Source organism: Nocardia sp. NBC_01730, from assembly GCF_035920445.1.
Lineage (GTDB): Bacteria > Actinomycetota > Actinomycetes > Mycobacteriales > Mycobacteriaceae > Nocardia.
In genome coordinates this window covers 7,185,354-7,242,237 of the sequence record NZ_CP109162.1, presented here as the reverse complement: position 1 = coordinate 7,242,237, position 56,884 = coordinate 7,185,354, and the positions used below count along the sequence as shown (strand labels likewise).

Below are 56,884 nucleotides of genomic sequence, written 5' to 3'. Positions count from 1 at the left end.
TTCCGGTCGCAGGCAACGAACTCGAGGCGCTGCGCGAGGCGTTCTTGCACGTGGTGGGCCAGGCTGCCGACGAAGGCAACACGGGACCGATCTCGTTCCGGCAGTTCCAGCAGATGCAGCGGATTCTGCGCAGCAGCCCGTCGGTCAGCGCGCGCAGCCTCGAACATGCCGACGACAGGACCGCCGCGATCGCGGCCGTGGTGGCCGAGCGGCTCGGCACCGAACCCGACTCGCCCGCGGTGCGCCTGATCGTCGGAACCTGGCAGCTGATCGGCCACGTCGGCATGGAGTGCTCAGGCGAGGCGTTCGTTCAGGACGACCTTGCGACCGCGGCCGCGGCCGCGGCAGGACGCGCCGCGTTCATCGACACCTTCGACGAGTTCGTACGCACCTGCTGCGTCGCGCGAACCAGCGATGGCCAGTGAGTTCGCCGGAAGATTTCGAAGGCTGACCGCCTGCCAGCTATGATGCCGAAAAGGTCATGAGTGCCAGCGCCAAGCCCCGGCTCGCTGGTCGGCAACCCTCCAGCCGCGGTGGGGTGCTCCGGGTGATGACCTGGCTCCCGAAAGTCGGGAGCAAGCGCGCTCAGGAGGTCGCCGAAATGTGTTGTTGTTCACACGCACCCGGATAACCCTCCAGTACCGGCGAACACCTGCTTTGGAGCAAAACCATGAGTGATTTCACCGCACCCGCGACCGGAAACTACCTGCCGCAGGTGTCGTTCGACACTGAGCAGATTCACGTCGGACAGGTTCGTTCCGGCATGACGAGCGCTCGTACGCACAGGCAGCGACTGATCCCGACCGGGACGGTCGCCGCATTCGAGCGGCGCGGCGGCGCGGGCAAGAAGGCCGTCGGCGGGTCGGCCCCGCAGAGCCATGACCTCGGGAATGTGCGTTCTCTCGTGATTCAGCCCGCGTCTGTACAGATTGGACTGCGGACGCGTTCTCGCCTGACACCCGACGAGAAATCGACGTCAAGAGCCACCTACAGCCTGGTCCGCCCCGCAGTCGGTATCCAAGATATCGACACCGACCCTCGCGCCGGTTTCTCGGCGGCGGCGTCGTGACCGTGCGTATCGAACCGAATACCGGCCGTCCCTCCGGCGTAGTACTGCCGCCTCCGGACGGGCAGCTCGGCATCGTCGACATCGGGGACGCGCTACTGGAGAGCGGCGCGGTCGTTCCGGACGTCCACTTGGCCGTGCAGCGCTGGGGTGAGCTCTCTCCCGCGCTGGACAATGTCGTGCTTGTCGAACACGCGCTGACCGGCGATTCGCACGTCGTCGGCAGGCCCGATGGCATCCACCCGTTGCCCGGCTGGTGGGACGGGATGGTCGGTCCCGGCGCGCCGCTGGACACCGACGAATGGTGTGTGATCGCGACGAACGTGCTCGGCGGCTGTATGGGTAGCACCGGCCCGTCCACCCGCGCTCCGGACGGAAACCCTTGGGGCACACGGTTTCCGGAGATCTCCATCCGGGACCAGGTGACCGCGGAGGCGGCGCTGATGGATCTGCTCGGCATCCGGCGGCTCGCCGCCGTCGTCGGCGGGTCGATGGGCGGCATGCGGGTGCTGGAGTGGATGGTCGGCGCGCCGGAACGGGTCGCCTCCGCACTGGTGCTCGCGGTCGGCGCGCGCGCCACCGCCGACCAGATCGGCACTCAGACCACGCAGATCGCGGCGATCAAGGCCGACCCCGACTGGCAGGGCGGCGACTATCACGACACCGGCCGCGCCCCGATGGCAGGAATGGGCATCGCCCGACGCATCGCGCACCTGACCTACCGCACCGAGTCCGAGCTCGACCACCGGTTCCAGAACAAGCCCCAGGGCGACGAAGATCCGTCGCGCGGCGGCCGCTACGCGGTGCAGAGCTACCTGGACCACCAGGCCGAGAAGCTGTGCAAGCGCTTCGATCCCGCCACCTATGTACTGCTGACCGAAGCGATGAACCGCCATGACGTCGGCCGCGGGCGCGGCGGTGTCGCGGCGGCCCTCGCGGCCACACCGGTGCCCTGCGTGGTCGGCGGCGTCGACTCTGACCGGCTCTACCCGCTCTGGACCCAGCAGGAGCTGGCTGATCTGCTACCTGGCTGCGATGGGCTGGAGGTCGTACACTCGCGCGACGGGCACGACGGCTTCCTCACCGAGGCGGCCGCGGTATCGAAGCTGCTGACCGAGACCATGCGACTGGCGCGGATCGGCGTGCGCAGCGAACGGTGAACTGTGGACCTCGCCCCATGACGGGGCTTGTTGCCCGAATGTCAGCCGACACCGATCATCGCCGTGCTAGCCGACACCCATCGTGTTGATCGTGACCGCGAGGAACACGATGCTCGAGCCGAGCAGGGTCAGCGCACCCACGTCGAACGGCTTGCTACGCACCGCGAGCAGACCGACCCGCGCCGTCGGAAGGCACAGGCGGAAGGCCGCGGCCAGCAGCGTCGCACCTCCGAAGAACAACGCCCCCCGTCGCCACCGGTCGGAGGCGACGAACACCACGGCCACCATAATCACCAGCGTGACGACGACCATCGGCAGGTGGCAGCGCAGGAACTGCGCGCCCAGGCTGCTGGCGGACCGCCGCCCGGCGCTAGGAGTATCGGCATCGGTCACGGCCCGATTCTTCCAGACGCCTTCACACCGCGCCGCCGACGGGCATGCGGCTTCTGTTCAAACCTTCGCCCCTCGATGGCCTACCGGATCCGTTCGGTCGTGAAGCCGCTCGGTGCGCCTCGGATGTAGCGCATTCAATCGGATTCATTAATGCCAACCAACACTGACACGCGTGACAAGCTGATGCATTGTGTTCCACTTGATGTTCCACGAGCCCTGCATCCCGCCGAATACCGGCAACGCGATTCGGTTGATCGCGGGGACCGGGTGCCATCTGCATCTGATCGAGCCGCTCGGGTTCGATCTGTCCGAGCCGAAGTTGCGGCGAGCCGGGTTGGATTACCACGACCTGGCGTCGGTGACGGTGCACGCCGATTTGGCGGCGGCGTGGGAGGTGCTGCGCCCGGAGCGGATCTATGCGTTCACCACGCAGGCCACCACCAGGTTCACCGATGTGGCCTACCGCGAGAACGATGTGCTGCTGTTCGGGACCGAGCCCTCCGGGCTGCCGGAGGAGGTGCTCGCGGACCCTCGGATCACCGACCGGCTGCGGATCCCGATGCTGCCTGGACGCCGCTCGATGAATCTCTCGAACGCGGCGGCGGTGACAGTGTACGAGGCGTGGCGCCAGCTCGGGTTTCCCGGCGGGGTGTAGACCTCGTGCCGGGTCCCAGGTGAAAGGCATTGTCCGTCAGGGGAATCTGCGCTGTCAGAGGTCGATTTCGAATCGTTTGAAACGCGACGCGGCGCCCGCCACCAGCCGGACCGCGGACTTGGGCACACCGTAGTGCACGGCGAGCAGCTCGATCGCGGCCTTGTTGGCCTTGCCTTCGACGGCGGGAGCCCGCACGTACAGTTGCAGGCTCCCGTCGTCGAGGGTTTCCACCAGCGGGCCCTTACGGCTGTTCGGCTTGATCGTCGCCCTTACTACCGTCGGCACCCTTGTCTCCTGCGCTGGTTTCCGCGCCTTGCGAGGGTTCGGCGCTGGTCGAGGGCTCCGCGGGAGCCGGTGCCGATTCTCCCCCACCGCGCGCGGCCTTCCTGCGCCGCGGCACCAGCCGGGCGATGCCCCACACCAGGGCGGCGATCACCAGCAGGAAACCGAGCCACGGTATTGCCTTGCCGGTGAACACGACCGCGTCCTTCAGCCAGTCCACCAGCGAGTGCCAGCCGGAGACGACGCCGTCCCAGAAGCTGTCGGCGTCGTCGTCGGACTTCTTGTCTCCGGTGGTGATATCGATGGTCAGCGTGGACAGGGCGACCTGATCGTCGAGATGCCGCTTCTGCGCCGTGAGGCTGTCGAGCTCACCCTGGCGGCTGGTCATCGCCTTCTCCGCATTGAGCAGGTCGGCGGTGTTGGTGGCGCCCGCGATAAGCGCGCGCAGCCGGTCGATCGAAGCCTGCAGCGCCTTGATCCTGGCGTCCAGGTCCTCCCACTGCATGGTGACGTCGTCCCGATTGGTGCTGACCCCCGTGACGTGCCCGATGCCGCCGAGGGCATCGATGAAGGTGTCGGTCTTGTCGGCGGGCACCCGGACGGTGAGCGTGGCGCTCGGCTCGTCGTCGTCGGTGCCGGGCTGCTCGGTGCGGCTGTCGATCCGGCCGCCCACCTCGCGCACCCGATCGGCGATTGTGCCCGCCGCGGCGATGGGCGCGTCGGCGGTGATCTCGACGCTGCCGGTGACGACCTCTTTGCGCAGCGAAACCGTGTCACCGCCGGAGTTGTTGTCCCGCTTCGGGGGCGCCTGCTCACGTAGCCCAGGGGGCATGACTGCGGGGGCGGGGCCAGTGGCCATCGACGACGACCGGTCCAGTGCGGGCTTCGCCGCGTCGTCTCCGCAGCCGACGAGCAGTGTCAACCCCAGCAGCCCGATAGCGAGCACAGCAAGCTTCCTCATGGCTCGCACAGTAGCCGCCCGCACTGCGCGAACAGCCCCGAATAATCCTTCTCTAGAACGCTTCTAACCGTTCTCTAATCAGCGGAAGTCGCGCGATCTCGACTCCATCCGCAGATCCAAGCGCTGCAGGTGTTCGGCGACAACGCTGACCGCGCCTTCGGCATTCTGCACCCGGCCGCGGATGAGCAGGGCGGGAGCGCCCTGGGCGAGACGGCGGTAGCGGCTCCACAGACCCACCGAGCAGACGACGTTCACCATGCCGGTTTCATCCTCCAGGTTGAGGAAGGTGACGCCCGCGGCGGTGGCGGGGCGCTGCCGGTGCGTCACCGCGCCGCCCACCAGGACGCGCGAGCCGTCGGGGACGTCGAGCAGGCCGGAGGCCGGTGTGACGCCGAGGGCGTCGAGCCGAGGGCGTAGGAACTGGGTCGGATAGCTGTCCGGGGAGACACCCGTGGCCCAGACGTCGGCGGCGGCCATTTCCAGATCGCTCATACCGGGCAGAGCGGGCGCGGTGGTGGCCGCACCGGTGCCGGGCAGCCGGTCCGGACGTTCGCCTGCGGCGGCGCCCGCCGCCCACAGGGCTTCCCGGCGCGTGCTGCCGAGGCTGCCGAGCGCACCGGCCGTAGCGAGGGATTCCGCTTGGGCGACAGTGAGTTCCACTCGTCCGGTCAGGTCGAGGAAAGAGATGTAGGGCCGCTCACCCCTGGCGGCGACGATGCGTTCGGCGAGGTCAGTGCCGATATGGCGGACGGCAGCGAGGCCGAGGCGCACCTCGGTGCCCTTCGCTTCGAGGGTGGGTTCGGCGCGGCTGGCGTTGATGTCGGGGCCATGCACCGCGACGCCGTGCCTGCGGGCATCGGCGACCAGGGACTGTGGCGAGTAGAAGCCCATCGGCTGAGCGCGCAGCAGACCCGCGCAGAAGGCGGCGGGGTGATGCAGCTTGAACCAGGCCGAGTAGAACACGATCGAGGCGAAGCTCTGCGAATGACTTTCCGGGAAACCGAAATTCGCGAAAGCGTAGAGCTTCTCGTAGATGCGGTCGGCGACTTCGCCGGTGATGCCGTGCCGCTCGCGCATGCCCTGGTAGAGCCGTTCCCTCAGGCGGTTCATCCGTTCCGGAGACCGCTTGGAGCCCATGGCTCGGCGCAGCTGATCGGCCTCGACGGCGGTGAACCCGGCGACATCGACGGCCATCTGCATGAGCTGCTCCTGGAACAGCGGAACGCCGAGGGTGCGTTCCAGCGAATTCCGCAGCGCCGGATGGTCGTAGACGATCTCCTCCGCCCCGTTGCGACGCCGGATGTAGGGGTGCACCGAACCGCCCTGGATGGGACCCGGACGGATCAGCGCCACCTCGACCACCAGGTCGTAGAAGCTCCGCGGTTTCAGCCGGGGCAACGTGGCCATCTGCGCACGCGACTCGACCTGGAAGACACCCACCGAGTCCGCGCGCGACAGCATCTCGTAGACGGCGGGTTCGGCCAGATCCAACGTGTGCAGCTCGACGGTCTCGCCCTTGTGCTCGCGCACCATGTCGATCATGTAGTGCAGCGCGGAGAGCATGCCGAGTCCGAGCAGGTCGAACTTCACCAGATCGATGGCGGCGCAATCATCCTTGTCCCATTGCAATACGCTGCGGCCGGGCATGCGCGCCCACTCCACTGGGCAGACGTCGGCGATCGGCCGGTCGCAGATCACCATGCCGCCGGAGTGGATGCCCAGATGCCGCGGCAGCCCCTCGATGTCGGCGGCCAGCTCCAGCACCTCGGCGGGAATTTCGGTGTTCGACTCGGCGCCGACGCCCATCCAGCGGCTCACCTGCTTGCTCCACGCGTCCTGCTGGCCCGGCGAAAATCCCAGTGCCCGTGCGGCATCGCGCACCGCGGACTTGCCACGATAGGTGATCACGTTGGCCACCTGCGCGGCGTACTCGCGGCCGTACCGGGCGTAGACGTGCTGGATTGCCTCTTCGCGACGGTCGGATTCGATGTCGACGTCGATATCGGGTGGCCCGTCACGTTCCGGAGAGAGGAACCGCTCGAACAGCAGCTGGTTGCGCACCGGGTCGACATTGGTGATGCCGATCGCGTAGCAGACCGCGGAGTTGGCCGCCGAACCGCGCCCCTGGCAGAGGATGCCGTTGTCCTTGCAGAAGCCGACGATGTCGTGCACCACCAGGAAGTAGCCGGGGAACTCCAGGGCGTTGATCACCGCGAGTTCGTGCTCGATCTGCTCATACGCTTCTGGGTTGAGCTTCGGATCGCCGTAGCGCCGCGCGGCACCCGCCAGGGCGAGTTCGCGGAGCCAGGACTGCTCGTCGTGTCCGGAAGGCACGTCGAACGGCGGCAGTTTCGGGGCGATCAGCTTCAGGTCGAAAGCGCATTCGCGGGCCAGCGCCGCCGCGTTCGCCACCGCACGGGGACATTCAGCGAACAGCCGCACCATCTCCGCCCCGGAACGCAGATGCGCGCCGCCCGCGGGCGCAAGCCAGCCCGCCACCTCGTCCAGACTCTGCCGCGCCCGGATCGCCGCGAGCGCCATGGCTCGCCTGCGCTGCCCCGGCGCGGCGAAATGCGCTCCGGTACTGGCGAGCACGGGCAGGCCGAGGCGATCGGCCATGGCGAGGAGGTGGGCGTTGCGCTCATCGTCCTCCGGGATGCCGTGGTGGGTGAGTTCCACGCTCACCCGCTCGGTGCCGAAGCGTTCGGTCAGGTCACGCAGCGCGGCCTCCGCGTGCACGAGACGTGCGCTTCCGGTGCGTAAGTCGCGCTCCAGCGCCTGGCGGAGGTGCCCCTTTCGGCAGCCGGTCAGGATGTGCCAGTGCCCCTCGGCCGCGGCGGTGAGCGCGTCCAGGTCATAGCGCAGGATTCCTTTCTCCCCCGCGGCCAGGTGCGCGGCCGCGATCGCACGGGACAGTCGGCGGTAGCCCTCCTGGCCACGGGCCAGCACCAGCAGGTGCGGGCCGGCCGGATCCGGCGAGCCGGTACGCGCCGCCGAGTCGGCGACGTGCCCGCATTCCGTCGTGGAACCGCGCGGCTCGGGCTGGACGCCGAGTGACAGCTCGGCACCGAAGACCGTGGGTATCCCCCACTCCTTGGCCGCCTCGGCGAAGCGGACGGTGCCGTAGAAGCCGTCGTGGTCGGTGAGCGCGATCGCCTCCAGGCCGAGCCGCACCGCCTCCTCCACCAGTTCCTCCGGCTGGCTCGCCCCGTCCAGAAAGCTGTAGGCCGAATGCGCGTGCAGCTCCGCGTACGGCACCGACGGTTCGTCGGCGCGCTCGACCGGCTCGGGCCGGTACTCGGCGCGCTTGCGCGACCATGCCGGGCTGTCGCCACCGTCACCGGGCTGCATGGTGTCCGGGCCGGTCCGTCCAGGCCGCCCGGACAGCACCCGCTCCATTTCCGCCCAGCTCGGCGGTCCGTTGCCCCAGCCCATACCGCACCTCCTCGCGATCGAACATACATTCGAATAATGGCGCTGTACAGCAAGGTCAGGAGCCCGGGAGACGCTCCGTGGAACCGGCGGCGAGGACGGCTTCGACGCTACGGAGCCGACTCCGGATCAAAGCGCCGTAGGCGTCGGCGGCGAGGACGTCGAGATGCCCGCGAGCGATGGCCAGTTGCATCCGGGCGACCTCGAACTCACCGACGCGACGATGACTGTCGGCCAGGTTCAGATACAGCGAGGGAAGAAAACCGCGCAGGCCTTCATCGAGCGGAATACCGGGCCCGAACACCGCGGCAAGCGCCCGCTGATCCCAGCGCAGCGCGTCGGCGGCCTCGTCCTGCAGGTCGGCCAAGTGGTGCGCGATCACGCAGCGGTGCAACGCGTCCGCGTGTTCACCGAGTTCATTCCACAGCTTTTCCAGCGCCTGCCGCGCCGCCGTCGAGTCAACGCCACCGAGCCGCACCGCGGCAAAAACCTCCGCCATCCGATCGTCCGCCATGCGCCGAGTATCGCACATATGTTCGATTGATTCGAGAGCCGTTCGATCCGACTCGCCGCACCGGAACCCCTCATACATGGAGGATCTCGAACACGCCGCCCGCGCCGGCGCGACCCGCCATCACGGCGAAAGCGGCCGACCCCGGAACGTGACCAGGACCACTCGGCGAGTAAACTTACTTCGAAGTAAGTTAATGCCGACTCGACCCTGCAAAGGAGCAGCGATGTCCGAAACATCCGCTGAGACCGCCGGCTTTCGCGGGCAGATCCGGCGCCACCGCCGCAACCGAGACCTAGCCGAACGGCATGTCCTCATCACCGGAGCCTCGTCCGGGATCGGACGAGCCGCGGCGTCGGCCGTCGCACGCAAGGGCGCCACCGTGTTCCTGCTCGCGCGCCGCGGCGACGAACTCGCCACCCTGATCGATGAGATCAGGGCCGCGGGCGGCGTCGCTTACGCATACCCGTGCGACATCACCGATTCCGACTCCGTCGAGCACACCGTCAAGACCATCCTGGACGAGCACGGCCACGTCGACATGCTGGTGAACAATGCGGGCCGATCCATCCGCCGCGCCATCCATCGCTCCACCGACCGGCTGCACGATTTCGAACGCACCATGGCGGTCAACTACTTCGGCGCGCTGCGGCTGACACTGGCCCTGCTGCCACAGATGCGGGAACGCAAGTTCGGGCACATCGTCAACATCAGCAGCGCTGGCGTGCAGGTGGCCACGCCACGGTTCTCGGCATATCTGGCCAGCAAGGCGGCGCTGGACAAGTTCACCGAGGTGGCCGCGATCGAAACCATGGCCGACGGCGTCACTTTCACCACAATCCACATGCCGCTGGTGCGCACCCCGATGATCACCCCGAGCGGCGATCAGGGCCCCTCCGAGTCTCCCGAGTGGGCGGCAGCGACGATCGTGCGCGCACTGACCGAACGCCCCAAGCGCATCGACGTGCCGCTGGGCACCATCGCCGAATACAGCGCCCTGATCACCCCGAATATCCGCGACCGAATCCTGCACCGCTACTACCGTGCCATGCCGGACTCCCCCGCCGCCAAGGGCGAGCACACGGAACATGCCGAACCCGTAGCCCCCCGACCGGAGCCATGGCCACGGTCGACGGCCCTCCGCGTCACCAACACCGCCCTGCGTCGGGCGGCCCGCTGGGTTCCCGGCACGCACTGGTAATCACGGGCAGCAGCCGCACCGTGCTGCTGGAACCCGGACGCCGCACACTGTGTCAGCCCGCCAGGAATGGGCGGACCACCGCGGCGAACTCCTGGTAACGGTCGCGGTGGATGCTGTGGCCGCAGGTAAACGCCACCACAGTGCAGTCAGGGATACCGGCCTGCAGGGCGGGCAGCTTCTCCGGATCGACCATGCCGCCGGGACCGCCGTGCAGCACCAGCGTCGGCGCGGTGATGTCGGAGAGCCGGTCCCACCACTCCGGGTTCGGCTTGCGAAACTGCTCCAGCGCGGTCCTTGTCATGGACCGGTCGAACGTGAGCACCGCACGCGGGTGCCTGGCAAGACTCGACGTGGCATGCCACAGTTCGGGCACGGTCGGGAAGCGGCGGGTCAGCCGCATTTCCTCGGCACCGGACCGCAGTGGCAGCGGGCACTCCTCGATAACCAGCCTGCGCACCAGCTCCGGCCGCTCCTGCGCGACGCAGGACGTCGCGTAGCCGCCGAGCGAATGCCCGACCAGATCGACCGAGGTCAGTTCCAGCCGATCGCAGAGTCGTAGCAGGTCGGTGCCGAAGTCGTCGAAACGGTAGGAATCGGTGTGCGAGCTACGACCGTGTCCGCGTAGGTCGGGAATGACCACCCTGCGCCCGGACCGCACCAGGACACGGGCGAACCGGTCCCAGGTGTGCCCGTCGCCACCCATGCCGTGCACCAGCATCACGGGAACGTCGCTGACCGCGCCGACCCCCGAATCCCGGTAGGCGATCCGCACGTCTCCGAATGCCACCCGGTCCACCGTCAGATCCACGACTTTCGAGGATACTTGCCGTCATTCGTGAGTTGTAGCGCGGATCACTCGAATGTGCTGCGGTGCCGCCGAATCAGGCACGCCGAAAATCGAAGCGGGCCGAAGCTCCCGGTGGGCAACCTGTTTCGGCGGACAGCCCCACCACGCGCCCGGTCGGTAAATTCCTGGCGCGGAATCGAGCTCGGGAGAATACTTCGCCGCATGCCGTCCTTCGCCGATTTCGACCGTCGCCATTACCGCACCGTCGACGTGACCAGCGGGTACGACGGATGGGCGCCGACCTACGAGCAGACGGTACTGGACGAGATGGATCTCGCGCTGCTGGGGCGACTGCGGCGACTGGACCCCGGACGGGTGCGGCGGGCGGCCGACCTTGGCTGCGGCACCGGGCGGACCGGAGCCTGGCTGCGGAAACACGGGATCTCACACATCGACGGTGTCGACATGAGCCCGGGGATGCTGGAGCAGGCCATCCAACGCGGGGCCCACACCACGCTGACCGAAGGCGACGTGCGGGCCACGGGGCTGACCGAGGGCGCCTACGACCTGGTGATCGCCTCGCTGATCGACGAGCACCTGCCGGAACTGGCGCCGCTCTACGCGGAGGCGTGGCGGCTGGCCGCGCCGGGAGCGCTGTGCGTGCTGGTCAGCTACCATCCGCAATTCATCATGGTGTCCGGCATGCCGACGCACTACACAGGCGCCTCCGGGGAGCCGGTGGCGATCAGCACGCATCTGCATCTGTTCAGCGAGCACATGTCGGCCGGGTTGGCCGCCGGGTGGGTGCTCACCGAGGTCGCCGAGGCGCTGGTGGACGACGCGTTCCTGACGCGGAAGCCGAAATGGGCCGACCTGCGCGGACATCCGTTCACCATGGCGACGGTTTGGTCTCGCCCTGGGTTTCAGCCGTAAAGTCCTTCGGCACACCAGGTTTCGTCGTAGTAGACCAGCAGCAACACTCGGACGTCGGAGGGCTCGCCGTCGAGCTGGACCTGTGCGCGGGCAATGCATTCGGCGGGGGTGTCGTCCGAATCCAGCGCCCACCAGCGTTCGTCCACCGGCCACGGCCCCGCCCAACCGGTCAGCCGCCACTGTCGACTTCCCCAGCGCAGCAGCGCGGGGTCGGCGTCGAACATGGCGCGGTCGGTGACTTTGACGGGGGTGCCGTCGGCGGCTTCCAGACGCACCAGCGGACGGTTCAGCAGGATCACGGCGGGTGCGGGCTCGGGCAGGCGGCCAGGCCAGGGCTGCGCGGGATCGGCCGCGGGGACGAGTTCGTCACCCAGTGCGACCATGGTGATGCGCTCGGCGGGCCCGCGTCCGCCGCTGAGCACGCCGACCCGCACCGCTTCCCCGCCGAGCAGACCCTGCACCCGGATCAACGCGCGGCGGGCCCGCTCGTCCTCCTCGCCGACCCCGCCCCACAACCCGAGTTGCAGCGCGCCCGCCGCGACCACTTCGACGGGTTCCAGCCGCAGGATGGTGATCGACGCGGTGGGCCGTCCACCGTCCCGCCGGGTGAGCCAGCCGTCCAGCTGCCAGCGCACCCGGTCCGCAGTGCCCTCCGGGGTCAACGGCTCGGCACACCGCCAGGTACGCGAAAGCTCCTCCCCAGCCTCGGTTTCCGCGAACACCGACAGCCTGGTGCAGGCCAGCCCGGCATCCGCGAGCGCGGTGTGCAGGCGGGTGGCGAGCAGGCGACCGGCGAAGGCGGCAGCATCGACCCGCTCGATCGGCGGATCGCAGCGGTGCTCCACCACCAGATCCGGCGATGGCCGCCGCGCGGACGGCGGACGTTCCGGCTCGGCCCGCGCACAGCGATGCGCGCGCTCGGCGTCGGCGCCGAACCGGGAGGCGACCTCGGTCGTGGACAGTGCGGCGAAATCACCGACTCGGCGTAAACCCAAGCGGTGCAACAGATCGACCAGGTCGGCGCGCTCCGGCGCGGCCAGGCTCGGCTCGACCGCGAGTTCGCCCACCGGCAGCGGCGCGAGAAACCGCGCCCCCGCACCGGCGGGCACGATCGCGGCACGGCGGGCCGCGATCACCGCCGTGGACAGCTCGTCGGCGATTCCGATCTGCGTCTCCACCCCGACCGCGGCCGCCGCGTCGATGAGACGCTCGGCCGCCGCCTCCTCGGACCCGAAGAACCGCGCAGCACCGCGCGCACCGAGCACGAGCAGCCCGGGGCGAAGCACCTCCACTCCGGGCACCGTCGCGGCCACGGCCGCAACCACCGGCTCGAACAGTCGCGCGTCCCGATCCGGATCCGCTTGCGCGAGAAACAGCTCGGGGCATCGTGCCTGCGCCTCCCTCCGCCGCAGCCCCCGGCGCACGCCCTCCGCCCGCGCAATCGCCGAACACGCCACCACCCGGTTGGCGAACAGCACCGCCACCGGCCGCGTCGTGGGGAGTTCCGCCATCGCCGCGGCGGCGACCGCGGGCCAATCCGGACACCACAGGGCAAGCACCCGCTTCGAGCTCGGCCGAATCACGGTCCCGCACCGCATTCGTCGATCGCCGCACCGTTGCCCGCGCCACCTACGCTCGCACCATCGGCACCACCCCAGCCCGCGCCGCCCACATCCCCGCCCGCGCCGGTGACACCGAAAAACCGGTTGCCGCGTAGGGGTCGGCTCAGGGAACTCATGACACCGCCTCGCGCGCCGGGGCCGTTTCGACTGTTCGAGCGGACTTTTCGTGCAGCACCCATTCCACGCGTCCCGCGTTCGGGCACAACTCGAGCAGCCCGCGCCGCGGCGGCCCCGCCTTGCCGCGCACCTCGACCGCGAGGCCGAGCGACCGCAGCCGCCCGCGACCGTGGCCGAGACCGACGTAGCCCGCGATACGGGCATCGAGCCGGAGAGACGCTCCGGGCCAGCGGCCGTCGGCGACCACGAGGGTGGCACCCTTGTTGCGGGCGCGGGCCGCGATGACCCGGGTGCGGGCGGGCGGGACGGCGGTGCCGCCGAGCCCGAGCACGATCAGGTCGAGCCCGTCGAGCAGCACCGCGGCCACCTCCACCGGGTCCGGGCCGGGATCGGCGACCACGGCCAGCCGCCGCAGCTGAGCCCCCATCTCCACCGCGGCGAGCAGCCCGAGCCGCGGCATCCCGACCACCGCGGCATGACAGCCGCCCTCGGTCACGGCAGCGAGCAGACCCGCCAGCAGCGAACTGGCCCCCGTATACGCCACGACCGAGCCCTTGACCAAGCCACCACCGGGCAACAGCGGTGCGAGCGCAGACGGCACCGGCAGCACCTCCTTGCGCAGTTCAGCGCCGAGCGGGACCCGCTCCGCCGCCAATTCGCCGCGACCGGGTACCGCAGCGATGCGTCTGCGCAGTTCAGAAAGCGAAGGCAGGTCTTCACGCCGGTTTCCGCGCGGCATCGCGCCACCGCTTATCCCCTCCTGCGATGTCGCATCCGAACCCATCTCTACCACCCACTTCCCACGATGGACCCGAGGCGAAGCATGCGGAGCGACCCCTGCGATCCGAGAGGCCAGCACCGATTCAGCTATCGATCTGTATCGAATATACGTTCGATATCGACCCAGTAGAAACCGACCCCCAGGTTTCGTCAAGAGCCGACCACGCCCACGATTTCGCAACGAGCCCGTTATCCCCAGGCGCCGATCGAGGCCGAGGGTGGCACCGCCACGCCGTACGCGGTCAGGTCGGCGAGAAGTGCGCATGCCTCTTCGGCGCCGACGACCACACACGATTCGATCGCCGACCGCGCGGGCATTCGCCGCTACCCGATGCGGTGCGAATCCGGCACGTGCCCGGCTACGACACCCACCGACTATTCATCGGTACGGTGAATGGCACGCATCCGAACCGGTTGCCCCAAGGGTGGCCGTGGCAAGCCCACAGTGCCTCACGTCTCGTCCCGGCGTGGGCACGAATCAGGCCCGCTGGCCTCATTTTCCGCTACCCTCGCACCCGTGACAGAACGCGCTCGTCCCACTGTCGGCCCCGATTACCTCGTCGCAGGCCGTTATCGTCTGCAGTCGAAGCTCGGCGGCGGCGGCATGGGCGCGGTCTGGCTGGCGCACGACCGCCTACTCGACCGGGATGTCGCGATCAAACAGGTCCTCACCACGGCCGGGCTCGACGAGGAAGAAGCCAACGCGGTCCGCAACCAGATCATGCACGAGGGCCGGGTCGCGGCCAAGCTCTCGCATGGGCACGCCATCGCCGTGTACGACGTGGTGCTCGAGGCCGGTGAGCCCTGGCTGGTGATGGAACACCTGCCCTCGCGCAACGTTGCGAGAGCGCTGGCGTTGGTCGACACGCTGCCGCCGATCGAGGTCGCGCAGATCGGCGCGCAGGTCGCCGATGCACTGGCCACCGCACACGCCGCAGGCATCGTGCACCGAGATATCAAACCGGGCAACATTCTTGTGGCCGACCGGGGTCCCGTTGTCGGCATGGCCAAACTCAGCGATTTCGGGATCTCCCGCGGCGCGGGCGATCTGTCCGACGAACCGGACGGCGTGATCACCGGCACCCCCTCCTACCTACCACCGGAGGTGGCGCGCGGCGCGCGACCGACCAAGGCGAGCGATGTGTTCTCGCTCGGCGCCACGCTCTACACCGCGATCGAGGGGCAGCCGCCGTTCGGTTTCGACGAGAACAGCGACGTCATCGTGCAGCGCGCCGCTATGGCGCAGATCATCCCGCCGAGCCGCAGCGGGGTGCTCACCCAGGCATTGCTGCACATGATGGAGCCCGCGCCGCAGCGACGTCCAACCATGGCCGAGGCGAGGGATGAAATCCTCACTGCCGCTTTCGGTCCCGGCACCGGACCGTACATCCTCGGTGCTCCGGTACGAACCGAAGACGGAACCATCCCCGCCTGGGCAGCACGCAATTCCGCATCCGGCCTGCGCAGCCCCCACTCCGCTCCGCTCCCCCGCCCGCACCGCAATCCCGTGGGGGCCACCGCGGCCGCACCACCCCAACGCGCCAAAACCGCCCAGCCGAGCAATGCCCCGCTCGCCATCGCCGTAGGCCTCCTCATCGGCCTGATCATCATGATCGCCGTCATCGTCGCCGTCATGTAGCCCGCGGGGCCGCAGCCGCCCTGCATGCGTTCGAGACGGACTCTTCGCACTCCCGGTAGGTCCTCCCCCACGCCCCGTGGCGCATGCGGGGAGTTGTGCCGGCTTGTGAACGGTTCAGTCGATGCGGCGGCGGTGGGCCCAGCGGGTCAGGGCGTTGCGATTGGACTGCTGGGTTTTGCGGAGCACGTTAGAGGCGTGGGTCTCCACGGTTTTGACTGATATGAAGAGAGATTCGGCGATTTCACGATAGGTGTAGCCGCGGGCAAGCAGGCGCAGGACTTCCAGTTCACGGGGCGTCAGGGAGTCCAGTTCGGGGTCGAGCGGTGGCTCGGGCACCGGGGACTTTCCGGTGAACGAGTCGAGCACGAAGCCGGCCAGCCGGGGGCTGAAGACCGCGTCGCCGCCAGCCACCCGGCGAATGCCGTCCGCCAATTCGGATCCCGAAATCGTCTTGGTCACATACCCTCTGGCTCCGGCTCGGATCACCGCGATCACATCCTCGGCGGCGTCGGACACGCTCAGCGCCAGGCATACCGGCCCCGGTTCGATGCTCGACAGCACCGCGACCCCACCCCCGTCGGGCATGTGCACGTCGAGCAGGACGACATCCGGTCGCGCCGCGTTGATCCCCGCGACCGCGTCGGCCACCCCACCGGCCTCGCCGACCACCTCCATGTCGGTTTCCCGGCTCAGCTCCGCACGCACACCCGACCGGAACACGGCGTGATCATCAACGAGAAAGACCCGCACACTCTCCCACCTCTCCGCGTCTTTTGGCCGTACTAGTTGGGTGACCCGGGATTTGCGTTCAGGTCCTACGTTGGGTACCACCCGTGTTCTGGGAGTACCCGGTGAGTTACCCATGTCCGCGCGAAATCAGTTGTCCGGTTTGCCTTGCTACCTTAGCCGTCCGCGGGACCTCGTTACCTTGCGGGCACACCGGTTGTCCTGGCATCGGCGTCTACACCGGTTCAGTCATCGCCGTGGCGGACACCGGAGAATCCTGGGATGCGGCGGTGGCATTCGGTTCGCCATCCTGACCGTCGGAATCGCTGCGCGGCATGATTATGCGAACCTCGGTGCCACGGCCCGGTGTCGACAAGATTTCCACCTGGCCGCCGCGGCGCTCGATTCGGCCGTGGACGGATTTGGCCAGGCCCTGGCGGTCCTGGGGCACGGACGTGAGGTCGAATCCGGCGCCGCGGTCGCGAACGAAGATGCTCACCTGGTGGAGTTCGGTCTCGGCGAACAGGTCGATTTCCGGGACGCCCGCGTGTTTCGCAGCGTTGACCAGCGCCTCCCTGCTCGCGCCGAGCAGCGCGGTGAAGTGCTCCTTCGGGAGGCCGGACCCGCTGCCGTCGGTGTCCATCGAGACGTCTCCCACGGTGACCGGCGTCACCTTCACACCGTGCTGGTCCTCCACCTCGCCCGCGATGGTGCGCAGGGCGGCCGCCAGACTCGACTGGGCCGGAGCGGAGTCCTCGAACAGCCACTTGCGCAGTTCCCGCTCCTGGCTGCGGGCCAGCCGCACCACCTCCTGCGAGTCGTCGGCCTGCCGCTGGATGAGAGCGAGGGTCTGCAAGACCGAATCATGCAGGTGGGAAGCGATCTCCTCACGTTCCTCGTTGCGGATGCGGGCGGCGCGCTCAGCGTTCAGTGCACGCATCATGCGCAGCCACAGCGGGACGGTCAGCAGTCCGGCGCCGACCAGCGTGACCGCCACCGCGATCAGCGCGGACCCGAGCGAACTCAGATCGATCCTGGCCAGCACCACCACACCGAGACCAACCACCACCAGGGTCGCGCCGGCGACGATGCGCGACCAGGTCACCACCGAAGGCCGCGCGGGCAGACCGAGCAACGAGCGTGGCCCGTCGACGTCGTATTCCCGCCACACCAGCGCCGCGCCGATCGCGACCACGATGACCGGCGCGATCACCTTCGCCGCCGTCCCGCTGAACATCCAGGACACGGCGACCGCGAGACCGAGCCCGAGCATGGCGAGCCCGATGGCCTGGCGCCGCTCCGCGCCGGAGGGCTTCACCAGGTCCGAGCCACCCGGCGTGAAGATCCACAGCAGCCCGTACGCGACGATGCCCGCCCCCGCCAGCGCGGAAAGCAGCACGAACGCCATCCGCACCTTGAACACGTCGACACCGAGATGATCAGCGATACCGCCTGCCACCCCGCCGACGATCCGGCCACCCGACCGGCGCACCATCCGCACCGGCGGCTCCTGCCCCAGGACCAGCGCGGGCGCGGGGCCGAGCCCGCGCACAGCGTCGAACCCCCGAATGTCGAACGCGGGAACGGACGGGTACATACCTTCGATACTGGCACGAGCACCCGACCGCCGACATCGGGATTCACCCTGATCCCGCCATATCACCCATGCCGACCCGTGCCTGAACGCGCGGGGTCGCGCGGGGTTCGATGCCTCGATCACGTCGTAGCCGAACAGTTGCGTGTTCAGTTGACAGTCCAAAGGGATCCGGAGATTTTTCAGGGTTCCCCCCGATGTGCCGGTGCGCGAATCGGGCCCACCATGAGAAACATGACGAAAACGAGCTTCGGCGATCAGCTCCAGCAGATATGGCACACGCGGCCCGTGCGGTTGCCGCGGCAGGGCCCGATCGCGGGCGTCGCGGCGGGGTTCGGTCAGCGCTATGACGTGGACCCGGTGCTGGTCCGGGTCGCTTTCGTGGTGTCGACGATCTTCGGTGGCGCGGGCATCGTGCTCTACCTGCTGGCCTGGCTGCTGCTGAGCGAGTCGGGCTACCAGGCGTCGGCGGCCGAGTCGCTGCTCGGCAAGGGGCAGAGCTCGCAATCCCAGACCAAGACCATCGTGCTGATCGTTGCGCTGGCCATCGCGGTCAGCACCATGGGCCCGGTCGGAGTGGGCCTCGGCGGATCCGGCCTGATCAGCCTCGCGTTGATGCTGGCAGGCTGGTGGATGCTGCATATGCGCACCCCTGAGCCGCCGGGTACGACCACCGTGTTCGGAGAGTTCGCCCCGGACGGCGGGATCACCGCCACCGGCTACCCCGGCGCCGTCTTCCCCCAGGGATCGCCCCGGACCGCCGGTGCCATATACACGCCGCCGACCAGCGTTTACACGCCTTACACAAAGCTGCCGGATGCATACATCCCGGAAACGCCGGTGCCCGAAGCACAACCCGCGGACGGCGACGCCGAGACTTCGCTGCTGGACAAGCGCGATACCGAGGACGCATCCGGCACGCATGCGGAAGCGCGCAGTGACGCCGAAACCGTGCTGCTCGACAAGTCGGCAGCACGCACGACCTCGATAGCTGCCGAAACCGAGCGCTCCGGCCCGACAACCGCATCGTCACCGACGACCGGCTCCCTTTCGCTCGGAAAAGAGGCCGGGGACTCCTCGGCAGCCGGCAACAAACCCGCCCCCATCCGGGGCACGAACCGCCCCGCAGCGGTCGCAGGCTCCGCATTCATCGGCGGCCCCACCCCACCCTCCTGGGACCCCCTCGGTGTAGCGCCGCTCGCCTGGGACCTCCCGGAACCCCCACCCGCCGACACCCTCGTCGCCCCGGCGCCGAAACGGCCCCGCTCCCGGATGACCCCGGTGGTGATCGGCCTGGCCATCCTCGCGGCGGCCGGCGCGGGCGCGGCGGCGGCCTCGGGCGTGGAATGGATGACGCCGGGCCGGATCGGAGCGGCGGCGCTGGCGGTGATCGCCCTCGGCCTCGTGCTCGGCGCGTTCCTGCGCCGCGGCTACGGTCTCCTGGTGCTCACCGCCCCGCTCGCCGGGTTCGTGCTGCTCGCCTCCGCGATCGGCCCGGTCGAGTTCGACCGCGGCGCGATGGGCGAGCACACTTGGGCGCCGGCCTCGGTCACCGACCTGGCGTCGAACTACAAGGTGACCATGGGCTCGGGCACGCTCGACCTGCGTGCGCTGAACCTGACCGAGAACCGCACCGTGGACGTCGACGTCCAGATGGGCGACGTCCACGTGCTGGTGCCCCCGGGCATGACGGTGCGCACCAACTGCACGGCGACCATGGGTGAAGCGCGGTGCGTCAACGGGATCAGCGGCCCGAACACCCCTGGTGCGCTGGTGCTCGACCTGAACGTCGATGTCCGTGCCGGAAGCGTGGAGGTGCAGCGTGGTTGAGACAGAGAACACCGAATCGACCACCGAGCGTCCCCGTGGCCCGTCCGCCTCGCTGCTCATCGTCGGGCTGCTGGCCCTCGCGGTGAGCGTGTGGGCGTTCGTCGGCCCCGCGACCTGGCCCGCGGCCAGCATGATTCCGATCGGCTGGATCGTGGTGCTCGCCGCGATCATCATCGGCATCGTGCTGGTCATCTCCCCACGAAAACAGCCATGAGCAGCCGACGATGTGAACCCGATGGCCCGTCCACACGACGGGCCATCGTCATTGCACCCCAGGAGAGCCCGAATGGAACACGAGCGCACCGAGCACACGAAGACCACGATGAACACGGGCCCGTCCTCGTGATCTCCGGAGGAGCACACTTCATGGATTCGGGTCCGGTCAGCGATGGGGGGAGGTCGGTGGCGCCGTCGTTTTCCCGGGCTGTACCCATCTCTGAAGTGCATCGATCGTGGTCTCCGGGGACGTGTTGAAGCAGAACCGGATTCCGGGGGCTATGTCGGTGAGCAAGTTCATCAGTCGCTCGAACAGCAGGGTGTGTTCCGGGGCCACCCGGACCCCGGCACCGATCATCGCGACGCGGAAGGGACCGGCTGCGGCGCATTCACGGATCTTGGCCTCGGCCTGGTCGGGGGCGGCGGGTATCGGGCAGGCAACGATATCGAAGCCGGCTTCGCGAAGGGCAGCATCACCGGCCTCTATTCGGGCGGTCAATGTGGCCTCATCGAGATCAGGGTAGCGGCTGTAGTCGATCGCGCTGGGGTGTAGTCCAATGGAGAGCACCGTGGTGGTCTCAGCCGTTGTCCGGTCGTTCATGTTGTCCTCCGATGTTGATCTCGAAATCCACAAGAGTGCGGCCGGAGCCGAAATCACCAGTATGGCAATGGCGGCCGCAGTGATACGCGGTGCGCGGAAGCGCCGGACATGCTCTGTGCCTGTCACCAGCGAACGCTTCCGTTCCGGTCGAAGAATCCGCCAGTCGGCCCCTCGGCGTCGATGCACGCCAGTTTCACGATCGCGTCGGTTCCCTCGCTCACAGATTGAAACCCGGCATGATTGGTGAGATCGGTAGCGGTGAATCCCGGGTCGACGGCATTGATGCGAATGCCATCGAGCGCACGCGCGTACTGCATGGTGATCATGTTGAGAGCGGCTTTCGCCGCCGGATAGCCCAGTGACGGCGCCACCATTCCACTGAAACGCGGGTCTTCGGTCACGGCGAAGGACCCCATTCCGCTCGAGACCATGACGATCCGCGGTTGCTCGGCTGCCTGCAGCAGCGGAAGGAAAGCGTGTGTGACCCGCACGGGACCGAGTACGTTGACCTCGAACACCTTTCGGAGATCTGCAGCGCTAGCGTCGGGCGGGGCGATGGGTCCTTCGCCGATACCGGCGTTGTTGACCAGTACATCCAGGTGCCGGATGCGTTCTCCCACGGTGTCGGCCGCTGCCCTCACCGAGTCGTCGGATGTGACGTCGAGTGCGATGAATTCCACATCCAGCCCGGTCGCGGCCAGTTCTGCCGCCGCCTTCGTACCGCGGCTCGTGTCGCGGGCGGTGAGGAAGACCTTCCAGCCCAAAATCGCCAGTCGCCGCACCGTTTCTTGCCCGAGGCCCTTGTTCGCGCCGGTAACCAACGCAGTCGTTGTCGTCATGGCGTAAGAGTCACAAGGACCGAGCACCGCCGCCAGGGCCGTCGAGGCATGGGGTCGGCGGTACCACCCCTGGGAACTCATCTTGCGGCACTATGGGGATGTGGACAGAGCGGAACTAGCTACCGTGTTGCGAACAGCGCGGTCACGGGTCAAGCCAGCGGATGTCGGCTTGCCCGGGTTAATTCGCCGACAAGTTCCCGGCTTGCGTCGCGAGGAGGTCGCCCTGTTGGCGGGGGTCGGCGTGGACTACATCGTTCGCCTCGAGCAAGGCCGCGCACCGAAGCCCTCGCAACAGGTGCTCGCTGCGCTGGCCAGAGCACTGCGGTTGACCGAGGAGGACCGTGATCTGGTGTTCCGTCTCGCTGGGGCCGAGCCGCCGCAGATCGGGCGGGTTCCGATGCTGGTCCGTCCGAGCGTGTTCCGGCTCCTGGACCGCATGGCCGATCTCCCCACCCTCGTGCTGTCGGCGAAATCCGATGTGTTGGCCTGGAATCCGCTTGCCGCCGCCTTATTGGGCGATTTCTCCGAATGGCCACCGACGCAACGCAACATCATTCGGCAACGGTTCCTCGGCCCCGGCCTGGGCCGAATGTCGCTGACGCCGGAAGAGGAGGACGTCACGGGGCCACACTGCGTGGGTTGTCTGCGCGCTGCGCAGGCGCGTTACCCGACCGATCCCGAACTCGCCCAGCTCATAGACGACTTGCGTTCGGGCAGTGCACGTTTCGACAGCATGTGGCAGGCTGGACGGTCCGGGCAACTGCGCGCTGTCTCGACGACCATCGACCACCCGGACTACGGGCCACTCGCCCTCGACTGCGACGTACTGCTGGTTCCCGAAGCGGATCAGACTGTCGTCGTCTACTCCGCCGCACCGGGCACGCCCACGGCATCAGCATTGGATCTGCTCCGCATCACCGGCCTCGAGCGTTTCGCGAACTGAACACCCAGACCGGTCGTGCGTGTTCTGCTCGATGGCAATCTGGGTTTGGGCTCGCTAAAACTATCCATATGGATAGCTTCCGTCTCGGCCGCCCAGCATCCACGGCAACAACCGTGCGGTGCCGGTCTGCCACGCGATGACCTCCTGTGCCCCGCCTTTACGGGTCACCACAGCACACCGGTTCGCCGTAACCAGATCGGGCGCGTCCCAGCATCAGCACCCCCTCGGCGCGCGCCCAGCACAATGTTCGGGTCGGTCACGCTCGGCCGCTACGCGGGGAAGGCGGTAGGTCGCCTCGAGTCCGTCACCGATGGCAGCGCGAAGGGCTCTCAGCCTGATGAGGCAACGATCCCCTCAGCCGATGCGAACCCGACCTGGATGGCCATCACCGGCGCCGCCATCGCGCTCAAACCCTTCTGGAACGCAGTACCGCGCCGAACTCGATCGCCGCTGGGCTACCAGGAACTCCGAGGCATCGCTTTCGCCAACAGTTGGGCGACCCAGACCGCTCAGTCCGATGATCATCGAGGATTACGGTGAGTAAAGGCGGAGCAGGCTACGGCAGCGGAGTCGACGACGAACACCATCCGCCTCCGTCCGCGTAACAGTTGCCACCTACCGGAATGGATACGCACATGCAGATTCAGATCAACACCGACAGCAACATCGACAGCGGCGAAAAACTGATCCGGCACGTCGAGGAGGAGATCGCTTCGACGCTCGAGCGCTTCAGCGACCAGATCACCAGCGTCGAAGCCCACCTCAGTGACCAGAACGCGGGTAAAGGCGGACCGGACGACAAGCGATGCGTGCTGCAGGCTCGTCCAACCGGTCAGCAGCCGGTCGCGGTGACCCGCAACGCCGCGACGATCGATGACGCCTGCCGGGGCGCGGCCGAGAGCATGGCACATCTGCTCGCCAGCCTGTTCGGCCGGCTGCACGAGACAAAGGGTGGCGACTCCATCAGGCACCCGCACAAGAACCACCCGCACACGAACTGAGTCAGCAGCACCGGGTTGTTCGGTACTGAAAACAGCTACGCCGCCGGAACTCGCACCGGGCGCCACTCCTACGAGCGGGCCGCGAACACGCCACGCCGAAGGCGCGGCAAATCGAACACAGCTCACTCCCACTCGATGGTGCCCGGCGGCTTGCTGGTCACGTCGAGGACCACGCGGTTGATTTCCGGGACCTCGTTGGTGATCCGAGTGGAGATTCGTTCCAGGACGTCGTATGGGAGGCGAGTCCAGTCGGCGGTCATCGCGTCTTCGCTGGAGACCGGGCGCAGCACGATGGGGTGGCCGTAGGTTCGGCCGTCGCCCTGCACACCGACGCTGCGGACATCCGCGAGCAGCACCACGGGGCACTGCCAGATCTGACGGTCCAAACCGGCCGCGGTCAGCTCCTCGCGGGCGATCGCGTCGGCTTGGCGCAATGTGTCCAAGCGATCCGCGGTGACCTCACCGACGATCCGGATGGCGAGACCAGGACCGGGGAACGGTTGGCGGGCAACGATTTCCTCCGGCAGCCCGAGTTCGCGGCCCACCGCACGGACCTCGTCCTTGAACAGCAGCCGCAGCGGTTCGACGAGCTCGAACTCCAGATCGTCCGGCAGACCGCCGACATTGTGGTGGCTCTTGATGTTCGCGGTGCCACTGCCGCCGCCGGACTCCACGACGTCCGGATACAGCGTGCCCTGCACCAGGAACTCGACCTTCGGCGTCGCATGGTCGGTGCCCTGCTCGAGCACCACATCGCCCACGGCGTCCTCGAAGGTGCGGATGAACTCCCGCCCGATGATCTTGCGCTTCTCCTCGGGATCGGTGACGCCCTTCAGTTCACCGAGGAATTTGTCGACCGCGTCCACGGTCACCAGGTTGGCGCCGGTCGCGGCGACGAAGTCCTGCTGCACCTGCTCACGCTCGCCCGCCCGCAGCAAGCCGTGGTCGACGAACACACAGGTCAGTCGATCGCCGATGGCGCGCTGCACCAGTGCCGCGGCGACCGCGCTGTCCACACCGCCGGACAGGGCACAGATCGCGTGCCCGGCACCGACCTGCTCGCGTACCGAGGCGACCAGCACGTCGGCGATACCGGCGGGGGTCCAGGTGGCCGGAATGCCCGCGAGGTCGTGCAGGAAGCGGCTGAGGATCTGCTGTCCGTGCGGCGAGTGCAGCACTTCGGGGTGGTACTGCACACCAGCGAGGCGGCGGGCGCGGTCCTCGAACGCGGCGACCGGGGCGCCCGCGGTAGTGCCGGTGACCTCGAAGCCCTCTGGTGCGTCGGTGACCGCGTCGCCGTGGCTCATCCACACCGGCTGGATGGTGGGCAGGCCGCCGTGCAGCAAACCGCCGTCGATGTTGAGCTCGGTGCGGCCGTACTCCCTGGTGCCGGTGTGCGCGACCGTGCCGCCGAGCGCCTGTGCCATCGCCTGAAAGCCATAGCAGATGCCGAAGACCGGCAGACCGAGGTCAAACAGCCGCGCATCCAGCTTCGGTGCGCCCTCGGCGTATACGCTGGCTGGGCCGCCGGACAGGATCACAGCGAGTGGCTGCTTCTCCGCGATCTCCTCCACCGTCATGGTATGCGGAATCACCTCGGAGAATACGCTCGATTCGCGGACCCGCCGTGCGATCAGCTGGGCGTACTGTGCTCCGAAGTCCACGACGAGGACCGGTCTCTGGGTTTCTGCCACCAGCACAGCTTAGTGAGCGGGCCGATCGAGCGAATCATCGGCACAGCGGCCGCGCGAACGGCGGACCGACCGCCCCAAATCTTCCCGCGCACCCCCGCGCCGCTGGCTATCCTCAAGCACGTGCCATTCGCCCGCGCGATCGATGCCGACATCCATTACGAGGACAGCGGCGGCAGCGGTCCGGTGGTGATGCTAGCGCACGAGTTCTTCATGGACCGCACCATGTTCGCCGCCCAGATGGCCGCGCTGGCACCGGAATTCCGGATCGTCTCCTGGGATGCGCGCGGCCACGGCCGCACCAGGGACGAAGGTCTGCCGTTCACTTACTGGACCGCCGCGCGCGACGCGCTGACGGTGCTCGATCACCTCGGCGCCGAACGGGCTGTTATAGGCGGAACCGCGCAGGGCGGCTGCACCGCGTTGCGCACCGCGCTGATCGCGCCCGAACGCGTCTCCGCGCTGATCCTGATCAGCACCGACGCACACGGCCCTACCCCCGAGCAGTCCGCCGCCACCCAGAAGTTCCTGGCCGAGTGGTACGACAACGGTTCCCGCGAGCGGGCCGTGCACCAGCTGGCCTCCTGGCTGATCGGCGACGACGAGTGGTATCGCTCGATCTGGACCAAACGCTGGCTGGTGCGCGACCGGCGCGGGATCGAGGTCGCGGCGGGGTGTCTGCTCAGCCGGGATTCGGTGCTCGAGCGGCTCGACGAAATCACCTGCCCTGCCTTGGTGATGCACGCCACCGACAGCGGCATCGCCCGCGAGCGCGCCCAGCAACTGGCCCGCGGGCTCTCCGGCGCGACGTTCGTCGAAATCGCCAACGCGCGACTCGCAGTGACGATGACCCATCCCGAGCCGGTGAACCATGCGATCCGGCAGTTCCTGCGAGCCAAGACGACACCGACCCGGGTGCGCTGAACCTGTGTTGATTTGCAGCGCCTGCGGCGCTGCATGTTCGCGGCCCGGCTCGCGTTTGAGCGGGCGAGACTCGCACCTCCAGCGTCTGCCAAGTGGCAGGTAGGTAGCGCAGATAGGTAGCAAAGGCGTGCCACGTAGTTCGCTCACCGCAGACAGTCGTTGAGCATGCTTCATCCCCTCAGGCGTGAACGCTGAGCCCGACCCTCTGGAACTCCTTCAGATCCGAGTACCCGGCCTTGGCCATCGAACGCCGCAGACCGCCAACGAGATTCAGCGACCCGAACGGTTCATCCGACGGACCGTAGAGTACCCGCTCCAGGCTCGGGCGCACGGAAGCGCCGTCCTCGCCACCGAGATCCCACGGGTCGTCCACGTGCAGCAGCGAACCCCGCGGCACCGACGGGTGCGCGGCGGCCGACGGCCAGTACCAGCCGCGGCCCGGCGCCTCCGCGGCGACGGCAAGCGGCACGCCGAGCACAGCGGCGTCGGCTCCGCACGCGATCGCCTTCGCCAGCTGGCCCGAGGTGGCGATGTCACCGTCCGCGATAACGTGCACGTAGCGGCCGCCGGTCTCGTCCAGGTAGTCGCGCCGCGCGGCGGCGGCGTCGGCGATCGCGGTAGCCATCGGCACCCCGATGCCGAGCACCTCGCCGGTGGTTGTCGCGCCGGGGTAGGAGCCGTAGCCGACGATCACACCCGCGGCGCCGGTGCGCATCAGATGCAGCGCGGTACGGTGATCGCTCACACCGCCCGCGACCACCGGCACATCCAGTTCGGCGATGAAGGTCTTGAGATTCAGCGGCTCACCATCGCTGACGTGTTCGGCGGAGATGATCGTGCCGTGCACCACGAGCAGGTCGATGCCGGCCTGCAGCAGCGCGGGAGTAAGCGTGCGCGCGTTCTGCGGGCTCACCCGCACCGCGACCGTGACACCGGCCGCGCGGACCTGCGCGACCGCGGAGCCGAGTAGATCCGGCTGCATCGGCGCGGCATGCAATTCCTGCAGCAGCGACACGGCTCGTTCATAGCCGCCCTTACCGACGAGCTCGACCAGTTGGTCGATCTTCGCGGACACATCCGCGTGCCGCGCCCACAAGCCCTCACCGTTGATAACACCGAGACCGCCGAGGCGGCCGAGCTCGATGGCGAACTCCGGCGACACCAGCGCGTCGGTCGGATGCGCGAGACACGGGATCTCGAAGCGGTAGGCATCCAGCTGCCACGACAGCGACACCTGCTTCGACGAGCGGGTCCGGCGCGAGGGGACGATGTCGACATCGTCCAACTCGTAGGTACGCCGAGCGGTCCGGCCCATGCCGATCTCCACCATGTCGCGCACGCGAAATCTCCTTAATATTGGCCGCGGCTGTGTTTGTTTGGCAGCGCCTGCGGCGCTGCGTGTTCGCGGCCCCTTGGTGGCTCGCGTCCGAGCGACCGAGACTCGCGCCTTCGGCGCATGCGCTTCGGTCACTCGGACGCGAGCCGGGCCGCGAACGGCGCTCGTAAGACTCGCGCCTCCAGTGGTCACCAGGTGGGCAAGCAGGACAGCACGAGACAGCACTACATGCCACGTAGTTCGCTCACCGCCACAGCCGGTGAGCATGCTCAATCATGCACGGACCGATCGGTCCTGTACATGAACCTAGCGGGCTAGCCGCGGCCGGTGTAGTTAGGGGCCTCGACGGTCATCGTGATGTCGTGTGGGTGGCTCTCCTTGAGACCGGCCGCGGTGATCTGCACGAACTGCGCCTCCTGCAGGTGCGCGATCGACTGTGAACCGGTGTAGCCCATGGCCGCGCGCAGGCCGCCGACGAGCTGGTGGATCACCTGGTTGACCGGACCGCGGAACGGCACCCTGCCCTCGATACCCTCGGGCACCAGCTTGTCCTCGGCCAGCACGTCGTCCTGGAAGTAGCGGTCCTTGGAGAACGATTTAGCCTGCCCGCGTCCCTGCATCGCGCCGAGCGAGCCCATACCGCGGTAGCTCTTGAACTGCTTGCCGCCGACCAGGATCAGCTCGCCAGGCGATTCGGCGGTGCCTGCGAGCAGCGAGCCGAGCATCACGGTGGACGCGCCCGCCGCGATGGCCTTGGCGATGTCGCCGGAGAACTGGATGCCGCCGTCGGCGATCACCGGGACACCGACGGGCTTGCACGCGGCGACCGCCTCCATGATCGCGGTGATCTGCGGCGCTCCGACGCCGGCGACCACGCGGGTGGTGCAGATGGAGCCGGGACCGACGCCTACCTTCACCGCGTCCGCGCCCGCCTCGACCAGTGCGGCCGCGCCCTCTCGGGTGGCCACATTGCCGCCGACGACCTGGATCCGGTCGCCGACCTCGGCCTTCACCTTGGCGACCATCTGCAGCACCTGCACCTGATGACCGTGCGCGGTGTCCACCACAAGCACGTCGACGCCGGCGTCGGCCAGCGTCATGGCACGCGACCAGGCGTCCTCGCCGACGCCGACCGCGGCGCCGACCAGCAGGCGGCCGTCGCGGTCCTTGGTGGCGTTCGGGTACTGATCGGTCTTGACGAAGTCCTTGACGGTGATGAGACCGCGCAGCCGTCCGTTCCCGTCGACGATCGGCAGCTTCTCCACCTTGTGGCGGCGCAGCAGGCCGAGAGCGGCCTCCGCGGTCACGCCCTCCTGCGCGGTGATCAGCGGAGCCTTGGTCATCACATCGGCGACCCGGCGACTCTGATCCACCTCGAAACGCATGTCACGGTTGGTGATAATGCCCACAAGCGCACCGGTCTCGTCCACCACCGGAAGGCCCGAGATACGGAACCTGGCACACATCGCGTCGACCTCGGCGAGGGTGTCGGTCGGACGACAGGTGACCGGGTCGGTCACCATGCCGGCCTCGGACCGCTTGACCGTCTCCACCTGAGCGGCTTGATCGGATGCCGAAAGGTTGCGATGCAATACGCCCATGCCGCCCGCGCGGGCCATCGAGATGGCCATCCTGGCCTCGGTCACCGTGTCCATGGCCGAGCTGACCAGCGGGGTGCGCAGGCGGGTCTCCCTGGTCAGCCAGCTGGATGTCTCCACAGAGCTGGGGATGAGATCCGAGGCGGCAGGCAGCAGCAGCACATCGTCGAACGTGAGACCGAGCATGGCGATCTTGTTCGGATCGTCGCCACCCGTAGGAGGGCGGACTGCGATTCGTTCGCCCGGTACGGGATTACTCATTCGGATCGACCCCTCCTGGACGTCGATTAGCGACCGATGCCGGACGAACCGGCGTCGTGGCGGCTGATGGAATGGACGTTGGCGGTCGGCGGAAATGGTGTTCGGACCGCCGTCGCCTGCCACCCATGGTATCTGTCCGCGAAGCCGCCCCCGACTGCGCCTCGCTGACGCTCGGCTCCGTCGTGCGCGACGGCGCCTGCGCCCATGGTTCACTCGCTACGCTCACTCACAAGACCGCGCCTCGCCGACACTCGGCCCCATCGTGCACGACGGCGCCTGCGCCCATCGTCCACTCGCTACGCTCACTCACAAGACCGCGCCTCGCCGACACTCGGCCCCATCGTGCACGACGGCGCCTGCACCCATCGTCCACTCGCTGCGGTCACGCACGGAAGTGAGCCCACCGCCGAAACTTGCACGCCGCATAGCTGGCGCAGACCACCCTGTTCTGCGTACCGTGGGGATGTGCGCGACCATCTACCACCTGGCTTGCCGCCGGATCCGTTTGCCGGAGACCCCTCCGACCCGTCCGCCGCGCTCGACGCCATCGAGCCCGGCGAGCCGCTGGATCCCCACGAGCGCCTTGCGGTCGAGGAGGATCTCGCCGATCTGGCGGTGTACGAGGCACTGTTGGCCCACCGTGGCATCCGCGGACTCGTGGTCAGCTGCGAAGACTGCAGGCAGGACCACTACCACGACTGGGACATGCTGCGCGCCAACCTGCTTCAACTGCTGGTCGACGGCACGGTCCGCCCGCACGAGCCCGCCTACGATCCGACGCCGGAAGCGTACGTCACCTGGGATTACTGCCGGGGCTACGCGGACGCCTCGATGAACGAGGCATTCCACGGCGACGGGTTCGACGGATTCGATAGCTGAACGAGTCCCACCGGTTCCTACGCGATCCGTTCGAGGCTCGCGTAATTCGACGCGCCGCTGTGATCTTCGACGCACACGATCACGGCGGCAGCGCAGGAAAGACAGAAAACCGACCGCCAGAGGGGCGATCGGTCATGTCTTGTTCGAGGTTCTTGTCAGCGACCGGGCTGGGATGATCCCGGGACACCCGGCAGGCCTGGTATGACGATGGTCGGCGGTTGATAGTCCTGGGTTGGTTGGACCTGAGTCGGTACCCGTGTGATCGGCGGCGGCACTGTCGGCGGACCGGTATCGCCGGTGGGAACCACATCCGTCGGTTTGCCCCCGGTGTCGGGCGCAGTCGGCGGCGGCTGCACCTGCGTGGTCGGTTCGACAGGGGGCTGCTGCGGCGTGGTCACCACCGGCGGCGACGTGGTCGTCGGCTTGCTGCCGTTGGACGTGGTCGCACCGGTGGAGTCCGACGGCTTCCCGGATGGCTCCGAGGGCTTTCCGGACGGCTCGGCCGGCTGCTGCAAGATCGTCGGCGCGGTGCTTTGGCTAGTCGGCTTCGAGGTCGCGTGGGTATCGGAGGTCGGCCTCGGTTCACCGGGCTTCGGCACCGTCGCGTCGAGCTGGTCGGCCAGCTCCGGCGATATCTTGCGCAGTTCGACGAGTAGACGGTCCCACTCGGTCATCACTTCGTTGCGCTTCTGCGGATCGTTGATCTGCGCGGCATTCTCCTTGGCCCGCTCCAGGCGCGCCTTCGCCTGCACCGGGTCCTGGGCGACCAGCGTCGACGCCTCGGTCAGATCGTTGTCGGCACGCTGCACGACGGTGGTCTGGGCCTGTTCACTGAACACGACCTCCTTGACCCGCCACAGCGGATCGCCCGGCTCGGCGTTGTACGAGAACGCCGTCATGCCGCCGATGACCAGGGCCAGTGCGGCCGCGGTCCCCGCGATCGGACGAAGTAGCCGTAGCCGCCCTCCACCGTGTGCGCCGATGCGGACCTGACGCGCGCCGATCTCCTGATTGACCGCGGCCACGATCGCGTCCAGGTCCGGGTCCGCGGACATCGGCGGAGCGAGCAGTTCCGCCCGCCAATCCGCGAGCAGCGTCGCGAGCTGATACTCCTCGGCGCTGTCGGTGCTCACCGGACCATCGCTGGCGATGGCATCGATCAGAGCATCGTCACGGCGTACCGCTGCGATGTCGACCGGGCCGGTATCACCGGACGCCTCGGCGTAGGGACCGCTGTTTCGCGATCCAAGCCGCGCCTTCCAGTCACCCCGACCGCGCCCGCCATCCCTAGCCATACATTTCACCTGCCCTCGCCACTTGTGACTTGAGTTTCGCGAGTGCCCTGTGTTGGGCCACCCGCACCGCGCCCGCCGTACTGCCCACGGCGACTGCGGTTTCTTCTGCCGACAAACCCATGACCAAGCGCAGGATCAAGATCTCCCGATGCTTCTCAGGAAGCGTCGCGAGCAGACGGTTCATCTGTCTGCTCGTCTCGGACTCGAGAGCTCGTTGTTCCGGTCCCTGGTCGGTGGATATGACATCTGGTACTTCGGCCATCGCGTCCGCCTTGTTACGGGCGGCGTTGCGATGCGCGTCAGCGACCTTGTGCGAAGCGATTCCGTAAACGAAGGCCATGAAGGGCCTGCCCTGGTCCTGATACCTGGGCAAGGCGGTCATCACAGCCAGACAAACCTCCTGCGCAACGTCGTCCGCGGAGAGCTGCCCACGCTCCGCGGCTCCGATCCGCGCGCGGCAGTAGCGCACCACCAGCGGGCGGACCATCTCGAGTACCTGAGCTAAAGCGGATCTGTCGCCCTGCGCAGCGGCAGTGACGGCGAGGTCCAACTCTTCGCCCGTGTTCGTCATCGTCAGAGATATTCCTGGCGTTACAAGTGGCACCGTCCGGTGACGACCAGTGCTTCCACCGAAGGGGCGGAACGGATCTAACAATAGCGACCCGTTGCCGGGAACCAGGCAACACGGTCATCTCCGCGATCACCTACCGACCACCCATGGGACGGAATGCCCCGCCCCGGCGAGCGATGGCCGCGGCGCACTCGGACGCCTCCGCCGCCGCGCCCTCGACCCCCAGCCCGGCGCGCAACATGGCGCTCGCCCACCGCAGTGGTAGCAGCCCGTGCTCGCGACACTGCTCGGCGACTTCTTCGGCCAGGGCCCTGGACCGGTCGTGCTCACCTCCCGCCGCGGCGGCCGCGGCGAGCAGCAGGCGGGATTTGACCCGGTGCCGCACCGACGGCGCGCTCTCGGCCAACTCCATCGCTGCCTCAGCGTGCCGGGTCGCAGGCCCTGAATTGCTTGCGACCAGCGCGTTTTCCGCGGAGACCCAGTGCAACCTGAGCGCGGAGCGCCAGCCCATCTCCGCAGGCGCTATCGCCGCTCGACTGCGCCGCAGAAGCCGGTCGGCCAGGGCGAGCCGCCCGGCGCCGAGCGCGTCAGCGGCGAGTCCGGTCAGCGCGTCGGAGAGGGCTTCGGCACGGTCGGGGCGGTATTCGTCGGACCGCTTCCGAATGGTCTCGGTCGCGGCGGCGTCGGTCGCGAGGATCAGGGCGGCGGCCCGTCCGTCGAATGCCGCGGCGCGTGTATGCCAGCCGAGTTGGCGCAACAGTGAACCCTCCACACTTCCCGCCAGTGAGAGGAGTATCGGGTCGGTGCTGTAATTGCATACATTTCGCAGTTCGACCCGAGCTGCGGCGTAACGCCCCTGGCCGCCGAGTACCACCGCGCGATACCAGGAGCCGAGGGCGTCCGGAGCGGGTGGCAGCTCGACAACGGCGCGACCGGGGTCGATGCCGAAGGCGGCCTCGGCGAGGACCGCGAGGTGAGGATCTCCGAGCGGAGCGGGCGCGAACACGGGCGCACTCTATCCTGTGGTGCGCGCGGGCCCGGCCCGCAGAAAGGAGGCCGCGGCACACCGGCAACTTCTCAGCATTTCCGCCGTCGACCGATGTTTCCATCAGGTAAATCTCGTTCCGGCAATCCCCGAACGTGCGCGATCGGAATTCACCCACGTTTCGAGCAATTAACCTGAGCGCCCCGTTTCCGCCATCTCGGATCTACACACCGCGAGCGCCGCCGACGACCACCGCCACCAACCAGCCGATCGGGCCCACTGCGGGACCCGGACTAGAAACATGCCTCTACCTGCGCAAATAATGGAGCCACTCGCGCAGGGCGGAGCCACGAACCGATAGCCAACCGAACAGTATCGCCGGAACCGATGCGAAAAGTAAATAGCTCTGAGGTTAAATTTCCCAGCCTAGAATTCAGAGAACGGTTGCGTCGAACTATTGACGGAATTTCACGGCTGGACCTAACGTAGTTCATCGCCACGGACGGCGCCGCGCGAAATTGCAGCGACCGCGAAGGGCGAAGCCCAAGGGCACTCTCGCCGACCCGGCGCCGTGACCTATAACTGTTGCAGAACAACTGCTCGACAATGCTGACGAGCTCGCGCTATGAGGAGTTCACCATGCCCATGCCGACCCACCTCCCCGGACCGAACGCCGATGTCTGGGATTGGCAGATGCGAGGGTCCTGCCGCGGGCAGGACTCCGCGGTGTTCTTCCATCCCGACGGCGAGCGAGGCAGAGCACGCACTGCGCGCGAGATGCGCGCCAAGGAGGTTTGCCGCAGCTGCCCGGTGCTCATGCAGTGCCGCAGTCACGCGCTGAAAGTCAGCGAGCCCTATGGCATCTGGGGCGGCATGTCGGAGACCGAGCGCGAGATGCACGCGCGGCGCAACCGCCGCCGCATGGCCGTATAGACGAATTTCTTCCCATCCACACGCCACCGGGCGCCGAATGCCTAGCAAACAACGGGCCACTGCAATTGGCCTCGGCAGAGCCGGTCACGTCAACACGGTGATCGGTTCCGCACCGAGGATCGGCGCGCGGGCTCCGATCGGTCACCACCGATCCGCCGGCCGCCGCAGCGCGCAGCTACCGGTCCGGCGTTTTGCGACATCGCGCGGCGTGTTACGGCGTGTCCGCTCCTGAGCCGCCTGCGTGTCGGCGCTGTTAGCAAAGCCGCTGGCCTACAGCCGGATTGTCGGCACCCCACCGGAAGGGAGGTCATAGCGACACGCTACGGTAGTGACTGATGACACAGAATGGAGCGTTGTGACAACGCGGCCGCCAGCCGCAGAGGGCGACTCGTTCCGAAGAGAAGCTTTCCCACCCACGGTGGATTCTGCGGTTACGGCACGCGCAGCCGAAAGTATCGAGCTCGCCGCGCTTTTGCATCGATGCGGCCAGTCCGACCATGAAGCATTCGCCGAGCTATACGACCGGACGTGCGCGCGCGTCTTCGGTCTGGTGTTGCGTGTCCTACACGATCCTGGATATGCGGAGGAGACCACGCAGGAGGTCTATCTGCAGATTTGGCGGATGGCAGCGAGTTTCGACCCGGCGAAGGGCACGGCAGTGACGTGGTTGATGACCCTCGCGCACCGGCGCGCCGTCGACCGGGTCCGCGCCGAGCAGGCCCACACCCAACGTGAAGTCGCCTATGGGATACGAGTTCTCGGCAACGAATTCGACGAGGTCACCGAAGAGGTCGAGCGTAGGCTCGAACAACAGGCCGTCCTGGGGGGTCTCGCCACACTGACGGAGACCCAGCGGGAAGCCATCTCGCTCGCCTACTACGGCGGGCGAACCTATGCGGAGGTAGCACTCTACCTCGGTATAGGGTTACCGACCGTTAAATCCCGGATTCGGGATGGATTGACACGACTGAAAAGAAGTTTGGGGGTGACGTGAGATGAACGAACACCAGATCGATCTCGCGCACACCGTCGCGCTCGGATCGATCGACGACGAAGACCATCACGACGTGCAGGAACTGCTCGACAGCGAGGACCCCGTGCTACGCGCGGCGTTCAGCCAGGAAGTACGAGATACGAACGAAGCTCTTTCCCTTCTTGCCGCAGCGACGGCGGCCACGCCGTCGCCCTCGCTGCGCGCTCGCTTACTCGCGGCCATCGCCGCGGAACAGCCACCGGTCGCCAGCTGAATCCGGCTCCCCACCACGGCTTTCCCGCTCCGCGCGTCCAGAACCGTAGCAGTCGGACGGTCCCGCGGCCCTTGTCCGGCCCGCGGTCGACAGTGTGTCGAGCTTCGGAATACCTGGTACTCACCGAGTCACAGGTCGAGGTCGTGTCGCGTGCACAGACAAGGGCCCCCGGACCGAGATGCGGTCCGAGGGCCTTGTCGTCCTGCGTTATCCGAGCGGCGACGGACTCAGTGCGCGTGCCCGTGATGACTATGATCGCGCTGCTCTTCGGCAGGCTTGTCGACCACAGCGCTCTCGGTGGTGAGCACCATCCTGGCGACCGACGCCGCGTTCACGACGGCCGAGCGGGTTACCTTCACCGGGTCGACGACGCCGTCGGTGAGCAGGTCACCGTAGCTGAGCGTGGCGGCGTTGAAGCCCTCTTTGCCCTCGGTTACCCTGTTGACCACCACAGCCCCGTCCAGGCCCGCGTTGGTGGCGATCCAGTACAGCGGCGCATGGAGCGCGGTGCGCACCACCTCGACGCCGACGGCCTCGTCGCCGGACAGCGAGTCGCGCAGCTCGACCAGCTTGGCGCTCGCCTGCACCAGCGCGGTGCCGCCACCGGGCACGATGCCCTCCTCGACGGCGGCCTTGGCCGCGCTCACCGCGTCCTCGACGCGGTACTTGCGCTCCTTGAGCGCCGTCTCGGTGGCCGCGCCGACCTTGATCACCGCGACGCCGCCGGACAGCTTGGCCAGCCGCTCCTCGAGCTTCTCCCGGTCCCAGTCGGAATCGGTGGCCTCGATCTCGCTGCGCAGTTGCGCGGTACGCGCTGCGATGTCCTCCGCGGTGCCCGCACCATCGATGATGGTGGTGTCGTCCTTGGTGACGACCACGCGCCGAGCCTTACCCAGCACGTCGAGGCCCGCGTCGCGCAGTGCGATGCCGAGATCGGGGTTGATCACGGTGCCCGCGGTGACCACGGCGAGGTCGTCGAGGAACGCCTTACGGCGGTCGCCGAAGAACGGCGCCTTCACCGCGACGGCCTTGATCGTCTTGCGGATCGCGTTGACCACCAAGGTGGACAGCGCCTCGCCCTCGACGTCCTCGGCGATGATCAGGACGGCCTTGCCGCTCTCGGCAATCTTCTCCAGTAGCGGGAGGAAGTCCGGAAGCGAGCTGATCTTCTCGCGGTGCAGCAGGACGAACGCGTCCTCCAAGACGGCCTGCTGGCTGTCGGCGTCGGTGACGAAGTAGGGCGAGAGGTAGCCCTTGTCGAACTGGACGCCCTCGGTGACGACCAGCTCGGTCTGCAACGTCGAGGACTCCTCGACGGTGACGACACCGTCCTTGCCGACGGCGGAAAGCGCCTTGCCGACCATCTCGCCGAGCTGCTCATCCCGGGACGCCACTGTTGCGACCTGCGCGATCGCCTGCTCGCCGGAGACCGGGGTCGCCTGCGCGAGCAGCGCCTCGGAGACGGCGTCGGCGGCCTTCGCGATGCCGGAGCCGATCGAGATCGGATTCGCGCCCGCCGCGACATTCTTCAGCCCGGCGCGGATCAGCGCCTGAGCCAGCACGGTGGCGGTGGTCGTCCCATCGCCCGCGACGTCGTTGGTCTTGGTGGCGACGCTCTTGACCAGCTGCGCGCCGAGGTTCTCGAACGGGTCGTCCAGCTCGATGTCGCGCGCGATGGTGACGCCGTCGTTGGTCACGGTCGGGCCGCCGAAGGCCTTCGCGAGCACGACGTGGCGTCCGCGCGGGCCGAGCGTGACCTTCACGGCATCGGCGAGCTTGTCGACACCGCGTTCCAGAGCTCGACGAGCCTTCTCGTCGAACTCGATCTGCTTTGCCATGTGTTTTGCTCCTGTATCGGGTTCACGGCGCTCCGGGTGGTTACCGAAACCACGCCAGGCAATACGCCGAAGGCGCCGGCCAACGCACTCCGCCCCGGGTCGAGAGAGACACCGGGGCGGAGCGCATACGTGCCTGATCGGCTACTTGGTGACGACGGCCAACACGTCGCGCGCCGACAGGATGAGGTATTCCTCGCCCTGGTACTTGATCTCGGTGCCGCCGTACTTGCTGTAGATAACGGTGTCACCCTCCTTGACATCGACCGGGATGCGGTCGCCCTTGTCGGTGACGCGTCCCTCGCCGACGGCGATGACGGTGCCCTCCTGCGGCTTCTCCTTCGCCGTGTCGGGGATGACCAGGCCGGAGGCCGTCGTCGTCTCGGCCTCGTTGGCCTGGACGAGGATCTTGTCCTCGAGCGGCTTGATGTTCACGCTCGCCACGTTGAGCCCTCCACTTTCAGGGGATTTCGGTCGTCCGGAACTGTTGTTCCGGACTCGTCGGTTCGGTCACGATGCTGACCCTGCGCATAGCCCCGTCGTCGCGGGTGCCGGGACCCCTGCTCAGTAGTCAAACTGCTGGCACAAGCACTACATACAGTGCCGACTAGCACTCTATACATGAGAGTGCCAGCGCTCAAGGTCAGGCGGTGCCAAGTTTGCGGACGGCTCGCCCATGGCAGTCGGGGACTTCCTATCGGCTCAGGAAATCTGTAACGTTCGGATAACGGATTGTGGCACTATTGACGACGGTCGCTGTCCGGCCGCCTCGGCGTCACCCATCGGTGACGCCGAGGCTACGCAGGGGTACCGCGGCGTCATCGAAATAGGCAGCGTCACAGAACAGCAGCGTCACAGAACAGCAGCGTCACAGAACAATCGTTCCACCACCAGCTTCACCAGAGAGCAAGCCAGACGTGAATCATGGCCGGTCCCCGAGACCCACCCGGACAAGGGGCCTGACCGATCCCCGGTTCGGGTCGTGCGTCATCCACACGGCGATCCGGCAGTTCATTCGAGATGGTCGACGACACCACGACCATCCGCTCGAAGGGAGGTGAACATGCGAACATCCCTGGGCATTTCGGCCGGGGCCGAGGTCGTGTGCTCGGCGCTGGTCACTACCGCGCCGAACGGCGCGCAGAGCTTCGACTACCGCGTCGTCTCCGCCGACGCGGCCAATTCCGATCTCGGCGACCTGGTGGCGTCCTCGATCGAGCTGATGACCACTCAACTGCCGACCACCCAGCCTCCGCGCGAGGTCGTCCATCCGCTCGGGGCACACAGCGCGGGCACGCAGCGCGACCTCGCGTCCGTCACCAGGCGCCCGCCCACCAGCGTGGCCGTCGCCTACCGCACGAGGGAGCAAGCCCAGGCCATCCGCTCGGCGACCGGTAAGCAGCGCGAGCTACGGCTGATCCCGGAGGGCACCGCAGCGCTGACCTATCTGCGGCACACCGGCCTGCTCGACCGCTACGACACCGTCGCCATCGTCGACCTCGGTGCGTCCGGGCTCACCGTCACCGTCGCCGACCTGGCCGACGACGCCATGCTCCGGTCCGATCGCACCGCGACCATCAGCGGCAAAGCCATCGACGACCTCATCTACCACCATCTGGTGGACCAGCACTTCGCCCGGCGCGGCACCCGCCCGAACCGCGGCATGCTGACCAACCGGGGCCGCGCGGCCAAGGAGCACCTCTCGATCGCGCCCGCCGTCACCATCGACCACGTCGCCGGACGTCCACTGAAGCTGACCAAGGCCGACTTCGAGGTGCTGATCGCCGACCTACTGCGCGACATGGCCGTGTTCGTCGCGGCGGTGTGCGCGCGGGCACCGAAGTTCCCGCAGGCCGTCGCGGTGATCGGCGGCGGAGCCAACATCCCCGCCGCGCTGAACACGCTTACCGCTACGCTGAACATGCCGGTGTTCACCGTGCCCGATCCGGAGGCCGTGACCGCCAAAGGCGCGGCGCTGGTGGCCGATTCGGTACAGCCCTCGGTGTTCCCGGTCGGCACACTCGGCAGCGATGCACCCGCCGGCACGTTCGCCAAGGTGGTCGGCACGCTGGTGGGCGCGATCGTGGTCGTCGGCCTGATCATAGGCTACGGCGTGAAGACGTTCGCGCCCACGTCGGACGACGAGGTCTCCCCCGCAGGAACGACGAGTACGGCCCCCCAGCAGCCGACGCCGCCGATACTGCCGCCGAACGGAGCGGGCCCCGTCCCCGGCGGCCGGAACCAGGAGAGCACCCGGCCCGGCGACGGCGCCGTTCCGACCCCGGATAGCGGGCAGCCGAGCCCGACCGGCATTCCGTCCACAACGCAGGCGGCCACACCGACACAGCCCACGCTGCGCCCGGATCCGAACCTCCCGCCGATTCCGTTCCCCGAACTGCTCGGCCCGCTGTTCGGCCATCCGAGTGCGGCGCAGGGAGGTTCGTCCGGCCAGTAGCAGAGCCGCACACCAACCCCGCCCGACCCGCTCATCTCATTCGGGCCGCGAACGCAGAGCGCAGCCGCCTCCCCACGCAACTGCGCCGGCCGCACTCCCATTTCCGAGCGCAGCCAGACCGTTTTCCCTTGCCCGTTCGCGGCCCGGCTCGCGTCCGAGCAGCCGACCGCGTCCGCGACGAAGTCGCCAGTGGCAGTCGCTCCGGATACGGGCCATGCAGGGGCCGCAATCACCCAGCGCGAAGAGCGAACAGTCAATGCCACACTCGCCCACCGACGAAACGGCATCGGCCCCACTCCCGCTTCCGAGCGCAGCGAGACCGAGCATTGCTCGTTCGCGGCCCGGCTCGCGTCCGAGCGGCCGCCGCGTCCGCGACGAAGTCGCCAGCGGCGGTCGCTCGGACGCGAGCCAAGAGGGGGCCGCGAACACGCAGCGCCGCAGGCGCTGCAAAACAAACAGAGGTCAGCGGACCGAGCTGACCGACACCGGCAGACCCGGATCGGTGGCCACCGTCAGCGGCGACGGCTCCGCGCCGCCGGCGATCACATGGGCGCCGAGCGCGGCGATCATCACCCCGTTGTCGGTGCACAGCCGAGGCGTGGGTACACGAAGAGTCAAACCGGCCGCCGCGCAACGCTCCTCGGCCATCGAGCGGATCCGCGAGTTGGCCGTCGCGCCGCCACCGAGTACCAGCGTGCCGACACCGACGTCCTCGGCCGCACGCACGGCCTTCATGGTGAGCACGTCCGCGACCGACTCCTGGAATGATGCCGCGATGTCAGAGATCGGCAGATCCTCGGCGGCGATGCCGTCGCGCTGCGCTGCCTCCACGTAGCGGGCGACCGCGGTCTTGAGACCGGAGAAGGAGAAGTCGTAGCGCGGATCACGCGGTCCGGTCATGCCGCGCGGGAACGTGATCGCGCGCGAATCACCGGTCCCCGCGGCGGCATCGAGTGCGGGACCACCGGGGAAGCCGAGCCCGAGCAGGCGCGCCACCTTGTCGAACGCCTCGCCGGCCGCGTCGTCGACGGTGCTGCCCAGTTCAACGATCGGCTCGGCCAGGTCCGTGACGTGCAGCAAATGCGTATGCCCACCGGACACCAGCAGCGCAACGCATGGCGGCATCGGACCGTGTTCGAGGGTGTCCACCGCGACATGCCCACCGAGGTGGTTGAGCGCGTAGAACGGCACATCCCACGCCGCCGCATACGCTTTCGCCGCCGCGACACCGACAAGTAGCGCACCGGCCAGACCCGGCCCGATCGTCACGGCCAGTGCGTCCGGCTTCGCGATACCCGCCGCGGACAGCGCGCGCCGCATGGCGGGCACAATCGCCTCGAGATGTGCGCGCGAGGCGATTTCGGGCACAACGCCGCCGAAGCGCGCGTGCTGGTCGACGCTGGAGGCGACCTCGTCCGCGAGAAGTTCGCAGGTGCCGTCAGGGTTCCTTCGCACGATGCCGACACCGGTTTCGTCGCAGGAACTCTCGATCCCCATGATGATCACGAGAGCACCTCGTCCGGCTTGCTCGCTCGCCACTCCCGGTCCTCGGCGGTCAGCGCAGGGCGGCGCATCGTGTACGCGTCCGCGCCGCTGGGGTGGTAGTAGTTCTTGCGCAACCCGATGATGTGGAAGCCGTGCTTGGCATACAGCGCGATCGCGGGCGCGTTGTCGGTGCGAACCTCGAGGAACACCGGTCCGCCGCGGCTGCCCGCCTCGGCGAGCAGCGCCTCGAGCAGCAACGTGCCGATGCCCGCGCGATGACAGCCTGGGTCGACGCCGATGGTATGCACCTCGGCCTCGGGGTGTTCGGCATCACCCAGCAGGGCTATGCCCGCATAGCCGACCATTCGCCCGTCGTCGTCCCGAGCGGTGATGTAGCGGTTGTGCGGGCCGACCAGCTCCGAATGGAACGCTACCGCGTGCCATGGGTCGTCCTCGGGGAACAGCAGCTGCTCGAGTTCGACACAGCGCTCGATGTCCGCGGCCACCATCGGCTCGATCCGGAAACCCACCGGCATCACGCTCCCGTCCGGTCGAGGGTGCGGTAGGCGTTCTCGACGGCGTCCGGCCTGCGCAGATACAGCGGGACCAACGGCTCGGGCACGCTGCGGGCGAGCACCTCTGCCGCCGCGACGCGCACCAGCCCGACGGGCGAGGGCGTCTCGGCCGGAAGCACGGGGAGATCGAAGAAGTCGACATGCGACGCGGATCCGGCGATCGCCGTGGCCTGCACTGCGTCGAGGTCGGCGGGCTTGCACACCTCGGGCCCCGCCACGCGGGCGCCTTCGCGATACCGCGCCCAATACACCTCGCGTCGGCGGGCGTCGGTCACTACCAGCAGCTCGCTGGTCGGCGGGAGCACGGCCGCCTCGGGACGCTGGGCGAGATCGATCGCCGCGTCCGCGGCGATCGCGTCGAGACTGCATACGCCGTAGACCGGAATGCCGAGCGCGTCACCGAATGCGGCCGCCGTCGCCATGCCGACTCGAAGGCCGGTGAACGGCCCAGGACCGACGCCGACCACGAGCGCGGCGATGTCGGTCCTGGAACGGCCTGCCTCGGTAAGGCATTCGAGGATCTGCGGGGTGAGCACCTCGGCATGCGCGCGCGGGTCGACCCGCACCCGGGAGGCGACAGTGCGCGTCTGGGCAGGGATGGCCGGATCGGCGCCTTGCTCCAGTTCCACCAGTCCCGCTGTGACGGCGGGTGTCGCGGTGTCGACGGCTAGTACAAGCATGATTGGCCTAACGATACCGCTTGGCAGTTGCCACCGACGCGTAGCTACCTGACGGTTAATCCACCCATTCCCAGATCGCAGTGCGCACATCCGAATCCGGTTCGCGCGACAGCAGCACGCGCAGGTGCCGATCCGTGAGGTGCTCCACCACCCCGCGGCCCCACTCCACAACGACCACCGCCTGATGCAGATCGGTGTCCAGATCGAGCGCGTCCAGCTCGTCCAGGTCGCCGCCGAGCCGATACGCGTCCACGTGCACCATCGGCACCGCGGGCGCCCCCTCACGGTGCCCGGCGCGGTGCTGGCGGGCGATGATGAACGTCGGCGAGCTGACCCGGCCCTGCACGCCGAGGCCTGCGGCGATGCCACGGGTGAGTGCGGTCTTGCCCGCACCGAGCGGGCCGTCCAACACCACCAGGTCACCGGCACGCAGGTCCATGGCCAGTTCGCGGCCGAGGGCCTCGGTGTCGTCGACGGTGGGCAGAATCCGCTGCCGCCGTTCAGCCACCGGCCACCTCCGGTGCGCTCCGCGGCGGCGATTCGATCGCGCCCGCCCGCACGAGCAACCGGTCGAGTGCGGCGTTGACGATCTCCGGATACTGCAGCTGCGGCAGGTGCGCCGCACCCGGAAGTAGGACGAGTTCGCTGTTCGGCAGCGCGTCGGCGAGAGCGCGGGAATTGCGCCACGGGATCACCAGATCGTGCGCACCGCCGAGTACCAGGACCGGCGTGTCCGCCAACGTGGGCAGCGCCGCCGATTCGTCGTGCAGCTCGATCGCCTCGAGGAAGCTCACGATGGTCTCGACCGGCGTCTGATCGATCATCATCGTCGAGAAGCGCGACAAGGTCGGACTCACCTGGCCGTGAAACGCGCTGACGTGCAAGATCGGTGTAATCACGTGGCGCGCGGTGGTGCGGCCCGCCTGCACGAGTGTGGGCGCGGTGCGCACGGCCAGCCGGAAGCCGTCGATCGCGGGGTTGCGCAACAGCTGTCCGATGCCCGCCGAAGTGACTTCGGCGGCGGCGGTGCAGAGCAAAGCGATCCCGATCACCCTGGCCGCGAACAACTCCGGGAACCGCGCGGCCGCGGCGAGCACCGCCATCCCGCCCAGCGAATGCCCGACCAGCACGACGGGTCCGGTCGCGGCGGTGGACTCCAGCACAGTGACGACGTCGCGCCCGAGTTGGGCGACGGTGCAGCTCGCAGTGCTCGGCGTGCCGGAGCGGCCGTGTCCGCGCAAATCGAACAGCACCATGCGAACTTGTGCTCCCCAGCGCCTTTCCAGGTCGCGGCGCTGGAAGTGGAAAGACTCCATGCTGTTGCAGAAGCCGTGCACGAAAATAACCGTGACCGGCGCATCCGGCGGACCGCATTCGCGGGTGGCCAGTCGAACGCCGTCCTCGGCAAGCACCGCGCCGGGGCGGTCCTCGTCCAGGAGCGCGAAATTCTCGTCGCGGTATTCGTCACGACGCGCGGGCCACAGCACCCGCGCACCGGCACGGCGCAAGGCGTGCGCGCCGGCCAATGCGCCGACCAAGCCGATGGTGGCCAGCCCGCCGCGCACCGGGGTGATCAGTTGGCGTTTCATCGGGTACCGCCGGTGAAACGTCTGGCGACCCGGCCACGGGGCGAACACACCACCTCGTAGTGGATGGTGTCGAGCAGGTCCGCCCACTCCTGGGCGTGCGGTTCCGCGCCGAACAGGACCGCGGTGTCGCCTTCCCGAACGCCCGCGGCGTTGTCGCCGAGATCGACGACGAACTGGTCCATGCACACCCGGCCGACGTTCCTGCGGCGGGCGCCGCCGAGCCAGACGTCGAAACGTCCGCTCAAGGGTCGGAACACGCCGTCGGCGTAGCCCGCGGGGATCAGCGCCACGGTGGTGTCGCGCGGTGCGATCCACTGGTGCCCGTACGAGACGCCCTCCCCCGCCGCCACCTCCTTGACCAGGGCGACACTGGCCTGGAATGTCATCGCCGGACGCAGACCGAAGTCGCCGAGGTCGGGTACCGGTGACAGGCCGTAGATGGAGATGCCCGGACGAACCATGTCGAAGGCCAGGTCGGGGCGGGTCAGGGTGGCAGCCGAGTTGGCGAGATGCACCAGCTCGGGTTCGAGCCCGTGCTCCTTGGCCGCGGCGATCGCCCCCAGGAACCGGGCGCGCTGCACGTCGTTGTTGCGATGCTCCGGTTCGTCGGCGTGCGCGAGATGCGAGAAGATCGCGCGGAAGCGCACCGCCTGCTCGTCGACCAGAGCGCGCAGGGCAGTCAGGACCTGCGGGTATTCGATCGGCGATACACCGTTACGGTTCAGACCGGTGTCCACTTTCACGGTGACGGTGGCGGTGCGGCCCGTGCTGCGAGCCGCCGCCTCGACCGCGCGCAGATGGGCGAGTGAGGAAACGCCGATCTCGATATCGGCGGCGATCGCGTCCGCGAAATCCGCATCGGAGTTGTTGAGCCAGCACAGGATCGGGGCGGTGATCCCGGCCGTGCGCAACCGCACCGCCTCATCCACCGTGGTGACCCCCAGCTCGACAGCCCCCGCCGCCAGTGCAGCGCGTGCGACCTCGACCGCGCCATGGTTGTAGCCGTCCGCCTTCACCACCGCCATCACCGCGGCATCGCCTGCGTGTTCCCGCAGGATCCGCACGTTGTGGGCTATGGCATCCAGATCGATGACCGTCTCCACTTGCGCTCCGCTCCCCCGCCTCTCCGGGTCTTCAGGCCGTACCAGTCGGGTGACGCAGGATTTTCGTTCAGGTCCTGCGTTTGGTGCCACTTCAGTTCTGGACGTACCCGACGAGTTACCCATGTGCTTTCGAATCAGTTGTTGCGTTGGTTTCGGTCGAGTGTATTGGCGCGTTGGGTTCTGGTCGCAGTCGGTTCGTACGGCGGCCCCAGACAACCATGGTGGGGCGGTAAGGCCCGCGATGGGGCGGTAAGGCCCGTGGTGGGGCGGTGTGACCAGCCGATTGGCGGTCACCGGTCCACAGACGGGATCAGCTCGATCATGTGGACTCTCGACCTGCCGTCCTTGACCTGGGGTGCTGACCCGACTCACGCTTGCGGACGAGCGAGGGCGCGGAGGACGCGGATGGCCGGACGGACGTGGTCGAGCAGCGGCATCGCCGAGGTGGGGGCGCCGGCCGGGTGGTCCTCGTGGGCGGCGAGGTCGGCGGCGAGAGAGTGGGCACGTGCCGCGGCGGCGGCGGACCAGGCGGGGTCACGGCCCGCGGCGAGGAGAGCGCCGATGATGCCCGAGAGCACGTCGCCCGCGCCCGCGGTGGCGGCCCAGGAGCCGCCCGCCTCGTTGACCAGAACGGCATGCCCCGAGGTAGCGACCAGCGTGGCACGGCCCTTCAGCAGCACAGTGACCCGCCAGGAGTCGGCGAGGTCGCGGACGGCGGCAACCCGGTCCTTGCCCACCTCATGACCGGTGAGGCGGGCGAACTCCCCCGCGTGCGGCGTCAGCACGGTCGGGGCCCTGCGATCGCGAACCAGCGTCGGCTCGGCGGCGAGCAAAGTCAGGCCGTCGGCGTCGACGACGACCGGGAGTTCGGTGGACAGGACTTCGGCGAGGCGCTTCCGTGCGTCGCTGTCGGTGCCGGCACCGGGACCGAAGACCCAGGACTGGACCCGGCCTGCCTCGGAAACCCGCTGGGTCGCGATCACTTCCGGGAAGGGACGCAGCACCTCAGCCGCCGCGGTTCCGGCATAACGGACCATGCCAGAGGTCGCGGCGACGGCCGCCCCCGTACACAGCACCGCCGCGCCCGGATACGTCGCGCTGCCCGCGCAGACGCCGGTGACGCCCTGCGTGTACTTGTCGTCAGCCGGACCCGGTACCGGCCACGCGGCGCCGATCGTTGCGGGCTCCAGCACGGCGAGATTCGGTTCCTCGAGGCGTAAACCGATGGGGACCAGCTCGATTCGGCCGCAATGCGGCGCGGCGAGTGCGTGCACCGGTTTATAGGCGCCGAAAGCGACCGTGACCTCGGCGCGCACGGCGGGGCCTTCGACCGCGCCGGTGTCCGGGTCGACACCGCTGGGCAGATCGGCCGAGATGATCGGAGCATCCAGCGCCGCAACGAGTTCCGCGGCTCGCGGGCGTAGCGGACCGTGACCGGAGATGCCGACGATACCGTCGATCACCAGGTCCGGATCGCCGCTTTCGTCCCGCACCCGGCCACCGGTCTTGCGCAGCGCGGCAAGCCCTTTCGCATGCGCCCGCTCCGGGTTCAACAGCACCGCGGTCACCGCGACACCCCGGCGGCGCAGCATCGAACCGGCCCACAGCACGTCGCCACCGTTGTCGCCGGAACCGACCAGGAGCGTCACCGCCCGTCCCGCGATACCGCCGGTACGCGACCGCAGTTCCGCCGCGACGACGGTGGCCAAACCATGCGCCGCGCGCCGCATGGGGACACCGTCCGGAACACGGGTGAACAGCTCGGCCTCGGCCGCGCGCACTTCGTCGGCGGTGAAGTACCCCAGCTGCGTGGACATGCCACTCCCTCCGTCGGTCTTGCCAGTGCCGAGCCGATGGTCGTCACGGGCCGATTCGTTGTCATAGGGCACTGCCTGTCACACCTGGCACCCACCGGCCCGGCGGCGCCGAGCCGATCGGAGTGCCGCCGCGCCACCATACGGACTCGCCACGGCGGCGGACTACGCTTGGCCATCATGCCAATCGTCCGCCGTCGCACCAGGCCCGCGTGGGTTGTCACGGGATTCGTTATCGGTGCGCTGGTGCTGTCCGGATGCGGTGGCGGCGATTCCGGCTCGGCCACCACAACCACGAAGAGACCTCCGCACGGGGCAACCACGACCTCCCAGCAAGCAGGCGCGCAGCAGGCCGCGGCCGCCACCGTCGTGGTCGATGACATGAAGTTCTTGCCCGCCGAGGTCACCGTCAAGGTCGGCGACACGGTCACCTGGAAGTTCGACGACAAGGTCCCGCACACCGTGCAGGGCATCGGCGACAAGGCGATGGGCATCAACAGCCCCATCTTCGACAAGGGCGAGTGGAGCTACACCTTCACTTCCCCCGGCACGTTCCGCTATCTCTGTTCGCTGCACCCGGAGATGCGCGGCACGGTCACCGTCGAGTAAGGGCTCGAGTTCGACCGAGCGGCCAGGCATAGTTCAGGCATTGCGTTGTAGTGGGTGGGTTATTCGACCGTGACGGACTTTGCGAGGTTGCGGGGTTTGTCGACGTCGTAGCCTCGGGCTTGGGCCACTTCGGCGGCGAAAATCTGCAGCGGAACCGTCGACAGAAGTGGCTGGAACAAGGTTGGGGCCGTGGGGATTTCGATGAGGTCGTCGGCGAACGGACGGACCGTGTCGTCGCCTTCCTCCGCGATCACGATGGTGCGCGCGCCACGGGCCTGGATCTCGCGAATGTTGCTCAGCAGCTTGGAGTGCAGCACCGCGCGCCCCTTCGGGGAAGGCATCACCACGATCACCGGCAGCCCGTCCTCGATCAGCGCGATCGGGCCGTGCTTGAGCTCACCCGCCGCGAAACCCTCGGCGTGCATGTACGCGAGCTCCTTGAGCTTGAGCGCACCCTCCAGTGCCACCGGGTAGCCGACATGACGACCAAGGAACAGCACGGTCGGCACGTGCGCCAGCTCGCGCGCGATGGTCCGCACCTGCGGCGCCGTCTCCAGCACCCGCTCCACCAGCCGCGGCATCGCCTCGAGTTCGGCGAACTCGCGCGCGACCTCATCCGGGTATTTGGTGCCGCGCGCCTGCGCCAAGGCGAGCCCGACCAGGTAGTTCGCCGTCACCTGAGCCAGGAACGCCTTGGTGGAGGCGACGCCGATCTCCGGCCCGGCCCTGGTGTAGAGGACCGCGTCGGACTCGCGGGGAATCTGCGCGCCGTTGGTGTTGCAGATCGCGAGGACGCGCGCTTTCTGCTCCTTGGCGTGACGCACGGCCTCCAGCGTGTCGGCGGTCTCGCCGGACTGGGAAATCGCCACCACCAGCGTGGAACGGTCCAGAACCGGATCGCGGTATCGGAATTCGCTGGCCAGCTCGACTTCGACGGGCAGCCGGGTCCAATGCTCGATCGCGTACTTGGCCAGCAGACCGGAGTGATAGGCACTGCCGCAGGCGACGACGAACACCTTGTCGAAGTCGCGCAGCTCTTGGTCGGCGAGGCGCTGCTCGTCCAGCACGATCCGGCCGGAACCATCCTGATCGGTGCTGAAATGTCCGATCAGGGTGTCGGCGACAGCGGCGGGCTGCTCCTCGATCTCCTTGAGCATGAAGTAGTCGTGTCCGCCCTTCTCGGCGGCCGCCAGATCCCAGTCGATCGTGAACGGGCGGGTGCGGTGGCCCGCGTCGTTGCCCGCGAAGTCGGTGACCCGGTAGCTCTCCGAGGTGATCACCACTGCTTGGTCCTGGCCGAGCTCGACCGCCTCGCGGGTGTGCTCGATGAACGCCGTGACATCGGAGGCGATGAACATCTCGCCCTTGCCGACACCCACCACCAGTGGTGTGGAGCGCCGCGCTGCCACGATCGTGCCCGGGTGGTCGGCATGCGTGAAGACCAGGGTGAACGCACCCTCCAGCCGACGGAGTACATCCAGCGCGCTTGCGGCGAAATCGCCCGCGGTCGGGCCCGCGGCGTAGGCGCGAGCCACCAGATGCACGGCGACCTCGGTGTCGGTGTCGCTGCGCAGTTCGACCCCGGCGTCCTCCAGCTCATGACGCAGCGGTGCGAAGTTCTCGATGATGCCGTTGTGCACCACTGCGACCTTGCCGCTGTCGTCGCGGTGCGGATGCGCGTTGCGGTCGGTCGGCGCGCCGTGCGTCGCCCAGCGGGTGTGTCCCATGCCGGTGGCGCCAACGAAGCGGTCAGCTCCGGCTTCCGACAGCTCGGCCTCCAAATTGGCCAGTCGACCAGCTTTGCGTTCCACCGCCAGCGCGCCCGCGCCGTCCAGGATTGCCACACCCGCGGAGTCGTATCCGCGATATTCCATGCGGCGCAACGCGTCAACGACGACGCCGAGCGCGTCTCGGTACCCGACGTACCCCACGATTCCGCACATGGCTCCCCACACTACTTATCGGATAACGTTCACGTCGTGTCGGCGTCTGTGAAATCGCTTCTGAGCACCCTGACCGGCCGCGGCCCGCACCGGGTGCTGCGCGGTAATCTGGCCATCGCAGGCCAGCCAGGGGTGGTGTTCACGCCCGAGTCCGGGCTGAACCTGCCTGCTGTCGCGTTCGGACACGGCTGGCTGACCGGTGTCGCCCAGTATCGTGGCCTGCTCGAACATCTCGCTTCCTGGGGGATTGTGGTCGCCGCCCCGGACACCGAGCGCGGACCGATCCCGTCACATCTCGGCCTAGCCGCCGATCTGCTCACCACGCTCGACATCTGCACCGGCGTCCGGCTCGGGGACGGCGATATCAGCGTGCACCCCGAACGCCTCGCCCTGGTCGGGCACGGCATGGGCGCGGGTGCCGCCGTCATCGCCGCCGCCCAGCGTCAGGTCGCCGCCGTCGCTGCTCTCTTCCCGGCGCCGACGGCGCCGTCCGCCGAAACCCTCGCGCCCGACCTCGACATCCCGGCGCTGATCCTGGCGGGCGCCACCGATATCACCTCGGTCAGCTCCAACGCCATCCCGCTGGCCACCTCGTGGGGCGGCACGGCGATCCTGCGTGTCATCGACGAGGCTTCGCACAACGGCATCATCGAAGGCCGCCGCGTTCTCGCGGCGGTCGGCGCGGGCAAGCACGAACCGAAGACCGCCCGCACCACCCGCGCGTTGCTGGCCGGCTACCTGCTCGCCACGCTGGCGGGCGACAAGACATACCGGCCCTTCGCCGACCCCGAAGAGACCATTCCGCACACCAAGGTCATAGACCCCGACGCGCCCCGCGAGGAGGAACCGCCGAAGCTGAAGGTCGGCCAGTTGGCCGCGCTGCTCCGTCGGTGATCAGCGCGGGTCAGATCAGCCAACTCTTGCGCTGATAGAACTTCGCCTCTTCATCCTCGTCGTCGACCGGCCCGACCGTCTGGTTCGCCCTACGGGCGGTCATCGACCGCGCGATGGCTTCGCGGTGTTCGCGTGCCTCGGCCTCCAGCCGCTCTTTCGCCTCGTCCTCGGCACGGGATTGCTCCAGCTCGGCGGCGTGCTCCTCCCAGAACCGGTCCATGTCGACCGCCAGGTTCTCGGCGAATTCGCGGCCCTTCGCCGCGGTCCGCTCGTTGATCTCCTGAAGTTCGTCGATCAGGATCGCCATCCGTCGCTGGTTCTCCTCGGCCAGCCGCCTCGCCTCCTCGGCGTAGTTCACCATGCGGCTTGTCCTCGCTCACCCTGCACGACCGCGCCTCCCGGGTCCTGGCTCACAGTGGTCCTGCCTCGGCCAATTCTGCGCCACTGTCGAATGGGGTCTCGGGTTTCGGTTCGCCCTGCTCCGGGGTGGGTTTCGGCCGATGCTCGCCGTCTTCTTCACGTCGCGTGGTCGGAGGAGTTCCGGTCGGCACGCCCGGCTGGCCGGTATTCGGTTCAGGGACCGGTGTGGTGTCGACCGGCTTGTCCTTCTCCGGAGTTTCGGGAGCCCGGGTATCGGTGGGAGGCGCGGGTTCTTTCGGCTCGTGCATCGAGATGACCGGTATCCCATGCTCGTCCAACTCGAGATCGAACTCCTGCTGCTTGCCCTCCGCGTCGGACAGCACGAGTTTCAACTGGCCGTCCGGCCCCATCTCGAACTTCACATGTTTTCCGGCGATGTCGAACTCGGCCTTCGGCCTGTCATCCTTGTCCTTCTTGTCCGCGCCGTCTGTGTCGGCGTTCTTCGGATCGATGCTCTCTTCGAGCTTTTCGATCGCGCCGTCGATTCCACTCTTGATGGTTCCGCTCAGTGCGGTGACACCTTGGTCGACCAACTGGGTGAGACCCGTTGTCAGCGGCGACAATTCCTTCGCCAGTTGGTTGAGTGCGGCCAGGCCGTCCAGTGACGGCATCTTCGGGGCCGACGTTGTCGGAGTGTTCAGCGTGGTTGGTTCGGTCGGAGTAGTGCTCGCGGGGACTGTGCTCGGCGTGGTGCCGACCGGGACCGTGGGGGTCGATGGTGTGCCGGAAGGGCCGGGGGACGCAGAGGAATCGGGTTGGTTCTGGTTGTCCGGCTTGCCTGAAGACGGCGTCGACGGCCCCTCCGGGCGCGGGTAGGCGTGGTCGGACACCGCCGCCAACGCACCGGCCAGGTTCTGGTACTGCAGCTTGAAGTGACCATCGGTCTGTGTACAGACGTCGACGTAGCGCGTCAGTTTGTCATCGAAGTCCCGTTTGAAAGGGTTCTGCAGCCAATCGTCGACGGCATGGCGAATCTTTTCGCCGTAGGCGCCGGTCAGCGTCTGTTTGCGGTTGGTCTGGTAGTCGGGCACGGCGAGAGTGGGGAAGATCCGGCCGAGGTCGCGCACCTGGTCTCCACTGATCCACTCGTGCGCATTGTGCACCTCGACAATGACTTTCACATCTTCCGGAGTCTTGCCGTCGATCTTCACGACCCTGCTTCCGCTCCCCGAATCCTCCAACAGCCCAAGTGTGGCCTCGGCTTTCGCGCCGACGGATTGCCGCAGCGAGTTCGCCATCGGGTCGATCGTCTTCCACGCCTCCTGTGCGTGCTGTCGATCCTCGGCGGCCGAGACGGACTGCTTGCTGAGCATGTCGAGCGCGGCGGTAGCCGCCGTTCCCTGCCACAGATCGGGGAGACGACTTGTGCAACTCCGCTGCGCGTCCCACTGGCGATCCACCTCGGCCAGTGCGGTTTTCAATGCTTCCCCCGCCTGCTCCAGCTTTTCCACCCGCATTCCGCGTTGCTCGTCGTACATCGCCAACAGCTTGGCGAGATCCCCCCGGCCGCCGTTGCCGCCGAACGCGGCCTCGTACAGCGGCATGAATTTTATCCAGTACTGCAGCCCGTAGCTGCCTTCATCCAGGATGGCGTCGATCGTCTTACCCTGCCAGGCAACGGCCATGATCCCGACTCCTCGAATGTGTGGTGTCGTCAGTGGAAACACGTGTCATTCGGCGGCCTCATATCTTGTTCGTCTCTGCCGCGCGCTGACTGTCGGTCTCCGCGTACGTCACCACCGCCGCACCGAGCGCGTCGGCGGTCGCGGTGGTGGCGTCGCTCCAGTTCTTCAGCCACGCACTGATCCGCTCCAGCCCCTGATGCACCGCGATGCCCTGCTGAGCGTAGTTCCGGCCCGCCTCGGCGCCGTCGCCGAACAGATGGTCGGCAACCCGTTCGGCCTGGTCGCGGACCGCATCCGCCGACCTCCGATAGTCGCTGCCCAGCGCACCGAGCTCCCCCGTCCGAACCCCGACCATCTCCGACCCGCCCATGAACGCCCCTCCCTCCTCGTAGTGTCAAACCGCCGGGCGCCGAATCCGCTTCGCGCCGACTGCCGCCATACTTTCTTCGACGCAACCCACCGACATTCGGTTCCCCGGCTTCCGATCGACTCGATGCCCCGAGAAACCTACTGTCCGCGCCCAGCGGCCACAACCAGCACAGATCAGTGGTCGTCGATCGGAGAGACCTCGGTACGCTGAACCTGGTCGTTGCCTGGCGAGAGGCCACCTTTCTAGACCGAGATCCCTTCCAACACGCTCAATTTCACGGTGAACCCGATCACTGTCCCGCTCGGCGCGGTGCACCGGACGACGATCCTGTCGGCCGCGGTGACGACCTGCGGAACCAGCCAGCCTGACGGCACGGCCCCGCCGTTGGTCCCGGCGGAGCTGACAACCCGGGTGGTGTCCGACCATCCGGTGCCGCCGCTGAACCCCTGTTCCAACGTCCACAGCGCGGCTTGGCCGTTCGGGCCGGTGGCGAGTACCTCTGCCCGGCATCGCACTGTCCCGGTCGGTAGCGCCACCGTGGCCAGGTCGACCGACGCGCCCGCCGCAGGGGTGGTGGTCGCCTGCCGTTCCCGCTCGACGGCGCGCGGGGTGCCGGTGGCGGCGTCGACGGCGAACACCCAGTCCCTGGTGCCCTGCCATTGGGTCAGCCCGGTGTCGGTGCTGGACACGCAGCCACCGACGAAAGACAGCCGCTGGCGGTGTCGCGGCTGGGTCCACGGGATGTTCGGGTTGCTGGTCCGGTTGCCGATCATCCGCACCGGGAACGGCGCGGTCGCGCCGGAGAAGATGATGTTCGCCGGGGCCAACGCGCCGGGTTCGAACCCACAGTTGACGAAGGTCGAATTACCGTAGGAGATAATTCCGTTGGTGGTTATTTCGGAGTAGTCGATGACAACCGGCGGGCACGGCCGCCCGGTCGACTTGACCGCCTCGAATATCGAGGATTCGAAGGTGACCTCACCCATGTTCGCGGTCATCACGCTGGCGTCCCGGACATGCTTGTCCGGGGTCACCCGACTGAGGTCTTCGTCGGTGATCGCGATCCCGGTGCCGTGGAAGTAGCTGCGGCGTTCACCGTTCAGCAGGATCGGCACGATCGACTTCGTACCCGCGCCGATGTACCAGTCCCGCGCGACTACCCCGACCTGGCCGGTGGCGGTGAATTCGTACTGGGCGGCTCTGGAGGTGTACCGCTTGACGTTCATCAGCCCGGTTTGGTCCAGCCCGATTCCGATTCGCCGTGCGCCGATCGCCACGTATTCCAGGCCGGTGAGGTAGCTGAAATTGCGCAGCCGGATTCCGTCCCTGGCGTCCATGATCTGCACATGCTCGATCTGTGAACCCGCGGCCACCTGGCCTTGGATGCCGATGCCGAGGGACTGGACGGTGAGGTCTCGTATCTGTGCCGCACACCACCCGGCTTGGTCGTCGCGCAGATACAGCAAGTAGACCGGCATCGCGCTGTCGTGCTGGTACCAGCTGTATCCGACGGTGAACACGTCGACGTCCCGGTCGAAGTTGATGAGCAGCCGGGTGCGGCCCCGGTTGCTCGCGTCATCGGTGGGGAATTTCGCGGTCGGCGCGGTGAATTCGGGGCCGGTGATGGTGGCCCGGTCGGAAATGCGGATCGAGTCGATGCGCCCGGTGAAGGACTTGAAGAACGGCGAGAAGGCCGGCCAGCTGTTGCCGCTGTAGATACCGAGGTATACGCCTTCCTCGATGGCCTGGGTCAGCGTTGTGTTGGCTGCCGATTCGGGTGTCGCGGTGTGCGGGGTGATGGTGGCACCCGGGTCGCCGACATACAGCGACAACGTCGTTCCGTTCCACACCAGCCCGAGATAGGTGGTGCGTCCGAGCGGGATGGGCGTGTTGTGCACCACCGTCACCTCCTCGGTGCCGATCCGTACGGTGGCCGACACGGTGAACCCACCCGGCGCCTCGACCAGGAACAGCCGGAACGCGCTGTGCTGTGGCTCGCTGGGCAGCCGCTTGCCGGAGCTGGTGAGCACCGCGCAGGCGCCTACGACAGCGTCGGGCGCCACCGTGCATTCGATGGCGAACTCGCTGGCACCATCGAGGTCGACGACGGCGGTGTCGCGCAGGTCGAGGGTGCGGGCATTGCCGGCGTCGAGCACGCCCGCCTTACCCGGCCCGGTCAGCAGCGCGTCGCCGGTGGGCAGGTGCCCGCCGATCGGTGCCGACAGGCAGATCGCGGGACCGTGTCCGCCGACGAACCGGATGTCGGTCAGGTCCTTGTCCGCACCACGCAGCTCGATCCCGTTCTGATTGCCCAAGTAGATCGGTCGACTGGTCCGATAGGTGCCCGCAGGAAAGTACAGTGTGCCGCTGGTCAACGACCGCCGCGCCGCGTCGATGGCGGGCCAGTCGTCGCCGGACTGGTCGCCCCTGGCACCGAAGTCGCGCACATTGGCGAAGGTGTGGGTTATCCGGATGGTCAGCCTCCCGGCCGCGTCGCACTGTCCGACGACGAAATCCTCGTCGGACACCGGGTTGCGCCGTGCGCACCGCCCCGTCTCGTCGACGATGACCGCGCCCGCAAGCCCCGCCCCGAGCCCGGTCGTCGCGGCAGGAACCGCGGTGGCGGCGGTGTAGTACTCCACCACCGCTCCGGCGGCCGCCGGAGCGACCGCGATGCCCACCGGCACGGTACCCGCCACCAACGCCGCGCGCACGGCCTTGGTCACCGCACTCGGATCAGTGGTGGACAAGGCCGGACACAACACATCACCTGCTGCGACATCAACGGTGACAACTGCTTTCGATACAGCCATGGGTGCAACTCCTCGCTGGCGGGATTTCTTTCGCAGCCAGCATCCGACGTCGACGTTTCACCCATCTCTCACCTAAATCTCACCGCCACCACGGTGTCACTGATTTCGGCGAATCCGTGCGGTCAACCCGCCAGCGCGATACCCACTGCTTCCCCGGGGCTTTCGGCGACTTTCGACGCGATGACGGGATTGCCGTCTCCGTCCACTAGCTGCCACCCGCCGAGGGAGACGACCGGCACACCACCGCGCCGATTGGCCAGTGCGAGTTCGGACAGGGTGCCCCATGAACCGCCGATAACGATCACGGCGTCGGCCGACCAGATCAGAATGGCGTTCCTGGCCTCACCCATATTCGTGTACAGCACCGCGGAGAGGCCATCGCAAATCGCGTCCCGGTTGGTATCGGGTCGCACACCGATGACCAAACCTTTCGCCGCGGCGGCACCAGCGGCGACCGCGGCCATTACGCCGATTCCACCACCGCACAGCACAGTTGCGCCTGCCTCGGCCAGCAACCGTCCCACCTCTCGAGCGTTCGCTTCATCGGTATCGGTGCAATGCCGAGGACCACAGACGGCGACCTGTACGGGCGGCACGGTTACTCCTTGCTGTGGGTCTGCGCGGTGTGGTGGTGAACAGGTTAATTCGATCTTCTACTCGAGCTCGGCGGGTCGCATCTATGGTCGGGTCCATGAACGACGAGGTGTCGGTCCGGCTCGGAACCGCCGACAACGCGCGACAGCATCTCGACGCGATCTGCGCGCTGTACGACGAGGCGTTCTCGGCACCCCCGTTCATCTGGCCGTCGACCGAGTCGCAGCGACATCGGGAGATGCTCAACAGCATGATCACCCGGCCGAGCTTCGGCATCGCTCTCGCCGAATCCCGTGGCACTCTGATTGGTTTCGTCTACGGGAACGCACTGACTGCCAACACCGGATGGTGGGACGGGTTCCAACAGCCGGTGCCTCCGGACGTCACGCGCGAGTGGCCTGGCAGGACCTTCGCGGTGATCGATCTCGCCGTCCAGGCATCGACGCGCCGACAAGGCATCGGCCGCCGACTACTCGACACTCTGCTCGACAGCCGACCCGAGCAGCGCGCGACGCTGGCGGTCCAGCCGCAGGCTGAAGCTTCGCACGCCTTCTACAAGGCGATCGGTGGATGGCGCCTCGTCGGGCGGCAAGACACACCGGCGTTCGTGTCACCGGAATTCGACATCTACATCCAGGAATTGAGAAGTCCGTAGTCAGCGAGTAGCTGATCTCGCTCACGCACGCACACTCGGGTGCGCGACTACCACGACCTGAATCGAACGAGTGCAGTGCTTCGTCCTGGACGAGGCGGGCTCGAGCAATGCGACCCATGTAGGTCGATATTCCAGACACGAACAGCAGTAGACGCCCGGTATCGAACCGGAATGCTTCATCTACTGAGCGTGTTCGGTCACGGGCTCGAGTCGACAATCAGAACGTCGAATTGGGGCGCCCCCTCCCAGGACGGGAGAAGAGTGCCGATGCGGCGCGCTCCCCAGTGCCGATAGATCGCGTAAGCGTTCTCGTTTGCTGGGTTGACCAACCAGGTGACCCGTCGCTCTGGTCGATCTTCTAGTAGGCCGCGGTACAGGACACCGGCGATGCCCTGGCCGACACGTTTCTTGTCGAC

56 protein-coding genes and 1 riboswitch (2 of these 57 only partly in view) are annotated in these 56,884 nt (G+C 67.8%); of the genes, 20 read left to right on the top strand and 36 right to left on the bottom strand.

Translation table 11 applies throughout. From position 1 onward, the window contains the following. The 3 genes from OHB12_RS29875 to metX all read left to right on the top strand — a co-directional run. On the top strand, positions 1-425 hold the 3' portion of the coding sequence (locus OHB12_RS29875; protein ID WP_327112874.1) for a TetR family transcriptional regulator. Its footprint begins 304 nt before the window's first position; 425 of the gene's 729 nt are visible here — the last part of the coding sequence; its start codon lies beyond the left edge, outside the window; its stop codon occupies positions 423-425. Between the two features lie 52 nt (positions 426-477). Then, positions 478-588: riboswitch (SAM riboswitch) on the top strand. 82 nt (positions 589-670) lie between these two features. Then, the gene (locus OHB12_RS29870) at positions 671-1,069 is read left to right on the top strand and encodes a hypothetical protein (RefSeq protein WP_327112872.1); all 399 of its coding nucleotides are present in this window, start codon (positions 671-673) and stop codon (positions 1,067-1,069) included. Further along, on the top strand, positions 1,066-2,226 hold the full coding sequence (gene metX, locus OHB12_RS29865; protein WP_327112870.1) for a homoserine O-acetyltransferase MetX: 1,161 nt from the start codon (positions 1,066-1,068) through the stop codon (positions 2,224-2,226). Before OHB12_RS29870 ends, metX begins: the two co-directional genes overlap by 4 nt. A 66-nt stretch (positions 2,227-2,292) precedes the next feature. Here the strand turns inward: metX and OHB12_RS29860 are convergent, their stop codons facing one another. Next, positions 2,293-2,538: a DUF3017 domain-containing protein gene (locus OHB12_RS29860; protein ID WP_327121603.1), complete on the bottom strand. Its 246-nt coding sequence runs from the start codon at positions 2,536-2,538 to the stop codon at positions 2,293-2,295. 271 nt (positions 2,539-2,809) lie between these two features. Here OHB12_RS29860 and OHB12_RS29855 point away from each other — a divergent pair, with 271 nt between their 5' ends. Beyond that, positions 2,810-3,274: a tRNA (cytidine(34)-2'-O)-methyltransferase gene (locus OHB12_RS29855; RefSeq protein ID WP_327112868.1), complete on the top strand. Its 465-nt coding sequence runs from the start codon at positions 2,810-2,812 to the stop codon at positions 3,272-3,274. 54 nt (positions 3,275-3,328) lie between these two features. Here the strand turns inward: OHB12_RS29855 and OHB12_RS29850 are convergent, their stop codons facing one another. The 4 genes from OHB12_RS29850 to OHB12_RS29835 form a co-directional block, all read right to left on the bottom strand. After that, positions 3,329-3,559, bottom strand: coding sequence for a DUF167 domain-containing protein (locus OHB12_RS29850; RefSeq protein WP_327112866.1), 231 nt, complete (start codon positions 3,557-3,559; stop codon positions 3,329-3,331). Further along, positions 3,516-4,517 carry a DUF4349 domain-containing protein gene (locus tag OHB12_RS29845; RefSeq protein WP_327112864.1) on the bottom strand — a complete coding sequence of 334 codons (1,002 nt, stop codon included), beginning with the start codon at positions 4,515-4,517 and terminating at the stop codon, positions 3,516-3,518. The genes OHB12_RS29850 and OHB12_RS29845 overlap by 44 nt, the downstream gene beginning before the upstream one ends. A 78-nt stretch (positions 4,518-4,595) precedes the next feature. After that, entirely contained in the window at positions 4,596-7,952 is a 3,357-nt protein-coding gene (locus tag OHB12_RS29840) for an error-prone DNA polymerase (RefSeq protein WP_327112862.1), read from the bottom strand. Between the two features lie 55 nt (positions 7,953-8,007). Continuing rightward, positions 8,008-8,463 carry a hypothetical protein gene (locus OHB12_RS29835; protein ID WP_327112860.1) on the bottom strand — a complete coding sequence of 152 codons (456 nt, stop codon included), beginning with the start codon at positions 8,461-8,463 and terminating at the stop codon, positions 8,008-8,010. 223 nt (positions 8,464-8,686) lie between these two features. Between OHB12_RS29835 and OHB12_RS29830 the strand changes: the two genes are divergently transcribed. Beyond that, positions 8,687-9,661, top strand: coding sequence for an SDR family NAD(P)-dependent oxidoreductase (locus OHB12_RS29830; RefSeq protein ID WP_327112858.1), 975 nt, complete (start codon positions 8,687-8,689; stop codon positions 9,659-9,661). Between the two features lie 52 nt (positions 9,662-9,713). On the opposite strand, the gene OHB12_RS29825 is transcribed toward OHB12_RS29830, so the two are convergent. Next, a complete protein-coding gene (locus OHB12_RS29825; RefSeq protein WP_442799883.1) occupies positions 9,714-10,469 on the bottom strand; it encodes an alpha/beta fold hydrolase in 756 nt (251 codons plus the stop codon). Positions 10,470-10,670: 201 nt separating this feature from the next. Between OHB12_RS29825 and OHB12_RS29820 the strand changes: the two genes are divergently transcribed. Continuing rightward, positions 10,671-11,381 carry a class I SAM-dependent DNA methyltransferase gene (locus OHB12_RS29820; protein ID WP_327112854.1) on the top strand — a complete coding sequence of 237 codons (711 nt, stop codon included), beginning with the start codon at positions 10,671-10,673 and terminating at the stop codon, positions 11,379-11,381. Here the strand turns inward: OHB12_RS29820 and OHB12_RS29815 are convergent. The 4 genes from OHB12_RS29815 to OHB12_RS29800 form a co-directional block, all read right to left on the bottom strand. Then, positions 11,372-12,979, bottom strand: a complete 1,608-nt coding sequence (locus tag OHB12_RS29815; RefSeq protein ID WP_327112852.1) for a DNA polymerase Y family protein — start codon at positions 12,977-12,979, stop codon at positions 11,372-11,374. The genes OHB12_RS29820 and OHB12_RS29815 overlap by 10 nt on opposite strands. Continuing rightward, positions 12,961-13,119: a hypothetical protein gene (locus OHB12_RS29810; RefSeq protein ID WP_327112850.1), complete on the bottom strand. Its 159-nt coding sequence runs from the start codon at positions 13,117-13,119 to the stop codon at positions 12,961-12,963. Before OHB12_RS29810 ends, OHB12_RS29815 begins: the two co-directional genes overlap by 19 nt. Next, entirely contained in the window at positions 13,116-13,859 is a 744-nt protein-coding gene (locus OHB12_RS29805; RefSeq protein ID WP_327121601.1) for a hypothetical protein, read from the bottom strand. Before OHB12_RS29805 ends, OHB12_RS29810 begins: the two co-directional genes overlap by 4 nt. Positions 13,860-14,089: 230 nt before the next feature. Beyond that, a complete protein-coding gene (locus tag OHB12_RS29800; RefSeq protein ID WP_327112848.1) occupies positions 14,090-14,218 on the bottom strand; it encodes a hypothetical protein in 129 nt (42 codons plus the stop codon). A gap of 199 nt (positions 14,219-14,417) precedes the next feature. Here OHB12_RS29800 and OHB12_RS29795 point away from each other — a divergent pair, with 199 nt between their 5' ends. Further along, complete coding sequence (locus tag OHB12_RS29795) at positions 14,418-15,539, top strand: serine/threonine-protein kinase (protein WP_327112846.1); 1,122 nt, start codon at positions 14,418-14,420, stop codon at positions 15,537-15,539. Between the two features lie 114 nt (positions 15,540-15,653). Here OHB12_RS29795 and OHB12_RS29790 read toward each other — a convergent pair whose 3' ends face one another. Continuing rightward, the gene (locus tag OHB12_RS29790; RefSeq protein ID WP_327112844.1) at positions 15,654-16,289 is read right to left on the bottom strand and encodes a response regulator transcription factor; all 636 of its coding nucleotides are present in this window, start codon (positions 16,287-16,289) and stop codon (positions 15,654-15,656) included. A gap of 211 nt (positions 16,290-16,500) precedes the next feature. Further along, positions 16,501-17,862 (bottom strand): ATP-binding protein, encoded by a 1,362-nt coding sequence (locus OHB12_RS29785; RefSeq protein WP_442799882.1) that lies wholly within the window; start codon positions 17,860-17,862, stop codon positions 16,501-16,503. Positions 17,863-18,084: 222 nt separating this feature from the next. Between OHB12_RS29785 and OHB12_RS29780 the strand changes: the two genes are divergently transcribed. Continuing rightward, complete coding sequence (locus OHB12_RS29780; RefSeq protein ID WP_327112842.1) at positions 18,085-19,689, top strand: PspC domain-containing protein; 1,605 nt, start codon at positions 18,085-18,087, stop codon at positions 19,687-19,689. Then, positions 19,682-19,903: a hypothetical protein gene (locus tag OHB12_RS29775; RefSeq protein WP_327112840.1), complete on the top strand. Its 222-nt coding sequence runs from the start codon at positions 19,682-19,684 to the stop codon at positions 19,901-19,903. The genes OHB12_RS29780 and OHB12_RS29775 overlap by 8 nt, the downstream gene beginning before the upstream one ends. A gap of 168 nt (positions 19,904-20,071) precedes the next feature. On the opposite strand, the gene OHB12_RS29770 is transcribed toward OHB12_RS29775, so the two are convergent. Both OHB12_RS29770 and OHB12_RS29765 read right to left on the bottom strand, forming a co-directional pair. Next, positions 20,072-20,506, bottom strand: coding sequence for a hypothetical protein (locus OHB12_RS29770; RefSeq protein WP_327112838.1), 435 nt, complete (start codon positions 20,504-20,506; stop codon positions 20,072-20,074). A 122-nt stretch (positions 20,507-20,628) separates the two neighbouring features. Continuing rightward, positions 20,629-21,345, bottom strand: coding sequence for an SDR family NAD(P)-dependent oxidoreductase (locus OHB12_RS29765; RefSeq protein ID WP_327112836.1), 717 nt, complete (start codon positions 21,343-21,345; stop codon positions 20,629-20,631). A 100-nt stretch (positions 21,346-21,445) separates the two neighbouring features. On the opposite strand from OHB12_RS29765, the gene OHB12_RS29760 reads away from it, so the two are divergent. Further along, on the top strand, positions 21,446-22,288 hold the full coding sequence (locus OHB12_RS29760) for a helix-turn-helix transcriptional regulator (protein ID WP_327112834.1): 843 nt from the start codon (positions 21,446-21,448) through the stop codon (positions 22,286-22,288). Positions 22,289-22,923: 635 nt separating this feature from the next. Further along, positions 22,924-23,289: an HPF/RaiA family ribosome-associated protein gene (locus tag OHB12_RS29755; protein WP_327112832.1), complete on the top strand. Its 366-nt coding sequence runs from the start codon at positions 22,924-22,926 to the stop codon at positions 23,287-23,289. Between the two features lie 122 nt (positions 23,290-23,411). Here OHB12_RS29755 and guaA read toward each other — a convergent pair whose 3' ends face one another. Then, complete coding sequence (guaA, locus tag OHB12_RS29750) at positions 23,412-24,983, bottom strand: glutamine-hydrolyzing GMP synthase (protein WP_327112830.1); 1,572 nt, start codon at positions 24,981-24,983, stop codon at positions 23,412-23,414. A 12-nt stretch (positions 24,984-24,995) separates the two neighbouring features. On the opposite strand from guaA, the gene OHB12_RS29745 reads away from it, so the two are divergent. Beyond that, entirely contained in the window at positions 24,996-25,904 is a 909-nt protein-coding gene (locus OHB12_RS29745) for an alpha/beta fold hydrolase (RefSeq protein ID WP_327112828.1), read from the top strand. Between the two features lie 178 nt (positions 25,905-26,082). Here OHB12_RS29745 and OHB12_RS29740 read toward each other — a convergent pair whose 3' ends face one another. Both OHB12_RS29740 and guaB read right to left on the bottom strand, forming a co-directional pair. Then, positions 26,083-27,243 carry a GuaB3 family IMP dehydrogenase-related protein gene (locus tag OHB12_RS29740; protein ID WP_327112826.1) on the bottom strand — a complete coding sequence of 387 codons (1,161 nt, stop codon included), beginning with the start codon at positions 27,241-27,243 and terminating at the stop codon, positions 26,083-26,085. Between the two features lie 311 nt (positions 27,244-27,554). Beyond that, complete coding sequence (gene guaB, locus OHB12_RS29735) at positions 27,555-29,099, bottom strand: IMP dehydrogenase (RefSeq protein ID WP_327112824.1); 1,545 nt, start codon at positions 29,097-29,099, stop codon at positions 27,555-27,557. A gap of 465 nt (positions 29,100-29,564) precedes the next feature. Here guaB and OHB12_RS29730 point away from each other — a divergent pair, with 465 nt between their 5' ends. Then, positions 29,565-29,978 (top strand): DUF5319 domain-containing protein, encoded by a 414-nt coding sequence (locus tag OHB12_RS29730; RefSeq protein WP_011207424.1) that lies wholly within the window; start codon positions 29,565-29,567, stop codon positions 29,976-29,978. A 155-nt stretch (positions 29,979-30,133) separates the two neighbouring features. Here OHB12_RS29730 and OHB12_RS29725 read toward each other — a convergent pair whose 3' ends face one another. From OHB12_RS29725 to OHB12_RS29715, 3 genes are all read right to left on the bottom strand, one after another. Further along, a complete protein-coding gene (locus OHB12_RS29725; RefSeq protein WP_327112819.1) occupies positions 30,134-31,273 on the bottom strand; it encodes an anti-sigma-D factor RsdA in 1,140 nt (379 codons plus the stop codon). Continuing rightward, on the bottom strand, positions 31,266-31,844 hold the full coding sequence (locus OHB12_RS29720; RefSeq protein ID WP_327112817.1) for a sigma-70 family RNA polymerase sigma factor: 579 nt from the start codon (positions 31,842-31,844) through the stop codon (positions 31,266-31,268). The genes OHB12_RS29725 and OHB12_RS29720 overlap by 8 nt, the downstream gene beginning before the upstream one ends. A 133-nt stretch (positions 31,845-31,977) precedes the next feature. Beyond that, positions 31,978-32,850, bottom strand: coding sequence for a hypothetical protein (locus OHB12_RS29715; RefSeq protein ID WP_327112815.1), 873 nt, complete (start codon positions 32,848-32,850; stop codon positions 31,978-31,980). 618 nt (positions 32,851-33,468) lie between these two features. Here OHB12_RS29715 and OHB12_RS29710 point away from each other — a divergent pair. The 3 genes from OHB12_RS29710 (at position 33,469) to OHB12_RS29700 (ending at position 35,009) form a co-directional block, all read left to right on the top strand. Further along, complete coding sequence (locus OHB12_RS29710) at positions 33,469-33,762, top strand: WhiB family transcriptional regulator (RefSeq protein WP_327112813.1); 294 nt, start codon at positions 33,469-33,471, stop codon at positions 33,760-33,762. A 418-nt stretch (positions 33,763-34,180) separates the two neighbouring features. Further along, a complete protein-coding gene (locus OHB12_RS29705; protein WP_327112811.1) occupies positions 34,181-34,756 on the top strand; it encodes a sigma-70 family RNA polymerase sigma factor in 576 nt (191 codons plus the stop codon). Position 34,757: 1 nt separating this feature from the next. Next, entirely contained in the window at positions 34,758-35,009 is a 252-nt protein-coding gene (locus OHB12_RS29700; protein ID WP_327112809.1) for an RskA family anti-sigma factor, read from the top strand. 227 nt (positions 35,010-35,236) lie between these two features. On the opposite strand, the gene groL is transcribed toward OHB12_RS29700, so the two are convergent. Both groL and groES read right to left on the bottom strand, forming a co-directional pair. Beyond that, positions 35,237-36,847, bottom strand: a complete 1,611-nt coding sequence (gene groL / locus OHB12_RS29695; protein ID WP_327112807.1) for a chaperonin GroEL — start codon at positions 36,845-36,847, stop codon at positions 35,237-35,239. Between the two features lie 141 nt (positions 36,848-36,988). Further along, the gene (gene groES / locus OHB12_RS29690; RefSeq protein WP_014981824.1) at positions 36,989-37,288 is read right to left on the bottom strand and encodes a co-chaperone GroES; all 300 of its coding nucleotides are present in this window, start codon (positions 37,286-37,288) and stop codon (positions 36,989-36,991) included. 619 nt (positions 37,289-37,907) lie between these two features. Here groES and OHB12_RS29685 point away from each other — a divergent pair. Continuing rightward, positions 37,908-39,299 carry an Hsp70 family protein gene (locus OHB12_RS29685; protein WP_327112803.1) on the top strand — a complete coding sequence of 464 codons (1,392 nt, stop codon included), beginning with the start codon at positions 37,908-37,910 and terminating at the stop codon, positions 39,297-39,299. A gap of 462 nt (positions 39,300-39,761) precedes the next feature. Here OHB12_RS29685 and tsaD read toward each other — a convergent pair whose 3' ends face one another. From tsaD to OHB12_RS29650, 7 genes are all read right to left on the bottom strand, one after another. Beyond that, positions 39,762-40,805 (bottom strand): tRNA (adenosine(37)-N6)-threonylcarbamoyltransferase complex transferase subunit TsaD, encoded by a 1,044-nt coding sequence (gene tsaD, locus OHB12_RS29680; RefSeq protein WP_327112802.1) that lies wholly within the window; start codon positions 40,803-40,805, stop codon positions 39,762-39,764. Continuing rightward, positions 40,802-41,314 (bottom strand): ribosomal protein S18-alanine N-acetyltransferase, encoded by a 513-nt coding sequence (rimI, locus tag OHB12_RS29675; RefSeq protein ID WP_327121597.1) that lies wholly within the window; start codon positions 41,312-41,314, stop codon positions 40,802-40,804. The genes tsaD and rimI overlap by 4 nt, the downstream gene beginning before the upstream one ends. Before the next feature lie 5 nt (positions 41,315-41,319). Next, positions 41,320-42,039: a tRNA (adenosine(37)-N6)-threonylcarbamoyltransferase complex dimerization subunit type 1 TsaB gene (tsaB, locus tag OHB12_RS29670; protein ID WP_327112800.1), complete on the bottom strand. Its 720-nt coding sequence runs from the start codon at positions 42,037-42,039 to the stop codon at positions 41,320-41,322. Between the two features lie 55 nt (positions 42,040-42,094). Further along, complete coding sequence (gene tsaE / locus OHB12_RS29665) at positions 42,095-42,547, bottom strand: tRNA (adenosine(37)-N6)-threonylcarbamoyltransferase complex ATPase subunit type 1 TsaE (RefSeq protein ID WP_327112798.1); 453 nt, start codon at positions 42,545-42,547, stop codon at positions 42,095-42,097. Continuing rightward, a complete protein-coding gene (locus tag OHB12_RS29660) occupies positions 42,540-43,628 on the bottom strand; it encodes an alpha/beta fold hydrolase (protein WP_327112796.1) in 1,089 nt (362 codons plus the stop codon). Before OHB12_RS29660 ends, tsaE begins: the two co-directional genes overlap by 8 nt. Beyond that, complete coding sequence (gene alr, locus OHB12_RS29655; RefSeq protein ID WP_442799881.1) at positions 43,625-44,854, bottom strand: alanine racemase; 1,230 nt, start codon at positions 44,852-44,854, stop codon at positions 43,625-43,627. The genes OHB12_RS29660 and alr overlap by 4 nt, the downstream gene beginning before the upstream one ends. Positions 44,855-45,099: 245 nt before the next feature. Continuing rightward, on the bottom strand, positions 45,100-46,548 hold the full coding sequence (locus OHB12_RS29650; protein ID WP_327112794.1) for an NAD(P)H-hydrate dehydratase: 1,449 nt from the start codon (positions 46,546-46,548) through the stop codon (positions 45,100-45,102). 177 nt (positions 46,549-46,725) lie between these two features. Here OHB12_RS29650 and OHB12_RS29645 point away from each other — a divergent pair, with 177 nt between their 5' ends. Further along, entirely contained in the window at positions 46,726-47,154 is a 429-nt protein-coding gene (locus OHB12_RS29645; protein ID WP_327112792.1) for a cupredoxin domain-containing protein, read from the top strand. A gap of 59 nt (positions 47,155-47,213) precedes the next feature. Here the strand turns inward: OHB12_RS29645 and glmS are convergent, their stop codons facing one another. Next, positions 47,214-49,097 (bottom strand): glutamine--fructose-6-phosphate transaminase (isomerizing), encoded by a 1,884-nt coding sequence (gene glmS, locus OHB12_RS29640; RefSeq protein WP_327112790.1) that lies wholly within the window; start codon positions 49,095-49,097, stop codon positions 47,214-47,216. Between the two features lie 36 nt (positions 49,098-49,133). Here glmS and OHB12_RS29635 point away from each other — a divergent pair, with 36 nt between their 5' ends. Beyond that, positions 49,134-49,991: an alpha/beta fold hydrolase gene (locus OHB12_RS29635; RefSeq protein WP_327112788.1), complete on the top strand. Its 858-nt coding sequence runs from the start codon at positions 49,134-49,136 to the stop codon at positions 49,989-49,991. A gap of 10 nt (positions 49,992-50,001) precedes the next feature. On the opposite strand, the gene OHB12_RS29630 is transcribed toward OHB12_RS29635, so the two are convergent. The 5 genes from OHB12_RS29630 to OHB12_RS29610 all read right to left on the bottom strand — a co-directional run bounded on the left by OHB12_RS29630 (position 50,002) and on the right by OHB12_RS29610 (position 55,815). Then, positions 50,002-50,352, bottom strand: coding sequence for a hypothetical protein (locus OHB12_RS29630; RefSeq protein ID WP_327112786.1), 351 nt, complete (start codon positions 50,350-50,352; stop codon positions 50,002-50,004). 49 nt (positions 50,353-50,401) lie between these two features. After that, positions 50,402-52,036 (bottom strand): hypothetical protein, encoded by a 1,635-nt coding sequence (locus tag OHB12_RS29625; RefSeq protein ID WP_327112784.1) that lies wholly within the window; start codon positions 52,034-52,036, stop codon positions 50,402-50,404. 58 nt (positions 52,037-52,094) lie between these two features. After that, positions 52,095-52,406: a hypothetical protein gene (locus tag OHB12_RS29620; protein WP_327112782.1), complete on the bottom strand. Its 312-nt coding sequence runs from the start codon at positions 52,404-52,406 to the stop codon at positions 52,095-52,097. Positions 52,407-52,648: 242 nt separating this feature from the next. Further along, positions 52,649-55,219, bottom strand: coding sequence for a glycosyl hydrolase family 28-related protein (locus tag OHB12_RS29615; protein ID WP_327112780.1), 2,571 nt, complete (start codon positions 55,217-55,219; stop codon positions 52,649-52,651). A gap of 122 nt (positions 55,220-55,341) precedes the next feature. Then, positions 55,342-55,815: a dethiobiotin synthetase gene (locus OHB12_RS29610; RefSeq protein ID WP_327112778.1), complete on the bottom strand. Its 474-nt coding sequence runs from the start codon at positions 55,813-55,815 to the stop codon at positions 55,342-55,344. Between the two features lie 95 nt (positions 55,816-55,910). Between OHB12_RS29610 and OHB12_RS29605 the strand changes: the two genes are divergently transcribed. Further along, complete coding sequence (locus tag OHB12_RS29605; RefSeq protein ID WP_327112776.1) at positions 55,911-56,468, top strand: GNAT family N-acetyltransferase; 558 nt, start codon at positions 55,911-55,913, stop codon at positions 56,466-56,468. Positions 56,469-56,665: 197 nt separating this feature from the next. On the opposite strand, the gene OHB12_RS29600 is transcribed toward OHB12_RS29605, so the two are convergent. Then, positions 56,666-56,884, bottom strand: partial view of a GNAT family N-acetyltransferase gene (locus OHB12_RS29600; RefSeq protein WP_327112774.1) — the final stretch only. 297 nt of this gene lie beyond the right edge of the window; the window shows 219 of its 516 coding nt (coding positions 298-516); the start codon falls outside the window, past its right edge; its stop codon occupies positions 56,666-56,668.

Excerpts from the sequence above, each read along its gene's own strand:
- tsaB (WP_327112800.1), bottom strand. The coding sequence starts at position 42,039 with ATGCTTGTACTAGCCGTCGACACCGCGACACCCGCCGTCACAGCGGGA.
- OHB12_RS29710 (WP_327112813.1), top strand. The coding sequence starts at position 33,469 with ATGCCCATGCCGACCCACCTCCCCGGACCGAACGCCGATGTCTGGGAT.
- OHB12_RS29810 (WP_327112850.1), bottom strand. The coding sequence starts at position 13,119 with ATGAGTTCCCTGAGCCGACCCCTACGCGGCAACCGGTTTTTCGGTGTC.
- OHB12_RS29725 (WP_327112819.1), bottom strand. The coding sequence starts at position 31,273 with ATGGCTAGGGATGGCGGGCGCGGTCGGGGTGACTGGAAGGCGCGGCTT.
- OHB12_RS29650 (WP_327112794.1), bottom strand. The coding sequence starts at position 46,548 with ATGTCCACGCAGCTGGGGTACTTCACCGCCGACGAAGTGCGCGCGGCC.
- OHB12_RS29845 (WP_327112864.1), bottom strand. The coding sequence starts at position 4,517 with ATGAGGAAGCTTGCTGTGCTCGCTATCGGGCTGCTGGGGTTGACACTG.
- OHB12_RS29860 (WP_327121603.1), bottom strand. The coding sequence starts at position 2,538 with ATGGTCGTCGTCACGCTGGTGATTATGGTGGCCGTGGTGTTCGTCGCC.
- OHB12_RS29625 (WP_327112784.1), bottom strand. The coding sequence starts at position 52,036 with ATGGCCGTTGCCTGGCAGGGTAAGACGATCGACGCCATCCTGGATGAA.
- OHB12_RS29615 (WP_327112780.1), bottom strand. The coding sequence starts at position 55,219 with ATGGCTGTATCGAAAGCAGTTGTCACCGTTGATGTCGCAGCAGGTGAT.
- OHB12_RS29720 (WP_327112817.1), bottom strand. The coding sequence starts at position 31,844 with ATGACGAACACGGGCGAAGAGTTGGACCTCGCCGTCACTGCCGCTGCG.
- OHB12_RS29645 (WP_327112792.1), top strand. The coding sequence starts at position 46,726 with ATGCCAATCGTCCGCCGTCGCACCAGGCCCGCGTGGGTTGTCACGGGA.
- OHB12_RS29620 (WP_327112782.1), bottom strand. The coding sequence starts at position 52,406 with ATGGGCGGGTCGGAGATGGTCGGGGTTCGGACGGGGGAGCTCGGTGCG.
- OHB12_RS29770 (WP_327112838.1), bottom strand. The coding sequence starts at position 20,506 with ATGAACGACCGGACAACGGCTGAGACCACCACGGTGCTCTCCATTGGA.
- OHB12_RS29870 (WP_327112872.1), top strand. The coding sequence starts at position 671 with ATGAGTGATTTCACCGCACCCGCGACCGGAAACTACCTGCCGCAGGTG.
- OHB12_RS29805 (WP_327121601.1), bottom strand. The coding sequence starts at position 13,859 with ATGCCGCGCGGAAACCGGCGTGAAGACCTGCCTTCGCTTTCTGAACTG.
- OHB12_RS29700 (WP_327112809.1), top strand. The coding sequence starts at position 34,758 with ATGAACGAACACCAGATCGATCTCGCGCACACCGTCGCGCTCGGATCG.
- OHB12_RS29780 (WP_327112842.1), top strand. The coding sequence starts at position 18,085 with ATGAGAAACATGACGAAAACGAGCTTCGGCGATCAGCTCCAGCAGATA.
- OHB12_RS29820 (WP_327112854.1), top strand. The coding sequence starts at position 10,671 with ATGCCGTCCTTCGCCGATTTCGACCGTCGCCATTACCGCACCGTCGAC.
- groL (WP_327112807.1), bottom strand. The coding sequence starts at position 36,847 with ATGGCAAAGCAGATCGAGTTCGACGAGAAGGCTCGTCGAGCTCTGGAA.
- OHB12_RS29815 (WP_327112852.1), bottom strand. The coding sequence starts at position 12,979 with ATGCGGTGCGGGACCGTGATTCGGCCGAGCTCGAAGCGGGTGCTTGCC.
- OHB12_RS29840 (WP_327112862.1), bottom strand. The coding sequence starts at position 7,952 with ATGGGCTGGGGCAACGGACCGCCGAGCTGGGCGGAAATGGAGCGGGTG.
- OHB12_RS29800 (WP_327112848.1), bottom strand. The coding sequence starts at position 14,218 with ATGCCCGCGCGGTCGGCGATCGAATCGTGTGTGGTCGTCGGCGCCGAA.
- glmS (WP_327112790.1), bottom strand. The coding sequence starts at position 49,097 with ATGTGCGGAATCGTGGGGTACGTCGGGTACCGAGACGCGCTCGGCGTC.
- OHB12_RS29660 (WP_327112796.1), bottom strand. The coding sequence starts at position 43,628 with ATGAAACGCCAACTGATCACCCCGGTGCGCGGCGGGCTGGCCACCATC.
- OHB12_RS29765 (WP_327112836.1), bottom strand. The coding sequence starts at position 21,345 with ATGACGACAACGACTGCGTTGGTTACCGGCGCGAACAAGGGCCTCGGG.
- alr (WP_442799881.1), bottom strand. The coding sequence starts at position 44,854 with ATGGGTAACTCGTCGGGTACGTCCAGAACTGAAGTGGCACCAAACGCA.
- guaB (WP_327112824.1), bottom strand. The coding sequence starts at position 29,099 with ATGAGTAATCCCGTACCGGGCGAACGAATCGCAGTCCGCCCTCCTACG.
- OHB12_RS29685 (WP_327112803.1), top strand. The coding sequence starts at position 37,908 with ATGCGAACATCCCTGGGCATTTCGGCCGGGGCCGAGGTCGTGTGCTCG.
- OHB12_RS29835 (WP_327112860.1), bottom strand. The coding sequence starts at position 8,463 with ATGGCGGACGATCGGATGGCGGAGGTTTTTGCCGCGGTGCGGCTCGGT.
- OHB12_RS29785 (WP_442799882.1), bottom strand. The coding sequence starts at position 17,862 with ATGTACCCGTCCGTTCCCGCGTTCGACATTCGGGGGTTCGACGCTGTG.
- OHB12_RS29830 (WP_327112858.1), top strand. The coding sequence starts at position 8,687 with ATGTCCGAAACATCCGCTGAGACCGCCGGCTTTCGCGGGCAGATCCGG.
- OHB12_RS29605 (WP_327112776.1), top strand. The coding sequence starts at position 55,911 with ATGAACGACGAGGTGTCGGTCCGGCTCGGAACCGCCGACAACGCGCGA.
- OHB12_RS29630 (WP_327112786.1), bottom strand. The coding sequence starts at position 50,352 with ATGGTGAACTACGCCGAGGAGGCGAGGCGGCTGGCCGAGGAGAACCAG.
- OHB12_RS29755 (WP_327112832.1), top strand. The coding sequence starts at position 22,924 with ATGCAGATTCAGATCAACACCGACAGCAACATCGACAGCGGCGAAAAA.